The organism is Virgibacillus halotolerans (assembly GCF_016908515.1).
Classification (GTDB): domain Bacteria; phylum Bacillota; class Bacilli; order Bacillales; family Amphibacillaceae; genus Virgibacillus_M; species Virgibacillus_M halotolerans.
This window is the reverse complement of record NZ_JAFBEA010000013.1, coordinates 57,672-115,342: the sequence shown is the minus strand read 5'-3', so window position 1 is coordinate 115,342 and position 57,671 is coordinate 57,672. Positions and strand designations below refer to the sequence as shown.

Annotated in this window: 52 protein-coding genes and 1 pseudogene (2 of these 53 cut by a window edge); 14 read left to right on the top strand and 39 right to left on the bottom strand. The window is 38.9% G+C overall.

Annotated features, from left to right (window positions below):
• Nucleotides 1–404 carry the 3' portion of a spore germination lipoprotein GerD gene (gene gerD / locus JOC34_RS20655; RefSeq protein ID WP_205138689.1) on the top strand. 241 nt of this gene lie to the left of the window's left edge, so only the last 404 of its 645 coding nucleotides appear in the window; its start codon lies off the left edge, out of view; its stop codon occupies nucleotides 402–404.
• A 112-nt stretch (nucleotides 405–516) separates the two neighbouring features.
• Here the strand turns inward: gerD and JOC34_RS20650 are convergent, their stop codons facing one another.
• Entirely contained in the window at nucleotides 517–1,572 is a 1,056-nt protein-coding gene (locus tag JOC34_RS20650; protein ID WP_205138695.1) for a P-loop NTPase, read from the bottom strand.
• A 91-nt stretch (nucleotides 1,573–1,663) separates the two neighbouring features.
• The gene (gene cwlD, locus JOC34_RS20645) at nucleotides 1,664–2,374 is read right to left on the bottom strand and encodes an N-acetylmuramoyl-L-alanine amidase CwlD (protein WP_205138688.1); all 711 of its coding nucleotides are present in this window, start codon (nucleotides 2,372–2,374) and stop codon (nucleotides 1,664–1,666) included.
• Between the two features lie 135 nt (nucleotides 2,375–2,509).
• Between cwlD and JOC34_RS20640 the strand changes: the two genes are divergently transcribed.
• The gene (locus JOC34_RS20640; RefSeq protein ID WP_205138687.1) at nucleotides 2,510–2,959 is read left to right on the top strand and encodes a DUF948 domain-containing protein; all 450 of its coding nucleotides are present in this window, start codon (nucleotides 2,510–2,512) and stop codon (nucleotides 2,957–2,959) included.
• A 30-nt stretch (nucleotides 2,960–2,989) separates the two neighbouring features.
• On the opposite strand, the gene JOC34_RS20635 is transcribed toward JOC34_RS20640, so the two are convergent.
• The 3 genes from JOC34_RS20635 to JOC34_RS20625 are packed head-to-tail and all read right to left on the bottom strand — an operon-like array spanning nucleotide 2,990 to nucleotide 4,123.
• Entirely contained in the window at nucleotides 2,990–3,211 is a 222-nt protein-coding gene (locus JOC34_RS20635) for a hypothetical protein (RefSeq protein WP_205138685.1), read from the bottom strand.
• Nucleotides 3,195–3,659: a DUF948 domain-containing protein gene (locus tag JOC34_RS20630; RefSeq protein WP_205138684.1), complete on the bottom strand. Its 465-nt coding sequence runs from the start codon at nucleotides 3,657–3,659 to the stop codon at nucleotides 3,195–3,197. Before JOC34_RS20630 ends, JOC34_RS20635 begins: the two co-directional genes overlap by 17 nt.
• Nucleotides 3,660–3,661: 2 nt before the next feature.
• A complete protein-coding gene (locus tag JOC34_RS20625; protein WP_205138683.1) occupies nucleotides 3,662–4,123 on the bottom strand; it encodes a DUF948 domain-containing protein in 462 nt (153 codons plus the stop codon).
• Between the two features lie 197 nt (nucleotides 4,124–4,320).
• Between JOC34_RS20625 and JOC34_RS20620 the strand changes: the two genes are divergently transcribed.
• Nucleotides 4,321–5,172, top strand: coding sequence for a YihY/virulence factor BrkB family protein (locus JOC34_RS20620; RefSeq protein WP_205138682.1), 852 nt, complete (start codon nucleotides 4,321–4,323; stop codon nucleotides 5,170–5,172).
• Nucleotides 5,173–5,206: 34 nt separating this feature from the next.
• On the opposite strand, the gene JOC34_RS20615 is transcribed toward JOC34_RS20620, so the two are convergent.
• From JOC34_RS20615 to JOC34_RS20605, 3 genes are all read right to left on the bottom strand, one after another.
• Entirely contained in the window at nucleotides 5,207–6,439 is a 1,233-nt protein-coding gene (locus JOC34_RS20615) for an efflux RND transporter periplasmic adaptor subunit (RefSeq protein ID WP_205138681.1), read from the bottom strand.
• Nucleotides 6,436–7,110, bottom strand: a complete 675-nt coding sequence (locus JOC34_RS20610) for a hypothetical protein (protein ID WP_205138680.1) — start codon at nucleotides 7,108–7,110, stop codon at nucleotides 6,436–6,438. Before JOC34_RS20610 ends, JOC34_RS20615 begins: the two co-directional genes overlap by 4 nt.
• Before the next feature lie 139 nt (nucleotides 7,111–7,249).
• Nucleotides 7,250–8,419: a GNAT family N-acetyltransferase gene (locus JOC34_RS20605; protein ID WP_205138679.1), complete on the bottom strand. Its 1,170-nt coding sequence runs from the start codon at nucleotides 8,417–8,419 to the stop codon at nucleotides 7,250–7,252.
• A gap of 149 nt (nucleotides 8,420–8,568) precedes the next feature.
• Between JOC34_RS20605 and JOC34_RS20600 the strand changes: the two genes are divergently transcribed.
• Nucleotides 8,569–9,780 (top strand): helix-turn-helix domain-containing protein, encoded by a 1,212-nt coding sequence (locus tag JOC34_RS20600; protein ID WP_205138678.1) that lies wholly within the window; start codon nucleotides 8,569–8,571, stop codon nucleotides 9,778–9,780.
• Between the two features lie 77 nt (nucleotides 9,781–9,857).
• Here the strand turns inward: JOC34_RS20600 and JOC34_RS20595 are convergent, their stop codons facing one another.
• The 20 genes from JOC34_RS20595 to larC form a co-directional block, all read right to left on the bottom strand.
• On the bottom strand, nucleotides 9,858–11,273 hold the full coding sequence (locus JOC34_RS20595) for an MFS transporter (protein ID WP_205138677.1): 1,416 nt from the start codon (nucleotides 11,271–11,273) through the stop codon (nucleotides 9,858–9,860).
• A 457-nt stretch (nucleotides 11,274–11,730) separates the two neighbouring features.
• Complete coding sequence (locus JOC34_RS22080; protein ID WP_275577727.1) at nucleotides 11,731–12,354, bottom strand: MFS transporter; 624 nt, start codon at nucleotides 12,352–12,354, stop codon at nucleotides 11,731–11,733.
• A 26-nt stretch (nucleotides 12,355–12,380) separates the two neighbouring features.
• Entirely contained in the window at nucleotides 12,381–13,145 is a 765-nt protein-coding gene (locus JOC34_RS22075; RefSeq protein ID WP_275577725.1) for an MFS transporter, read from the bottom strand.
• 256 nt (nucleotides 13,146–13,401) lie between these two features.
• A complete protein-coding gene (locus tag JOC34_RS20585) occupies nucleotides 13,402–14,820 on the bottom strand; it encodes an MFS transporter (RefSeq protein ID WP_205138676.1) in 1,419 nt (472 codons plus the stop codon).
• Nucleotides 14,821–15,407: 587 nt separating this feature from the next.
• Nucleotides 15,408–16,688, bottom strand: a complete 1,281-nt coding sequence (locus tag JOC34_RS20580) for a TRAP transporter large permease (RefSeq protein WP_205138675.1) — start codon at nucleotides 16,686–16,688, stop codon at nucleotides 15,408–15,410.
• 4 nt (nucleotides 16,689–16,692) lie between these two features.
• Nucleotides 16,693–17,193, bottom strand: a complete 501-nt coding sequence (locus tag JOC34_RS20575) for a TRAP transporter small permease (protein ID WP_205138674.1) — start codon at nucleotides 17,191–17,193, stop codon at nucleotides 16,693–16,695.
• Nucleotides 17,194–17,238: 45 nt separating this feature from the next.
• Nucleotides 17,239–18,231, bottom strand: a complete 993-nt coding sequence (locus tag JOC34_RS20570; RefSeq protein ID WP_239544634.1) for a TRAP transporter substrate-binding protein — start codon at nucleotides 18,229–18,231, stop codon at nucleotides 17,239–17,241.
• A 130-nt stretch (nucleotides 18,232–18,361) separates the two neighbouring features.
• Nucleotides 18,362–19,729, bottom strand: a complete 1,368-nt coding sequence (locus JOC34_RS20565) for a hypothetical protein (RefSeq protein ID WP_205138672.1) — start codon at nucleotides 19,727–19,729, stop codon at nucleotides 18,362–18,364.
• Nucleotides 19,730–19,807: 78 nt separating this feature from the next.
• Entirely contained in the window at nucleotides 19,808–20,275 is a 468-nt protein-coding gene (larC2, locus tag JOC34_RS20560) for a nickel pincer cofactor biosynthesis protein LarC2 (RefSeq protein WP_205138671.1), read from the bottom strand.
• 20 nt (nucleotides 20,276–20,295) lie between these two features.
• Complete coding sequence (larB, locus tag JOC34_RS20555) at nucleotides 20,296–21,042, bottom strand: nickel pincer cofactor biosynthesis protein LarB (protein ID WP_205138670.1); 747 nt, start codon at nucleotides 21,040–21,042, stop codon at nucleotides 20,296–20,298.
• Between the two features lie 29 nt (nucleotides 21,043–21,071).
• Nucleotides 21,072–22,547, bottom strand: a complete 1,476-nt coding sequence (locus tag JOC34_RS20550) for a gluconokinase (RefSeq protein ID WP_205138669.1) — start codon at nucleotides 22,545–22,547, stop codon at nucleotides 21,072–21,074.
• 367 nt (nucleotides 22,548–22,914) lie between these two features.
• Nucleotides 22,915–23,685 (bottom strand): SDR family oxidoreductase, encoded by a 771-nt coding sequence (locus JOC34_RS20545; protein ID WP_205138668.1) that lies wholly within the window; start codon nucleotides 23,683–23,685, stop codon nucleotides 22,915–22,917.
• Nucleotides 23,686–23,711: 26 nt separating this feature from the next.
• Complete coding sequence (locus JOC34_RS20540; RefSeq protein WP_205138667.1) at nucleotides 23,712–24,980, bottom strand: nickel pincer cofactor-dependent isomerase, group 22; 1,269 nt, start codon at nucleotides 24,978–24,980, stop codon at nucleotides 23,712–23,714.
• 388 nt (nucleotides 24,981–25,368) lie between these two features.
• A complete protein-coding gene (gene larE / locus JOC34_RS20535) occupies nucleotides 25,369–26,202 on the bottom strand; it encodes an ATP-dependent sacrificial sulfur transferase LarE (RefSeq protein ID WP_420856185.1) in 834 nt (277 codons plus the stop codon).
• Between the two features lie 139 nt (nucleotides 26,203–26,341).
• Nucleotides 26,342–27,418 carry a Gfo/Idh/MocA family protein gene (locus tag JOC34_RS20530; RefSeq protein WP_205138666.1) on the bottom strand — a complete coding sequence of 359 codons (1,077 nt, stop codon included), beginning with the start codon at nucleotides 27,416–27,418 and terminating at the stop codon, nucleotides 26,342–26,344.
• A 502-nt stretch (nucleotides 27,419–27,920) separates the two neighbouring features.
• Nucleotides 27,921–28,781, bottom strand: coding sequence for a sugar phosphate isomerase/epimerase family protein (locus JOC34_RS20525; RefSeq protein WP_205138665.1), 861 nt, complete (start codon nucleotides 28,779–28,781; stop codon nucleotides 27,921–27,923).
• Entirely contained in the window at nucleotides 28,781–29,791 is a 1,011-nt protein-coding gene (locus JOC34_RS20520) for a Gfo/Idh/MocA family protein (protein WP_205138664.1), read from the bottom strand. The genes JOC34_RS20525 and JOC34_RS20520 overlap by 1 nt, the downstream gene beginning before the upstream one ends.
• Before the next feature lie 64 nt (nucleotides 29,792–29,855).
• Nucleotides 29,856–31,010, bottom strand: coding sequence for a Gfo/Idh/MocA family protein (locus tag JOC34_RS20515; RefSeq protein WP_205138663.1), 1,155 nt, complete (start codon nucleotides 31,008–31,010; stop codon nucleotides 29,856–29,858).
• Nucleotides 31,010–31,870: an AraC family transcriptional regulator gene (locus tag JOC34_RS20510; protein WP_205138662.1), complete on the bottom strand. Its 861-nt coding sequence runs from the start codon at nucleotides 31,868–31,870 to the stop codon at nucleotides 31,010–31,012. The genes JOC34_RS20515 and JOC34_RS20510 overlap by 1 nt, the downstream gene beginning before the upstream one ends.
• 176 nt (nucleotides 31,871–32,046) lie before the next feature.
• Entirely contained in the window at nucleotides 32,047–32,808 is a 762-nt protein-coding gene (gene larC / locus JOC34_RS20505) for a nickel pincer cofactor biosynthesis protein LarC (RefSeq protein WP_205138661.1), read from the bottom strand.
• A 213-nt stretch (nucleotides 32,809–33,021) separates the two neighbouring features.
• On the opposite strand from larC, the gene JOC34_RS20500 reads away from it, so the two are divergent.
• Nucleotides 33,022–34,212: an ROK family transcriptional regulator gene (locus JOC34_RS20500; protein ID WP_205138660.1), complete on the top strand. Its 1,191-nt coding sequence runs from the start codon at nucleotides 33,022–33,024 to the stop codon at nucleotides 34,210–34,212.
• A gap of 49 nt (nucleotides 34,213–34,261) precedes the next feature.
• Here the strand turns inward: JOC34_RS20500 and gndA are convergent, their stop codons facing one another.
• Together gndA and uxaC are read right to left on the bottom strand one after the other, a co-directional pair.
• On the bottom strand, nucleotides 34,262–35,671 hold the full coding sequence (gndA, locus tag JOC34_RS20495) for an NADP-dependent phosphogluconate dehydrogenase (RefSeq protein WP_205138659.1): 1,410 nt from the start codon (nucleotides 35,669–35,671) through the stop codon (nucleotides 34,262–34,264).
• Between the two features lie 41 nt (nucleotides 35,672–35,712).
• Entirely contained in the window at nucleotides 35,713–37,110 is a 1,398-nt protein-coding gene (gene uxaC, locus JOC34_RS20490; RefSeq protein WP_205138658.1) for a glucuronate isomerase, read from the bottom strand.
• A gap of 211 nt (nucleotides 37,111–37,321) precedes the next feature.
• Here uxaC and JOC34_RS20485 point away from each other — a divergent pair, with 211 nt between their 5' ends.
• The 3 genes from JOC34_RS20485 to JOC34_RS20475 all read left to right on the top strand — a co-directional run bounded on the left by JOC34_RS20485 (nucleotide 37,322) and on the right by JOC34_RS20475 (nucleotide 41,025).
• Nucleotides 37,322–38,506: an ROK family protein gene (locus JOC34_RS20485; RefSeq protein WP_205138657.1), complete on the top strand. Its 1,185-nt coding sequence runs from the start codon at nucleotides 37,322–37,324 to the stop codon at nucleotides 38,504–38,506.
• A gap of 421 nt (nucleotides 38,507–38,927) precedes the next feature.
• Nucleotides 38,928–39,851, top strand: a complete 924-nt coding sequence (locus JOC34_RS20480) for an AEC family transporter (protein ID WP_205138656.1) — start codon at nucleotides 38,928–38,930, stop codon at nucleotides 39,849–39,851.
• Nucleotides 39,852–39,996: 145 nt separating this feature from the next.
• A complete protein-coding gene (locus tag JOC34_RS20475; protein WP_205138655.1) occupies nucleotides 39,997–41,025 on the top strand; it encodes an AI-2E family transporter in 1,029 nt (342 codons plus the stop codon).
• Between the two features lie 121 nt (nucleotides 41,026–41,146).
• Here the strand turns inward: JOC34_RS20475 and JOC34_RS20470 are convergent, their stop codons facing one another.
• Genes JOC34_RS20470 through JOC34_RS20455 form a run of 4 tightly spaced genes read right to left on the bottom strand, consistent with a single transcriptional unit; the run spans nucleotide 41,147 to nucleotide 45,072 of the window.
• A complete protein-coding gene (locus tag JOC34_RS20470; protein ID WP_205138654.1) occupies nucleotides 41,147–41,953 on the bottom strand; it encodes an ABC transporter ATP-binding protein in 807 nt (268 codons plus the stop codon).
• Nucleotides 41,953–42,984, bottom strand: coding sequence for a FecCD family ABC transporter permease (locus JOC34_RS20465; RefSeq protein WP_205138653.1), 1,032 nt, complete (start codon nucleotides 42,982–42,984; stop codon nucleotides 41,953–41,955). Before JOC34_RS20465 ends, JOC34_RS20470 begins: the two co-directional genes overlap by 1 nt.
• Complete coding sequence (locus JOC34_RS20460) at nucleotides 42,981–44,021, bottom strand: FecCD family ABC transporter permease (RefSeq protein WP_205138652.1); 1,041 nt, start codon at nucleotides 44,019–44,021, stop codon at nucleotides 42,981–42,983. The genes JOC34_RS20465 and JOC34_RS20460 overlap by 4 nt, the downstream gene beginning before the upstream one ends.
• Nucleotides 44,014–45,072, bottom strand: coding sequence for an iron-siderophore ABC transporter substrate-binding protein (locus JOC34_RS20455; RefSeq protein ID WP_205138651.1), 1,059 nt, complete (start codon nucleotides 45,070–45,072; stop codon nucleotides 44,014–44,016). Before JOC34_RS20455 ends, JOC34_RS20460 begins: the two co-directional genes overlap by 8 nt.
• Nucleotides 45,073–45,868: 796 nt before the next feature.
• Here JOC34_RS20455 and JOC34_RS20450 point away from each other — a divergent pair.
• The 6 genes and pseudogenes from JOC34_RS20450 to JOC34_RS22275 form a co-directional block, all read left to right on the top strand.
• Nucleotides 45,869–46,921, top strand: coding sequence for an NAD(P)/FAD-dependent oxidoreductase (locus JOC34_RS20450; RefSeq protein WP_205138650.1), 1,053 nt, complete (start codon nucleotides 45,869–45,871; stop codon nucleotides 46,919–46,921).
• A 1,627-nt stretch (nucleotides 46,922–48,548) separates the two neighbouring features.
• Nucleotides 48,549–49,586 (top strand): phosphate/phosphite/phosphonate ABC transporter substrate-binding protein, encoded by a 1,038-nt coding sequence (locus tag JOC34_RS20445; protein ID WP_205138649.1) that lies wholly within the window; start codon nucleotides 48,549–48,551, stop codon nucleotides 49,584–49,586.
• 216 nt (nucleotides 49,587–49,802) lie between these two features.
• A complete protein-coding gene (phnC, locus tag JOC34_RS20440) occupies nucleotides 49,803–50,585 on the top strand; it encodes a phosphonate ABC transporter ATP-binding protein (RefSeq protein WP_205138648.1) in 783 nt (260 codons plus the stop codon).
• A complete protein-coding gene (gene phnE, locus JOC34_RS20435) occupies nucleotides 50,578–51,393 on the top strand; it encodes a phosphonate ABC transporter, permease protein PhnE (RefSeq protein WP_205138647.1) in 816 nt (271 codons plus the stop codon). Before phnC ends, phnE (JOC34_RS20435) begins: the two co-directional genes overlap by 8 nt.
• A 33-nt stretch (nucleotides 51,394–51,426) precedes the next feature.
• Nucleotides 51,427–52,233 (top strand): phosphonate ABC transporter, permease protein PhnE, encoded by an 807-nt coding sequence (phnE, locus tag JOC34_RS20430; RefSeq protein WP_205138646.1) that lies wholly within the window; start codon nucleotides 51,427–51,429, stop codon nucleotides 52,231–52,233.
• Between the two features lie 392 nt (nucleotides 52,234–52,625).
• Nucleotides 52,626–52,799: pseudogene (locus JOC34_RS22275) on the top strand (MFS transporter); the annotation flags it as partial.
• Between the two features lie 263 nt (nucleotides 52,800–53,062).
• Here JOC34_RS22275 and cudC read toward each other — a convergent pair.
• The 5 genes from cudC to JOC34_RS20400 form a co-directional block, all read right to left on the bottom strand.
• Nucleotides 53,063–53,620, bottom strand: coding sequence for a choline uptake/conversion transcriptional regulator CudC (gene cudC, locus JOC34_RS20420; protein WP_205138645.1), 558 nt, complete (start codon nucleotides 53,618–53,620; stop codon nucleotides 53,063–53,065).
• Between the two features lie 154 nt (nucleotides 53,621–53,774).
• Nucleotides 53,775–55,220, bottom strand: coding sequence for a CehA/McbA family metallohydrolase (locus JOC34_RS20415; protein WP_205138644.1), 1,446 nt, complete (start codon nucleotides 55,218–55,220; stop codon nucleotides 53,775–53,777).
• 17 nt (nucleotides 55,221–55,237) lie between these two features.
• Nucleotides 55,238–56,527 (bottom strand): ABC transporter substrate-binding protein, encoded by a 1,290-nt coding sequence (locus JOC34_RS20410; RefSeq protein WP_205138643.1) that lies wholly within the window; start codon nucleotides 56,525–56,527, stop codon nucleotides 55,238–55,240.
• Between the two features lie 32 nt (nucleotides 56,528–56,559).
• Nucleotides 56,560–57,402 (bottom strand): carbohydrate ABC transporter permease, encoded by an 843-nt coding sequence (locus JOC34_RS20405; RefSeq protein WP_205138642.1) that lies wholly within the window; start codon nucleotides 57,400–57,402, stop codon nucleotides 56,560–56,562.
• Nucleotides 57,403–57,417: 15 nt separating this feature from the next.
• Nucleotides 57,418–57,671, bottom strand: partial view of a carbohydrate ABC transporter permease gene (locus JOC34_RS20400; RefSeq protein WP_205138641.1) — the final stretch only. It continues 619 nt past the right edge of the window; the window shows 254 of its 873 coding nt (coding positions 620–873); the start codon falls outside the window, past its right edge; it ends in the stop codon at nucleotides 57,418–57,420.

Genomic DNA, 57,671 nt, shown 5'->3' with positions numbered 1-57,671 from the left:
CGTCCGAAAAAGGTGCCGAAATGTGGACCAAATTATTTAAGGATCCGAAATTTGTTGAAAGCTATGTTAAATCGATGTCAGATGAACAGAAAAAACTAATGAAAAATTTAATGAACGATGCAGAATTTCAAAAGCAAATGCTTGAACTACTGCAAAACCCGGAAATCACTGAACAAATGTTACAAGTATTAAAAGGTCAGCAATTTCGGGCCCATCTTGAGACAGCGATTCAGCAAACGATAGATACGCCTTTATTTCAGGCAAAAATTCAAGATATACTATTAAAGGCAGCTGATGAGGAGAATAAAAACGAATCGGCTAAAGATGAAGAGGGTGGCGAAAAAACAGAGCAAGATAAAAACGATGAAAACGATAAATCGTCAGACGCGGGGGGCGCGGGGTAATAAGAACAACTGGAAAAACGGCTAGAAAAACGTGTAAATGCTGAAGTTCACATCCGTATTAGATGATCAAAAAGGGTGCCCCACCTGCAAACGGGACACCCTCATCCATTCATTAATCTTCCATTTTCGATATAATTTTCGCTGCAACTTTGTGGTATTCTTTACCAAGTGGGTGATCCTCTTGATAAATAGATGGAGCAAAAACATCCTCTTCTTCATAAGGCTGTTGTAGCGGTAATTGTCCGAGTACTTTTGTTTGCAACACTTCGGCAAGTTTCTTTCCGCCACCTTGACCAAAAACATATTCCTTTTCACCCGTTGTTTTACTTTCAAAGTACGCCATGTTCTCTATGACACCCAAAATTTCATGCTCTGTTTTAATGGCCATTTGCCCAGCGCGTGCCGCAACAAATGCTGCTGTTGGATGTGGTGTGGTTACGATAATTTCTTTACTGGTAGGTAACAGTTCATGCACATCCATGGCAATATCACCGGTACCTGGTGGTAGATCAAGCAGTAGGTAATCTAAATCTCCCCACTCCACCTCTTTAAAGAAACTATTGATCATCTTCCCAAGCATAGGGCCACGCCAAATAATCGGCGAATTATCTTCAACAAAGAAGCCCATAGAGATCACTTTAATGCCAAATCGTTCCACTGGAATAATCTTCTCTGCACGCACTGCCGGTCGTTCCTCAATACCCATCATATCCGGAATACTGAATCCGTAAATATCTGCATCAATGATTCCAACCTTTTTGCCGATACGCATTAAGGACATGGCAAGGTTTACGGTTACAGTTGATTTACCAACACCACCCTTACCACTTGCGATCGTTACAAAGTGTGGATTCGATCCTCCCATTAAGGATGCTTCTTGTTCTTTCTCTACAGCTGGTTGATATTTTTGAATAACTTCATCCGGTAATTGTTCAAAACGAAGACCTACAGTTGCTGCACCGTTTTTCTTTAAAATACCGACAATTTCCTGCTGTAGCTGCATTTGTTCTGCCGTATTCGTTTTTCCAATACCAACCTTGACACTAATATGCTGTTTCTCTTCTTTCACTGTTACTTGTATAATGCCACCTGTTTCCTCAAGTGTTCTATGTAAAAATGGATCCTTCACCGGTTTTAATAACTGGGTAATTTCCTCTTCTGTTAACACCATCTGTCACCATCCCTATAAATAATATCCAACGCTAGTATAACATAGATTATCAAAAATCTAAGTGATATGAATCATAGGGACAGTCTCTTTATTCTGGATCTTCAGTCACGTAACGTAAAATACCTTCATAAATGCTGGCAGCCATTTGCCGTTGGTAATCTTCTCGCTTCAGTAGCTGTAGTTCCCTCTCATTGGACAGGAAACCTATTTCAACAAGCGCACCCGGAATTTCCGCATGCTTCAACAAATAGACACCATTAATAGCTAACGGAGAACGACTGCTATTTTCTAAGTTACGAATGATTTCACCCTGAATCATTTTCGCCATGTGCTTACTTTCATCGAACTTCGGATAATAAAAGGTTTGTGCGCCGCTCCAGCGACTGGAAGGGAGTGCATTTAAATGAACTGTTACAAAAAAGTCAGCTTCTTTATCATGAATAAAGGCGAGACGCTTACGAATGTCTTCTGATTTCCTGCGCGAAAGTCCTTTTGTATCTTCCGCCGCCAAATCCGTATCTTTTTCTCTTGTTAAATAAACAACAGCACCAGATTGCTGTAAATAATTTTGTAGCCGCTTCGCTACAATTAATGAAATATCCTTTTCCTGGGTCTTATCTTTCCCCACCGCGCCTCCATCAGGACCGCCATGTCCCGGGTCAATGACAATCGTTTTACCAGAAAGTGGCAATGACCATGTCTGCCATGTTGTTTCACTTGATTGAATAGGTAATCGAATGAGAATAATTAACACCAAAATTCCTATTCCCCAAAATGCAATCTTACCAAATCGTCTCATAGCACTCGCCCCTTATTGTATGCTTGCATTATTTTATGGGACAAGATGCAGATTTATGACTATACAAAATGGTTTAATTATTTCAGTGTCGTGGTATCATAAAGGAAATGTCTTTTGATAAAAGGAGGAATGGAGATGCTTTGGGTAGGAATCGGTTTAGTTATTATCGGTATTGCATTTTTCGGTCTCGTTATGCTTTTAGTTAAGCCGCTAAATAAACTGGCAGCCGTTTTCAGCAGTTTACAAGTAACGACAGATCAGCTGCCACAAAATATAAATGAGGTTATCACAGAAGTGACAGAGACCATTGGATCCGGTAAGGATACGCTTCATATGGTAAATGAACAATTGAAGGAATTAAGTCCAATGCTTCATATTATAGGAGATGCGGGCAGAGCAACGAATCACTTGTCATCATCAATGGTAGATGCGGTGATGCGGCTGGAAACAAGTACAACCGAGGCAAGCGAGTTTACACATCGGAATCGGCTGGAAGGTTTGTATGGTGCACTCACTTTAGGTTATTTTTTTTTTCAAAAAGGCAAAGAATTTTCTAATGAACGAAACATCGTGGATGAAAAATAAGCAAAGCGCGGGGATCACCTCGCGCTTTGCTTATTTCATTACTTTTGTTTGAATTTCATTTTTAATTAGATCCAGTTCGTTTGCCCGTTTTAAACCATCCTGATACAACTTCTGTTCCGCATTTTTAATCTTTTGAAACAGCGACTCATCATTCCCTTGCGCTTTGCTTTGAAAGTTTTTAACGAACCATCCAAAGGCAAGTGCTCCACCTACAATCGGAAGATAGCCAATTTTACTACGCTTCTTGTTCATCGGAAGTTACTCCTTCACGTTTTACCTGTTTCTGCTGTCTACGCTTTTGCAACCAGTAGTATCCTAAGGCAAACGAGCCATACAAGCCACCTAGATTATTCTTCTCTGTTACTTCTTTTGCCCCATCTGTTTTACTTTTAACCGACTGTGATACATCAACCAGTGACGAGGTAAACTTCCTGGTGACATTCCCAACATCTCCAACAATGTAAAACAATGGGCTTAGCTGTTCCATTTTGTCATTGACGTCCGCTAGGGATTTATTACCTTCCTCGATCAAGTTACCCGTTTCTTTAAAAATATCATCTAATTGGTCTGGTAAACGTTGCATCGATTTATCAATACCGCTAAGTACACCAGCCAAATTGTTCAAAACATGCCCAATAAAAAAAGCTAATATCACAAAAGCAATCCCAATCAGTAATACACCTATACCTACTAAAGTCATTCTTATCCCTCTTTCTCTGTTTGATTTACGTCTGTCCTGTTATTGGTTTTGGCAGGCTTATCCTTTTTCCATTTGGAATACAAATATAGCGCTGCCTCACTCCATTTCATACTTTCAACAAATGGTTTGGTTTTCTTCTGAAATTGTTCATCAGAAAGCTGTTTTGCACTGTGTGCATAAACCTGATTGAATGATTGTAAAGAAACTCCAGCATTTTCAATCGAATCAAAAACACTGTCTGTAGCTTTTAATTTATCATCTACATCATCAATAAGTTTATCCGTTTCACGAATCGTTTTAAGTAATTGCGGCGTTACATGCTGCATTTTTTTGCCTACTTCATCCAACGTTTCACCTAGGGTTCCCATCGTATTGGAAACACGCTTTAATACAAAACATATGTATATAACGACCATTGCAAATGCAATTGCACAAAATAATATACCGACATAAATAATTCCCATAGGATAAACCCTCCTTTATCTCCGCGATACCGCTAATATACTTGCCTTTACAGACGCGCGGTAAGTCCACCACCTTACCAAGTCTTCTCTATATGCATTATACCACTAGACATCATAAATAAAACGTGAAATGCATTGATTGAATACCCGCAAATAAGGGTATATAGATAAACACAACTCATCATGGAGGAAGTTACATGTCTAATATAATCAAGTATGCAAAGCGTTTTATGGCGAAGTTCAGTGGAGATAATGTCCCTTTGCTGGCTGCAGCACAGGCATATTATTATTTACTTTCCATTGTACCGCTGCTGATTGTCTGTTTCGCACTTATTCCTTATTTTCACATCGATTCGAATCAGGCAATAAGTTTTATAAGTGATTCGATTCCAGGCGAAATGGCGTCTATTCTGAAAGACAATATTATCAATCTCGTGGAAACACCACGTGGTGGCTTACTAACTGTTGGTATCATCGGTGCATTGTGGTCGGCATCGAATGCGATTAACGCCTTCGTTAAATCATCCAATCAAGCCTATGGCGTTGAAGAAACACGTCCATTTATCCTTGTTCGTTTACTTGGACTAGGTTTAACACTTGGCATGATTGTCGCGTTAGTCGTAGCAATTATTCTACCTGTATTTGGTGATGTTATCCTAGAATTTCTACAAGCTCATCTCGGATTCAGTGGTGCCTTCGCCATTTTATTCCAGGTTCTGCGTTGGGTACTCAGTCTTGTTATACTATCAACACTATTGATGATGCTTTATCGACTGGCACCAAATAAAAGAATGCCATTAAAGCACATTATTCCTGGTGCATTAACTGCCGCTATTTTGTGGCAGCTCATTTCACTTGGCTTTTCCTTTTATGTAAGTAACTTCGGCAATTACACAGCAACTTATGGAAGCCTCGGCGGGATTATTGTATTAATGATCTGGTTCTTCCTGACGGGGATGATCTTAATGATTGGCGCAATCGTCAACGTATTATATCATGAAGATCATAAAGAAGCAGACACAGAACAAATCAAAGCATCTAATATGTAATTATAGAGAGGGTGTCTGGACGGACACCCTTTTCTTATCTAGATAAAATTCCTGTAACAATATTTTTCCCCTTATTTTCATCCTTGTTTAATTGCTTCCACGGAATATCCCTCAGCTTGATCGGCGTAATAAATGCTGCACCCGATCGATATTGGCTTTTTTGATCTCCGGCAACCCATTCCCCCTGCTCAACACCAGTTGTAATTTCGTGCCGCTTATCCATATATATGCCTGTTTTAATTGGCTGCTTTATGACTTCTCCCGTTGTCGTCATTTTCCATACAGCACCATTGAAAATAACATCTTCATAAAGAACGGTAGCATCTGGTGAGTCCTCCATTGTTATCGCAACATCTGCATGATAACCTGGTAACATCTCTTCCAGCCCGGCATCATCCTCAAAGACTACCTGAAACGGATAAACACTTTCCCCTTCAATATTTAAAGTTTCAGGTGTTTCACTGATTTCACCGACTTCTCCTTCGAGCAATGTTTTCTTTTCCTTAATCATCACTTCGACAGGTAGACCTTGTTCTATTTTCGTTCGCTCTGCCTCGCTAAATGTACCTTCCACCTGTAATCCCTTTTGTTCAATCGTTACAATTGGATCGGCGAGTGTCGTTTTAATTGACTTGATTCTACCCTCAAAGGGGCTGTCAACGATAACAGTATCACCACTTGATTGCAGCGTATCCAATTGGGACTGGGCACTTTCCAACTCTGCTTGCTTTTGTCCGAGTTCTTTTTCCTTTTCCGCAATATACTGTTCAATGATTACGGCTGCTTCGGTCGTGTCCTCCGGAAGTTCAACATTTATCTCGTCTTCCGTTATTTGTACCGTTTTAGCATCATCTATAGAAGCGTCTGGAAGTTGATACTGCTGCATCTTGGTTAGCGCCGTTTCAATTGCAGTTACTTCTCCTTGCAGTTTCTGTACGTCATTACTTAATTTGATTTCCGACTCATAAAAGCTGTCTACTTTATAGGAATATAACGGATCACCCGGACTCACGTCATCCCCCTCTTCCGTTAGGAATTCCTGGAATTGCCCAAGGCTTTTATCAAAATAAACATATTCCTCTCCAGCAGAAGCCATCACCCCCGGTGTATGTAACTGTTCCTTCATATCGTATTGAATGGCTTCTGACCAATCGTAAATATAAGCTTTTCTTTCCACCTTATCTTCTCGATCAAAATACACCAACATAAAATTAACGGCAATAAATAGGACGACACTTACTTGAATTATTCTAATCCTTCGCTTCATCCAAACCACCCACTAACGATATATGTATCAGCAAATGCAATGAGTGCTGTCAAGGCCCACCCTAAAATGTGCAAAAGTATAACATTGAACCATATCCAACGCTTTCTCATCGGGACAAGTGAAGTAATAAATTTCACCTGAAACCAGATAATCCATAATTGAAAAAGGGATATCGCGCCCAAAAAATAAATGACCCATGATACATCTGTTATATAAGAAGTAATAATACCCAATGATAGTGGTGATACATACCAATCCAGACCAATTAATAACATAAGCGGAACCCATATGACTCGCTCTATCAGCATAACGACAAGTACGACTTGCTGCATGATTAACAATTTCTGATAAGGAATTTCCGTTAAAAGGTAAAAAAGTAAAGTAGGCAAAAATATTACTAGCGCCGCAAATAAAACAGCGTAGATCACCCGTCCAAACAGAAACCAAATTTTAGCGGACTCATATGCTTCAGGTGTTAACCCTACAGCCCCCCGCGAAACAAGGTCAGAACCGATACCCAGATACGCCATCCATATATAAACGACCACACTAACCAAAGTCAGCAAAACACTTACCTTCCAAAGATGGTTGACCTTCTCTGCCTTACGTATTCGAAAAACATGATCATCCATGTTGAAGAAAAATTTAAATAGATTAATAGTATATGTCATTTAGTCCATTCCTTTTCTGTCTGCGAATTCTGTAAGATTTCCCAAAAGTTTACATGTTACATCAATTTTACCGTATATTCCGATAAAATTCTATTGTTTTCGAATATTTCTAACTGAAAAGGACAAACAACCTGTTTTCTTAATAAAAATCCGACAAAAAGGTTTGCTGCTTTGGTATTAGCTTTTCTAAAAGCTCTACTTCCTGTTTCTCTCCACGGATAAGGCCGACTTGGAATAGGTCCATTGGTCGTTTGTAACCAAGCAGCATCACTGTCAACTGCTGCACACTGCAGCGAATCCCATTTTCCTGTTCTTTCATATATAGTACTTTGATGTCGCCAGCTACCTTTTCCAATTTATAAGTACCATTATTTATCGGGAAAAATTCATCTTCTACATAAAGTTGAAGCGGCTCTAATAAAACATCGCTTTCCAATTCAAATAGATAGTTTTCCAAGAATCGCCCGACATCGACAATGCGTGCCATAAAATATGGTTCCTTCTTTTGAGCAAATACGGGGTCATCCACTAATAACGGCAAGTTATCATTCTCCGGTACAGTCATACGGGCCTCCTTTGCCATGGAATCATGATTGGCGATAAACTGAAGCAACAGTTTCCTACCATTCAAATTTCGGTGCGCCATTTCCTTTACGCGGAATATATTTTCTTTCACCTCATAAAGCATATATCCTTCCGGCTGTTGTTCCTTATTAAAAGCAACCGCGATATGGCACTTATCCTTTAAGACACGCTGCTCCCACCATTTTTCATCCCGGACAATCATACCTGTAAAACCTTTCGCATAATCTATATAGATTTCATCCAGCAACGTTACATCCGGCTTTATCCGCTTTATGAATCCTTCGCCTTTCCAGTCTTTTTTCAGTTTCTCCATTGGAATCGTATAATACTGATTCATAAACGTAAGTTCCCATCCATATTGGCGATAAAAGGGCACAGAGAAAGGATGAAGCAAAGATATTGTTTGACCCTGTTCTTTCATATCGTTTAAAGCATGTTTGAGTAAATGTTTGACCATCCCTTGTCTGCGATATTCCGGCCAGGTTGCAACAGAACTAATGCCGCCCATTTCAAACTGACGCCCATTCAAATAAATAGAAAGCGGAATCAGATGCAATTTCGCAGCGATCTGATCGTCTACCATCCAGCCCCAAATCTTATGTCGTGCCGCTTCTGCCCTCTTTTTTAATAATTCAGCTTCCGAAAGCTCATATTGGAAGGCAAATTGTGATAAAGCAAATATGTCGGTATAATTTGTCTCATTTAGTCGTTTGATTTGTTTCAATGAAAACCACTCCAATCTATCCCCATCATACCAAAAATACCGCTTACTTTACATTTGCAATCGCTTTTCTAACTCTATTATAATAGAAATAGTATTTTCATTAGGACAAATCTTGCAATTTCAGTAAATAAATCAGGGGTGAATCAACGTTGGATCAAACAGCAGTTATCTCCGCAGCTTTGAAAATAAGTCATGTAACAGATCTAAACACATATGTATTAGGTCAAGATGGGAAGTTTATCTTTCATCATGAAGAAATAACGATACCCGCTTTTATGCCAGGTGGAAAAGAAGGGGATTTATTGTACTTTAATGAGGAAATGAACAAACACCAAAATACATTACTTGCTTATACCAATGAATGGGGGCTGCAATTCCTCGGCTATACACCTTCAAATGAAGCTAAATATACTGTCATTATCGGACCTTTTTTTGAACATACACCACATTTATTTGAAATATCCAAAAGGTACAACCTCAGCCACAATGAACGTGAAGATTTAAGCGTTTTCTGTAATTATATTCACATCCTAAACATTGAAAAGACAAATAGTTTCGCGAGTGTCCTACAGCAATTCAATAGGTTAATGGACACTGAAACAATACCAGTAAGCATTACAGCAGATAGTAACGATGTCAAGGATAAACCCAGTCCTAAAAAGGAGCAATCGGATAAAGAAGTTGAAATAGTAAAAATGAGATATGAGATTGAAGCAGATATGTTGCATGCCGTCAAACAAGGGCAGAAGGCGAAAGCGCTAGAACTATCGAAATCTAATGATATACTGTTCTCCTTTTCTGACCGGTTCCCCAATCAACCATTACGAAGAGTTAAAAACCTGGCGATTGTATTAAACACACTGCTACGTTCTGTTGCTGTGAACAGCAGCGTTCCGGCAATTCTTATCCATCGCGTTTCTAATAAATTTGCCAATGAAATAGAGTACACAAATAACTTGTCGAAATTACAGCAATTATATAGTGATATGATTATCGCATATACCGATCTTATTCTATCAAATAATCTGGCGAATTATTCTAAGATTACGCGTACTGCCATCGAATATCTTATTAGCTTCTATGATAGACAAATTGATAAAGATAAAATTGCTTCTCTCTGTTTCACGCATCCCAGTCACCTGTCTCGAAAGTTTAAACAAGAAACAAATATGACGATAACAGGTTATCAGCAAATGATCAGGATCAATCAGGCGAAACATTTATTAATTAATGAAGCGATTTCCATTGAGGAGATCGCCTGGAATGTTGGTTATGAAGATGCCTCGTATTTCACAAGAATTTTTAAAAAGGAGACCGGATATACGCCAACGGAATATAGAGAAAAGAACGAACTTGAATAATGCTGAAATCACATCTGTAAAGAAAAGGAAAGCCTCTTGAATCCCAGCTTTCCCTTGCGTTTTCTTTTATTATTCAATTACTTCTTTGCTTCTCTATTTTCTCCTAAATCAACCGCAAGCTGATTCGTACGTTTTTTATTCAATGGATACAAGAACACTAAGACAAGGAATCCCAATAAATAGAGTAACCCTGGTACCAAAGTGGCCAATGAATAAATGCCATCAAGTACTTCCTGTGACTGTGCTGGCTTTGTTGCATCATATCCTACTGCTGCAATTGCAAAACCAGCAAGTCCACCAGCAAGGGCCTGACCGAGTTTTCGGCCAAATGAATAAAGCGAGTAAACCGTTCCATCTTCTCTCATCCCAGTTATAAACTCATGATAATCCGTAACATCTGTCACGAATGCCCATATGATCAGATTGAATAGGTTCATTCCAAACATGCCTACTGCTGTTAATATAATAAATAGGGTTACAGAAACGTCTGGTAACATGTATAAAGATAAATAGGCAAGTGCTGCAATTAGCATCCCGGCTGATCCAACTTCTTTTTTACCAAACCTTCCTACCAATGGCGCAATCAGTGGCATGCCGAGAAATACGGTAGCGGTTTGGATAAACCCAACAATACTCAACGCAGCTGTATTACCAAAGTAATTTTTAAACAAATAAACGTTTACAGATCCAACCATCAGCATTGTGCCAAGAAAGATTAATGAGATAACCAGCAACCAAATCAATGCTTTGTTTTTCGCAAGTCCTTTGACAGTTCTTTTAAAGTCACCTTTTTGGCTTACTTTTTCCGGTTCAACAATTCGTTCCGTTGTTAACTTGACACATGCCATGTAGCATGCAAGGGACAAAACACCAAATATAATTGCTGCTAAGAAAAAGCGATTGGGGCTCGCTACATTATTTTGAAATAAAATCAGCGGTCCGCCGACATTGATAATTAAAGCAGCCATTGACCCTCCCATTGTTCTCCACGTAGATAAAGCGGTACGTTCTATCGGGTCACCAGAAATAACAGATGCCATGGAACCATAAGGGATATTAACTGTAGAGTACAAAGTACCCCATAACAAATACATTACAAAAGCCCATGCCACATAAAATCCATCTGTCATTCCAGGAATTTTAACGAACATTAGTATACCTGAAATAACAAGTGGAAATGACATACGGAAAATCCACGGTGTAAATTTACCATGTGTTGTATTTTTTCTAGCATCAATGAATCGACCCCATAGCATATCGGCAAAAGCATCCCATATTCTGGCAATCATGAATAATACCCCAACCATGGCAGCACTAATATGCAAGATGTCTGTATAATAGACCATTAAATAGGAACTTACCAATATAAAAAAGAAATCGTTTCCAAGATCACCAAATAAATAGCCAAATTTATCTTTTAATCCAAAAGGGGGCACCGTCTTTGTTGTATTCTCTACATAATCTGATTGTAATTCTTCATGTGCTAAACCCATTTTAATTCCTCCCATTTTTTTAAAACTATGTATCCTGGATGATAACCTTTTCATAAGTAATTGCAGCATCACCACGATAACTTGATACAAGCTATTTCATTATGTTTGCGGTCTGCAACAATGTTGATCATTTATCTTTCTTAAGATATATTTTTTTGATAAGTTTGTCTCTTTAGCGCTTTCAAATATACTTATTTCTTATAAATAAATGTCGTTATTCAGTTAATTTGTTTGGCAAACAAATTAACTAATGCTGGATCCAAATCTTTTCAATGCGATAGCACTTCCTTTAATATTGAAAGCGTTTATATTATCATTATAATGATATATCTAATTATTTAATAGGACAAAAGTAGCATAAACAGGATTAATTTATTCATTTTTTAAAAAAGGAACTACCCCGTTTAATTTACCGAGATAATCTCCACTTTTTAACAAGCAATTCTATCCATTATGATTATTGATTTGCTTCCCTATTCTTTTCTAAATCAATCACGAGTTGGTTTGTTCGTTTTTTATTTAATGGATAAAAAAACGCTAAAACGAAGAATCCCAGTAAAAACAATAGCCCTGGTATCAAGGTCGCCAGTGAGTATATGCCATCAAGCACATCTTGTGATTGTGTTCCCTTTGTAACATCGTACCCCACCGCCGTTATTGCAAAACCAGCGAGTCCACCGGCAAGCGCTTGACCGATTTTTCGTGAAAAAGAATAAATAGAGTAAACTGTCCCATCTTCACGCATGCCGGTTAAATATTCATGATAATCGGTTACATCTGTTACAAATGCCCAAGTGATCATGTTGAATATATTCATTCCAAACATACCCACCACTGTTAAAGATACAAATAAGGTTACTGAGACACCCGGTAAAACATATAAAGATAAATAGGCAACGGCTGCAATTAGTAGTCCAGCTGAACCTATTTCTTTTTTACCAAATCTAGCAACGGCTGGTTCAATGATTGGCATCGCAATAAATACGGTAGCAGTTTGAATAAATCCGACAATACTCAGTGCAGCTGTAGTACCAAAGTAATTTTTAAACAAATAAACATTTACAACACCAATCATCAACATGGTCGCCATAAAAACAAGTGAAACAACTAACAACCAAATGAGGGATTTTTTTTCACAAGCCCTATCGCAGTTCTTTTAAAGTCACCCTTTTTCTTTTCTCTTTCAGATACAACAATTCGTTCCGTTGTTAACCTGACACAGCCCATGATGCATACAAGGGACAAGCATCCGAATATAACTGCCACAAGCAAAAAGCGGTTGGCGCTCGCTATATTGTTTTCAAATAAAATGAGTGGTCCACCAACATTGATAATTAACATCGCCAAAGAAGACCCCATTGTTCTCCAAGACGATAATGTTGTTCGTTCTACCGGATCATTCGTGATAACAGACGCCATCGAACCATAAGGAATGTTCACCGTCGAGTATAAAGTGCCCCATAGCATATACATGACAAACGCCCATGCGACGTAGAATCCATCTGACATTCCGGGAATTTTCACGAACATGAGCACACCTGCAATAACAAGTGGAAAAGACATGCGGAATATCCAGGGGATGAACTTTCCATTTTTGGTATTTCCCTTTGCATCAAGAAATCGCCCCCATAATACATCGACAAAGGCATTCCAAATATTCGCAACCATAAATAAGATGCCAACCATTGCAGCACTAATATGTAAAATATCCGTGTAATAAACCATTAAGTAGGAAGTTACCAATATAAAAAATAAACTGCCCCCAAAATCGCCAAATAAATAACCAAACTTGTCCCCAAAACCAAAAGGTGATACTTCTTTTGCATTGTCATTTCCATCATCCAATTGTATTTCTTCCTGGACATGACCCATTTTATATTCCTCCAGTATTTGATAAATTTACACTATTTTTAAATATTCTCTTTTAGCTTTATCCTTCACTTTTGCAATTGCTTCTAGGGTTTCCGCTAGTCCTATATCGATACTCCAATTCTACAAGTGAAATTTTACAATAATGGATGTACTCCGTACAGTAGGGGAGTATGAATAGAGATGCCTATATAAAAAAACTGCAACAAGTACTGAGCGTTCGTTGCAGTTTTTTCTATTTACATAGATATAAATAAACTTATTGGTATGTTTCCCGTTTCTCAATTAAATCAAGTTCAAGCTGCTTGGTACGTTTTTTGTTTAATGGATAAGCAAATGTAAGGAGTAGGAATACAGCTAAATAGATGGCAGATGGTACAAGTGTTGCTACCGTATAAATTCCATCCTTGACCTCTTGTGTTTGTGTTGCAACACCAGCACTATATCCTACAAAAGTAAGCGCATAACCTGTAAGCCCACCAGCAAATGCTTGTCCCATCTTTCTTGCAAATGAATAAACCGCGTATACGGTTCCGTCTTCTCGTGAACCAGTTAAATATTCCTGATAATCAATTGCATCTGTAACAAAAGCCCAAATAACCAAGTTAAATAATGCATACCCAAAAAGACCAATCGTATTGACAACTAAAAATACTGGTAGAGATATATTTGGAATCAAATAGAGTATTAGGTAGCCGGTCCCCGCTACCAGCATCCCACCTGCAGCAACTTCTTTTTTACCAAATCGCCTAACAAGCGGGGCTAACGCAGGCATTAAAAGAAATACCGCACCACTTTGAAGTAAACTAAATAGACTTAAAGCCATTGCACTTCCAAAATAATCTTTGAACAAATATACATTAATCGAACCTACAAGCATCATACCCATCAAAAATAATAACGAACAAATCAAGATAGTAATTAGTGGGATATTTTTACTAAAACCTTTTAACGTTTTCTTCAAACTAAGTTTTTCACCAGATTTCTTCTCTGGATGCTGAATACGCTCAGTAGATAAATTGACACACCCCATGTATGATACAAAAGCTAAAATACTGAATAAGACAGCCATCATCAGCATACGACTTCCAGAAAGTTCATTATCGACGAATACAATAAGTGGCGCACCAGCGCTAATGATTAAGTTCGCTGCCATACCGCCCGCTGTTCTCCATCCAGATAGTGCCGAACGGTGAACAGCGTCGCCAGAAATCACTGCGGCCATGGAACCATATGGAATGTTGACAGTTGTGTAAAGCATCCCCCATAAAATATAGGTAACATAGGCATAAGCTAAGTAAAACCCATCTCCCATACCTGGAATATGAACAAACATTAAGGCACTGGAGATGACAAGTGGTAAAGCCATTCTAAAAATCCACGGTTTAAACTTTCCCCCAGGTGTTGACTTCCTAGAATCAATAAAACGCCCCCATATAACGTCCGTAATCGCATCCCAGAACCGAGCAACTAAGAATAGCGTACCTACTGCTGCCGCACTAATACCAAATACGTCTGTATAGAATACCATTAAAAATGTACTTACAAGAATAAAAGAGAAATCGTTTCCTAAATCACCTAATAAATAACCCACTTTATCTCTCATACCAAACGGACGCACCGATGGACCTGTTTCGTTTGTCAAAGGTTCTGGTGCTTTCAATGCATTATTACTCATTTTAAACCCCTCCAAGAATAATATTTAAACGCTTACAAATGGAAAGAAAATATTTTTCTATAACTTGAATCGTTAATCTTAGTTAATTTGTTAGGTCAACAAATTAACTACCAACCTTACACTATATGAAAGTACTTTATGTTGGCATTTTACAAATTAGATTGGATGCTACAAGATCTGTTCTCCAGTAGATACACTAAATGATAGACTGCATCATACTTTGCAAAATCTGACATTGCTCCGGATTATTTGATAATGCAGTTTGTACTGTCTTCTTTGATATTTATTAATCCTCCTTCACCTTTTAAAATGATTTATTAAACTAATTATTCCGTTTACTATTACAATTAATTACCTTTAGTTAGTTTGTTTGGCAAACAGACTAACTAAACAGATTATATATGTAACCGTTTTACAAAGCAAGTAATCTTTTTGTTTTTTTGCAATTCAACTCGACAGTATTGCACCCATGCAATGCTGGATTCTACCATGTCCTAGCAAAAAAAGATTCCATACACGATCGTATATGGAATCTTTCCCTATCTGCATATATACTATATTTGCCTACAGTTCATTATTAAAATCTGCTATTGCCCCAATATATCCGGTAAAAATAACGAAATGCCCGGTATGAATGCAATGAGTAGTAATATCAAAATCATCACTCCATAAAAGGGCAGCATTCCTTTCGATGCTTTTTCAATCGATATCTTACCTATAGCTGAGCCTACAAATAGAACAGAACCCACAGGGGGGGTTACTAGTCCAACACCTAATGCAAGCATTAATACGACACCAAAATGAACTGGATCCATGCCAATACTTGTGGCAACAGGAAGCAAAATTGGTGTTAAGATCAAAATAAGTGGTGCCATATCCATTACCATTCCCAATAATAAAATGATAAAAAGAATCATTAATATCGTAACAAAGTTATTTGGTGAAAAGCCGATCATTCCATCTGCCACCATCGCAGGGACTTCTAATAATGCTAACAGCCAGCCGAACCCAGACGAAGCTCCAATCAGAAACAGGACCATCGATAACGTCCGGAATGTCCTTTTTAAAATAACACCCATGCGCGAAATACGAATATCTCTATATACAAAAAAGGTAATAATAAACGCATATAGTGTGCCTATGGCCGCTGATTCAGTAGCAGTAAATAAACCACTTAAAATACCGCCCAATATAATAACTACGGTGAATAAACCTAATACACCATCCCAAACGATCTTAGGGATATCTTCCTTCTTAATCGCTTCACCTTTCGGATAGTTTCGTTTCACTGCTATTGCGTACGTTAATACCATAATAGCTAGTCCCAAAATAAGGCCAGGGATGAGCCCACCCATGAATAGCCCACCGATCGATACACCACCGGCAGCAGTAGAGTAAATAATCATGTTATGACTCGGAGGGATCAATACCCCCTGAACAGAGCTGGTAATATTTACAGACACAGCAAAGTCCGTATGATATTTCTGCTTTTTCATCATTGGAATTAATACCGAACCTGTCGAAGAGGTATCTGCAAGTGCAGAACCAGAAATCCCTCCAAAGAGTGTACTAGACAAAACACTTACCAACGCTAGTCCACCCCTTATTTTACCAATCATGACATTGGCCAAATTGATCAATCTTCGGGAAATTCCACCTTCATTCATGATTTCTCCAGCAAGAATAAAGAATGGGATCGCCAATAAGGAAAATGAATTCAGTCCTGCTACCATTCGCTGTACAATCGCGGCTGGATCGATACCCAAGTATATCCCTGTAGCAAGCGATGCTACGGCAAGCGACAGCGCAATTGGAACCCTAAACAATAAGAGTAATAAAAAACCGCCAATTAATATAAGTATCGCCAAAGTCTCACCCCTCACTAGCATCATCGTCATACGTTTGATGCAATCCTTTTACAAATAATAATTCTATTCCATTTATTGTGATGAAAAACCCAGCAAAAGGAATCGCAGCGTATAATACACTAGACGGCACACCTAACCCAGGCAGTGTAGAATACCCCATGAGCACCATGAATTGCCATCCGTAATACATCATAATAATCCCAAATCCGATAATGATTACTTTTGCTATGTAATCAAAGACATCCTGTACTTTCTCAGGAAATCTGTTGACGATCACGCCAACACCGATATGAAGCTTTTCCTTGAAACCATATGCAATACCAAAGAAACTGACCCACACAAATAATAGGCGAGATAATTCTTCAGACCAAGCAGGTGTCACACTAAAAAATTCTCGAGAAAAGACTTGATAAATAATAATAAAGACCATTGCAACAAGTAATAACAATGATGCAATCAATAAGATTCGGTCAATTATATGCTTAAATTTCAGTAGAGCTTCCATTTTGATCCCCCTATGAGATAAGATTCACCTTAGGCAATGAACACCTTAATCACGCGTCAATTTTTCAATCCATTCATCGTATCGGTCTTCGTATTTGTCATATACAGGCTGAACCGCTTTTCGCCATGGTGTTATATCATCAATTTCTACTAATTCACTGCCAGCCTCGACGACCACCTGCTTCGCTTCCGCTGTCAATTCTGCCCATGATTCTCGTTGGACGTCAACAGATTCCAATGCGGCTTCTCTAAATGCCTCTTTATCATCGCTATTTAACGTCTTCCACATATCCTCGGAGCCCAATAATACTTCAGGAACGTCCTGATACCCGTTAACCGTAAAATATGGTGCTACATTATAATGACCGGATGTGTAATAACTGGGAAAATTATTTTCCCCGCCGTCGATGATACCTGTTTGCAATCCGGAATATACTTCCCCGTATTCCATCGGCGTTGCAGAGGCTCCCAGCGCTTCTACAATATCGATAGCCATTTCAGACGCTTGAACCCGGATCTTCATTCCTTTCATGTCCTCGGGTGTTTCAATTGGTCGGATTGTATTGTAAAAACTCCGCTCACCAGAATCATAAAAGGATAGACCTACCAAATTACTGCCCTCTAACGTATCCAATAGTTCACGCCCAACATCTCCATTCAGTATTTCCCATTTCTTTTCCTCTTCCTCAAATAAAAAAGGCATGGCAAGAACCCCTATATCATCAGAGAACTCTGTTAGCGGAATGGTATTAACTCTTGCAAAATCAACCGCTCCCAATTGTGCTAATTCAAGCACATCTTTCTCATCGCCCAGCTGTCCGCCTGAATATACTTTTATCTTATAGCGGCCATCGGTTTTCTCCTCTACTAATCTTGCAAACTCCTTGGCTCCAACTGTTGTTGGATAATCTTCCGATTGATTTTCAGCCAACACCAAAGTAGTAGTTTCATCTGAACTAGCATCAGAAGTCCCACACCCTGTTAAAATGATTGCGAATACAATCAGAAATAATAGAATAGAAAACGTTTTCCTTTTCAACATCGTTCCCCCTCACTAAATTAGAAAGCTATAACTTCAAAGCAATCATTTAATGGAAAATTAGTTTGTATAGCAAACAAACTAATTTTAATTGTAAACGGGTTCATTCGTTTAATCAAATTTTTTACTCCTATAAAAGTAAATAAGCAACAAAAGATCCAATGCCACCAAAGCATAGCGCATATGGCAAGTTCTTCAAGGTAATCCGATATGGGTTATCCCCTAGATTCATAGCTGTTATTTGCACGACTAATCCATATGTACTGACGGAAGTTGTCGCAACCGCACTGGTAACAAGCACAATTGCCAAGCTAACCGGATTCATAAACGCCAGTAAGCTTGTAATGACACCAGTCAAAATCCCAATGGTTGCAATCGGATGGATTCCGAACATACTCAGAAAAATAAATATAACCTGGATAAAAATAAAAAGGATTAATGGATAATCAGATAGAGCCAAAAGTGGCTGTTTGATAAAATCCAGATAGGTTGTACCGTTTATACTTGCTTCAAAAAAAGCTAACGAAAGAAATAAGATAATAAAATTTTGCATCGCGTTTGTCTTCGTCTTCCATGTATTCCAACCAATCACCCAAAAGCTGCGCACTCGTTTCATTATAAACGCCCAGCTGAGCGCAAATGGGAATATAAGCAATGTCACCGTGAAAATAAAGTCCAAATTAAACAGATTCCCCAGTGCGATTACGAAGGTTAAAAATAAAATAAGTGCAATTAATAAGAGAACAATCTTTTTCGTTAATGTTTTGACATCTGCATTCGACTGACGGTTCACATTTTCATAGGAATACTTTCGATAGTGAAATCTACCCCAAATAGCATCCATCATAAATGTCAGCCCTGCAATTAAAAGTAGCCAAGGCAACAAGGAAACATAATCCACTCCCGTTGTAAATATCGATACCGCCAATAGTATTTCCAATGGGCTCCATAAAAGAGCCAAGGAATAACCTCGAAGCGTCGCTGTACTAATAAAAGAATTCCGCATTTTCGTTGGAAGTGAACTTAAATTTTTGCTAAGAATGTCCTGTGATATGGTAGCAGCAGATAAGTTTAAGAAGGATGCAAACGTCAGCGTTGTAACGGAACTTCTTGGGTAAAGTTTCCCCAAGTCAGAGACATTAACCTTCAACAAATTATTCAGGCTACGATCAAATCTCCCACTTCGTACAACACTGTTCATCCATGGAAGCATAGCTAACAATGTCAATAAGGATAAATTAGATGTTACCATTGCTGGAATAGTAAGCAGGGATTGATCTGAACCTATAAATGCTACCCCCCCTATGACAACAAAAGCACTTGCCAAATACTTGAATAATCTAGAGGCGCCCATGAATGATACGCCAAACATAACAATAGAAAAAACGCCAATCACGTAATTCAATACCGTGCTTTCTATAAAAACATTGATAACATGCAGTAAAAAAACAAACGCATAGAATATATAAAGGTAGCGAAATATCGAGTGGTACTTCATCTTTTCCTCCTGTCCACTTAGCAAAAAGCCTTGAACGGTAGCGTCCAAAGCTTTACTTTTTATCGTAGTTTAGCGCTGCTAATCTAGCAGTTTCCATACATGCTCATAAACTTGTTTTAATGGAAGGTTATATTGCTTGGCAATCGCCTTACATTCCTCATATTCGGGAGCGTTTTGCAAGACTTTCCCATCTTGTATACCTTGTTTGACGGTAACAGGTCCCCAGTCCGTTTCCACTTTAATAAAGGTTCTTTCCATACGGTGGACCGTTAAAGGATAATAACGTACACCCAACGTTGTCGTTTCCTTAAATAAAATTTCTTTCATTGGTTCAATATGTTTATAGGAACAAAGTAATTGCAGTAATATTCCTGGTCGATTCTTCTTCATATAAATGGGGGTGTAATAAACATCATTCGCACCCGCTTCAAATAACACATCCATTACATAACCAAGCCATTCACCAGGCATATCATCAAGATTTACTTCCATTTTTACCATTTGTTCATCAATATGTTCGTCATTCGTAGGGGGATGGGAAATCATTAGAAAACACTCCTCTCAGCCTAGTCTGTTTTATTTGCCAGGCGATCAATTAACACCGCATTGTATGCTCCGCCAAACCCATTATCAATATTTACAACACTGATCCCCGAAGCACAGGAATTCAACATGCCCAGTAATGCGGATAGACCCTGAAAATTGGCGCCATAGCCTACACTTGTCGGAACAGCGATCACTGGATAGGAAACCAGTCCACCAACAACACTTGGAAGCGCACCTTCCATGCCGGCAACCACAACGGATGCCGTCGCGTTTTGGATTTCTTCGATGTTATCAAATAAGCGATGAATACCAGCGACACCTACATCATAAATCCGGTGAACTTCACTTCCAAGTGCCTCTGCTGTTACTGCCGCCTCTTCCGCTACCCTTAAATCAGATGTACCTGCACAAACAACAGCGATGTAGCCTTTAGCGACTTTTTGAGACATTGTGGGCTGGTGCCAATGTAGAATTTGGGCCGTATTGTGATAGATAAACTCGGGATGCTGCTTCAGAATAATATCCGCTTTATCTTGTGAGATACGAGTAACTAGCACATCGTTTTCTTTCGCCTTTATCGCTTCCATGATGGAGGTAATTTGTTCTGCTGACTTTCCTTCACCATAGATCACTTCAGGGAAGCCTTGACGCTGCTTGCGATGATGGTCTACTTTAGCAAAACCTAAGTCCTCATATGTCTCCAGCTTTTCCTTAGCTTCTGCCACACTTAAGGTACCATTCTGGACTTGCCTTAAAATATCTTCCATCCTACTTCCCCCACCTTAACCGATCGATTTTAAGTAAAATAAACAGCTAAATCTTTTGCTATCTTCTCATATTTGTCGTATATTTCCACGTATGCTGCATGATTTTGCATATTTGGCTCAATTACCTTTTCTGCTGGCATATTCTTCTTAATCGCCTCAAATGATTCCACCTTACCGATTCCAACTAAACCAGTCCATGCTGCTCCCCAGGCCGCATTATGGTGAGTATCGGAAAGATGAATTTCTTTTCCAAACACATCTGCCATGATTTGTACCCATAACGGAGACTTTGTCAGACCGCCATTTACACTTATCTTTTCAGGCTTGCCCGCTACTGCTTCCAAAGACTTTCCTATTTGATAAATATTAAATGTAATACCTTCCAGAACCGCACGGATAAGATGTTCCTTTTTATGACCGATACTTAACCCATAAAAGTTACCTTTTGCTCGTTGGTTCCATAGCGGCGCTCTTTCACCGTTTACATATGGGAGAAAAATAATACCATTTGCGCCTGCATCAACTTGTTCCGCCTCAGCAACAAACTCATCATGCGTTCCTTCAAACTCCAGCATATCTTTCAGCCATTGAAGCGCGATTCCACCGTTGTTCGTTGGACCACCTATAATGGACGTATCATCCGTAAAGGCATACGTAAATGTCTCGCACTTTTCATTTACATTTGCACCTTTCATAAACTGTCGAATTGCACCACTTGTCCCAACAGATACATTCACTTCTCCGGGAGAAATCGATCCATTTCCAAGGTTCGCTAATTGACCATCTGCCGCTCCAATCGTAAAAGGCAATTGTTCAGCTATTCCCATTTCCGCAGCGATATCCGCATCCATATGCGTTAATACTTCTGTCGGAGGAACAATGCTTGAGAGCTGTTCTCTTCTCACGCCAGCGATTTCAAGCACTTCTTCATCCCAGTCGAGCGCTTTTACATTCATTAGCCCTGTCGAAGAGGCCATGGAGTAATCAATCACACGTTGACCAAACCACTTTTGTAGGATGAATTCCTTCATTGTCATAAAATAAGCTGCTTTTTGATACGGCTCATAGTCATTTTCCTTCATCCAGCTTAACTTAACAAGTGGTGACATGGGATGGATGGGTGTACCGGTTTTCAAAAAGATGTCTTTTCCTTTTGTTTCCATGAGTTCGTCCGCTTTTTCGCTACTTCTACCGTCAGACCAAATCAACATGGGTGATAGCGGTTCATGATTTTCGTCTATACAAATAAGTGAATGCATGGCACAAGAAATCCCCACTGTGAGTAGTTCATCTTGCTTCGCGTTAGCTTTTTCAACAACTTCCTTGATCACCTTCACGGATGAACGTTCAACTTCTTTTGGGTTCTGCTCCGCCCACTCCGGTTGCGGGTAATACGTCGTGATCATATCTTCTGCCTCAGCAATGAGCTTTCCTGTTATATCAAAAACAACCGCTTTAACACTCGTTGTTCCTATATCAAGTCCGATAACCAATTCTCTTAACATAACTACCTCTTCCTTTACATCTTGTTAGAAAAGGCTCTGGAGATAAAAACCCCAAAGCCTTGCCTGAACCTGGTTTTCTTTTCACTAATTTGAAAAAAACAAGAATATCACTTGGTTCTTATGGATCCCCTATCAAGTAGGACGCCCGCTCCAGGTAGTCGCTGAGACCCCGCAAGAAAAGTGAGTTTCTTTTCTGAGTAGGCTCAAGTAGCAAGCCTGCGGAAAGCGTAATAGATTTCTGTAGCGCAGGGCTAAGTGACGTCCTTCGTCTATACTTTCTTTACTAGTTAAAAAGCACCTTATTGGATATCAGTATAAGCGTGACTAAGGTTCAGGTGGTAAGAACGCCACCTGAACCAAGTCTTCTTTAGATTGTCATACTGCCGAATCCACCATCTACACGAAGGAGGGAGCCAGTTACAAAGCCGGATGCTTTATCGGAAGCAAGATATACCGCTGCACCTTGTAATTCTTCGGGCTCACCAAAACGATTCATTGGTGTGTGGTTCATGATCGATTCAATGCGATCTTCACTTAAAATTTTGCGGTTTTGCTCTGCAGGGAAGAATCCCGGAATGATTGCATTAACCCGAATACCATTTGGAGCAAATTCTCTAGCCAAAAACTGCGTTACGCTATTTACGCCCGCTTTTGAAGCAGAATACGTAAATACTTTAGATAATGGTGTGGTTGATGAAACAGATGAAATATTAATGATACTACCTTTCCGTCCTTGGTCGATCATCTTTTTCGCAAAAACTTGGGTAGTAAATACCAAGCCTTTTAAATTCACATCCATAATGTCATCCCACTCTTCCATGTCCAAATCCATGAATGGTGTGGAACTGTTTTTACCAGGCGCATTAAGGACAATATCCCAGCCACCTGACCATGCTTCAATTTCTTTAGCTAAGTTTTCAATGGAGTCCAATGAGCTAACGTCAGCCTGAAATGACTTCGCAACGCCACCATCTGCTTCAATCGCCTTGGTTACTTCTTCCGCCTTATCCATATTACGACCAACGATTGCCAGCTGTGCACCTTGAGCTGCTAATCCTTTTGCAATTGATCCGCCAAGTACACTGTTACCACCAATTGCTACTGCTGTTTTCCCTGTTAAATCAAATAAATTACTCATCTCGTATTTCCCCCTTAAATAAATAGTTAAGCTAAATTACCTGCTTCATTGTAGTTCAAGTCATATAAATCTGACGTTTGTTCCAAATTCGGATGTTCTTTTACGTGATCAAGTAATGCTTCTGATACTTCAATCTCACTTAATTCTAATGTGTTTTTAATTCGCACCATTTTCACTTGGGTGAAGTCTAAAATATTACATGTTTTGATCGCGGCTTGAATGGCCTGCTGATCGTTTGGCAATGTGGTTGAGATGTGCGTTGGACCAACTACGGTTGATGTTAGTCCATTCGCATAAGTTGCTTCCCGGTCCATTTTATCGACAAGACGCTGGGTAGTGAAATCTGCTGTACCCACACCATTTGCATTTCCTTCCGTCTCTGGTGTCAAATCCAGAACAGCCATTTTCGTTACATCCGGCCCGCCGTGGGCATATGGTGTTGGATAGCGTCCGGTAATATTCGGATCCATACCATCTCCACTAATATTTTTACCGATTTCATCCAAAATGAGTACATCAATCTGATCAAAATGAAGCTTCGGCAATAAGTCTTTGGATAGCTGTTGCAACTTAATTTCCTTTTCTTCAATTTCTTCAGGTGCTAGTACTGCTATTTCTGCAACTTTATCAAATGCGTTCTCAACAGTTCCCACTGCAAACAGAATTGGCATTTTAGACATGATCATCTTCGCCATTGCAGGTACATGCTCCGCCATATGCTTAAATCCTAGCTGATGACATGCTTCTGCACCTTTTTGTTTACCAAGCCCAATACTGATCATTTTCATGATGCCACTTTCAACCGGTCCACGGAAAGCTGTATGTGGTTTTACACGGTTAATGACAACGATGCCATCAGCCTGTGAAGCTATTTTATCTACATAAACGGGCAGCCCATTTGGTAATTCTCCAACTTTCACGACTTCCATCGAGGAACGAATTTCCGCATGAACACTTTCTTCTGTAACACCCAAATGCTCCAGGACAGCCTTTTGCCCTTCACCTGTAGCTCCACCATGGCTTCCCATACATGGAACAATAAACGGCTTAGCGCCTAAGTCCTGTAAAAATTTAACCGTTACAGCGGTTGTCTCGACTAGACGATCCAGCCCTCTACTTCCAACTGCGACTGCAATTTCCATGCCTGGTTTAACTGTCTCTTTGATATATTCCTTTTCTAATTCAGCTTGTAAAGCAGCGCTTAGATCATCCACTTGTGTTGCATCGAATACCTGCCTCACTTTTGCCATCTTCGGTACTGGAATATCTTTTAGCAATTCCTGAAGAATGCCCATATCGCATTCACTCCGCTTCTATAATTTTTTATGCAGTGAAGAAAGTATAACTACTTTCTTACTGCATAAGTGCAACGAAGGCACTCGCCATTAAAGGCTTGGCGAATGCCAAGTTTTCTAATTAATTCTTTATATATTTCCCTTTTCATTGCTTTTTCACACTACCCTACATAAGTAAGCGTAGCTAATGGTGTAATCCCTTTCAAATACCTATATAACAGGACCTTTTTATTTAGTTTAGTAACCAAACAAATTATTCATTATTAGAATATCATTCGATCAAACTTCCGTCAAACATTATACTTCATTTCAATGATAGAAAAGGACTGCCCAAAATATTGTGTCTGGACAGTCCTTTGCATTATATTATCTTTACAGTATTGGACGCTTAACCAACTTCTGTTTCTAATGTTTCACTCGGCAATACTTCATTCATACTACCCGTGCGATAACCGCGTAAGTCTAAGCTGACATAGGTAAAACCAAGTGAAGTAAGCTTCATTTGAACTTTATCATGTTGTTTCAATAATTCCGGCATGTCCTCAGGGGTAACTTCCACACGTGCCACTTCCCCATGATGACGAACACGCACCATCTTAAATCCAAGGTTCATGATGAAGCGTTCTGCCTGATCTACTTGTTCAATTTTATACTTATCCAATTTGGTTCCATAAGGAATTCTGGAAGCCAAGCTACATGACGCAGGTTTATCCCAGACCGGAACGCCAAGTTCTTTGGTAAGAGCACGAACTTCTTGTTTGTATAATCCAGCTTCCTGGAGCACACTACGGGCACCTTCTTCTGTTCTTGCTTGGAGACCTGGTCTGAAATCATCTAGATCATCCATGATCATGCCATCCAGCACGTAATCATATCCCAGCTCTTTTGCCAATTGATTCAAATGAGAATAGAGCAGTTTCTTACTGTAGTACCAGCTATCTGGGTTATTCGCTGCGATCCCGGCATCTTCCAATTCTTTAATCTCTGTTTTCAGAACACGAATGCCCATTTCTTCCGCAAGTTTTACTGCCTTGTCAAACTCTTCTTGACGGAATAATTCTGATGCAACAACAACTGCCAACACCTGGTCTCCCAGCTCCTGTTGTGCACGTCTCAATACCAGTGTACTATCAACACCACCGGAAAAGGCAACCATCACGCGACCCATATCGGAAAGAATCTCTCCTAGTTGATGATCTTTTTCAACCATTGTTTTACTCATGCCTCTCGCCTCACTTTATATTTTTTCTCTTCTAAAAGAGATTAAATTTTTCGGTCTCTAAAACAGTTAATTCTCTAGCATTATATGACTCTCTATATCTAGATTACTGTCCGAATTTGTAACTGTCAACTTAAATCTTTCAGTCGGTTACCACGATTGCCTGCTCTTGTGCTTGTAAACACAGTTCTGCAGCTTTAAAGGCGTGGGCTTGTGTCATTGCATATTCTGTACGGTTTATACAATCTTTGATGAATGCACCAAAGAACGGAAAGCCTACTTTTCCAGATAGCTCGTAATGCTTCTCGCCACCTTTATTCACCAGATATAAATGATCCCCGGTATCTGTTTCACTTGCCACATCCACATATTTGCGAATTTCAATGGTTCCTTCTGTTCCAGTAATGAAAGTACGACCGTCCCCCCATGTGCGCAATCCATCCGGTGTAAACCAATCCACCTTGAAGATTTGTGTTGCTCCATTGTCCCCACGTAATGTCGCATCACCATAATCCTCCAATTCTGGATGAGCTGGGTTATTATAATTTCCTACTTTACTATGTAGGATTTCCGCATCCTCACAGCCAGCATAATATAAAAACTGTTCAATTTGATGACTGCCAATATCACACAAAATACCACCATATTGCGCTTTATTGAAAAACCAATCCGGGCGACTTGGAGCATTCAGGCGATGGGGTCCAAAACCGGTTACTTGGATCACCTTTCCGATTGCACCCTCTTCAATCAACTCACCTGCAAAAACAGCGCCTTCAACATGTAGACGTTCACTGAAGTAGACCATATACTTTTGCCCTGTCTTTTCTACAACACGTTTCGTCTCTTCTAATTGTGCCATCGTCGTAAATGGCGTTTTATCTGTAAAATAATCTTTTCCAGCTTCCATTACTTTATTGCCAAGCGCACTTCGATCTGATGGTATAGCTGCCGCTGCCACTAGTTTAATAGCCTGATCATTCAAGATTTGTTCTAAAGAATCCGCGACCTTAACTTCAGGGAATGTTTTAACAAACTCCGCGACCTTTTCCTCATCCGGATCGTAAACCCACTTCAATGTGGCACCCGCCTCCAGTAAACCATTACACATCCCATAAATATGGCCATGATCCAATGCCGCTGCAGCGATTGGGAACTCCCCCTCCTTAACAACCGGATTCGGTTTCCCTTTCGGTGCATAATTCATTCCATCCTTACCCATCTATCATCACTTCCCTTTAAATTTTGCTCTTTTAATTTGGCTTTTTCCACATCATTTATTGCTAACATCACCACAGTTGATACAAACCGCGACATTACCTATCGCTTCGGAAATACACTACGCTTTCCGCGGGCTCGCGCTGAGCCTCCTCGCAAAAAACGCTGCGGGGTCTCATCGTCTTCGCATTCCCGCAGGAGTCTACGTGTATTTTCTGCGCTGATATTGTGTTTTGTAACTTCATCACATTAATTACTTAAATATATCAAAACATTAGCTATCTACTTTTATGATGGTTGATTGGAGCGGAGGGCAGTCGACTCCAGCGGGAAAAGCAACAGCTGAAAATCCCGCAGGAAGCGGTTTTTGCTTCCGAGGAAGTTGAAGCGTTGCCCGCGGAAAGCGACTGCCTGCAGCGGAAATCAACATACCTTACATCGCAGTTTATAGAAACCCTTGTATGAAACAACATTCTTTTAGAAATTAGCCTGCATTTTTCATCCTATTAAAACCAGTCCGCATATCCTAATTCTCTTAAGTTATCTGCTGATATTTTCAAGCAATCGAATGGATCACGTCCGTACGTATCATCTTGTTCAATTAAGAAATATTGTACACCGCTATCAAGCCCTGCTTCAATGATCGCCTTCATATCAAGATTTCCTTCACCAACCTCAGCAAACTCGATTAAGTTCGTGAATTTCTCAAAAAATGTACCCATATCTTTTAAATCATCCGCTGTCACATCCAATTTACCAATCCGATAATCTTTCAAGTGTAATAGGGAAATGCGCCCTTTATATTCTTTGACAAATTCAACCGGATCGACGCCGGCCCGCTGAATCCAATGTACATCCAGTTCAAAGCCAAGCTTAGACGTATTGTTTTTAATCATGTCTAATAAATACTCACCATCAAATTTTTGAAATTCGATATGGTGTGTATGATAATATAATTCAATTCCTTCACCAGCCAGCTTTTCAGCCATTGCCTCTGCTCTTTCGATAAATGCCATAATTTGATCCTTATCACCCATCACATTTAATGGAAGCATGCCAATACGCAAAAAGTTACAATCGAGTGTTTTACAATCGTTGACAATTTTATCAAAATCATCTGTTAGCGTTTCCCCAGGTGCGCCCGGCATCATCGGCTCTAGAGGAGCTGACATCGCTGCGATTTTAATGTCGAAGTCTTTGCTTGCCCGTTTCAATTCTCCAACATTTTCTTCCGTCATCGGAATTTGTGATACTTCCACTGCACCATAACCAAGTTCAGATAGTTTTTTCATTGTTTCATAAGCACCAAGCTCTTCCACTTTCCCTTTAAGCATCATCATTTGAACGCCGATTTTTCCTTTTTTCATTATTGATATACCTCCATGTTTATTTCTTGTTTAATTTCTGAAGATCTGCGAATCGCACTAATCATTTCCATGGATGTCTGCGCATCCTTCACATGGATATAGTCTTGAGAGTCATTTTCGATACAGGTATAGAAATGATTGATTAATTTAGCATGGCTGGCCCCGTAATAAAACTTCGACCCAGGAAGTTTTTTATCTTCAATGATTTCTTCTTTTTTCCCGTGTTCATTTGCCTTTGTTAGGATACTGTCTTTAATCGTTAGTTTCCCTTTTTCTAAAATAACCTGCAATTCGACACTGGAATTTCCTGCGTTTGTATTTGTCGCAAAAAATAACCCCGTCGAACCATTACTAAATTGAATATTGGCCACTGCTGTGTCTTCCACGTCATAACCATAATCAAATAAATTGTCGACAGACCCTCTAATCGTGTTAATTTCACCACCAAGTAACTGCATTAAATCGAGCGTGTGTATCGCCTGATTAATCATGACACCGCCGCCGGCATACTTCATTTGGCCCCTCCATGGTTTCACATCATAATAGGCTTTCGGGCGAAACCAAGTAACCAATCCTTTTAAACCGGTGACTTTCCCATATTTTCCACTTGCCACGATTTCCTGTAGCTTTTCAAATGTTTCATTGAAACGATTTTGGAAAGAGACGCAAATCTTAATATCCTTGTTTGCTTCCTCCAAATCTACTAAGGACATACCTTCTTCCGCATTACGTGCCAATGGCTTTTCCTGAAATACGTGTACACCTTTTTCCACACAAGCTTTCGTTGCCTGATAATGGAGGTGATGCGGCAAACAAACATGGACACAATCCAACTTTTCCTGTTTAAGCATTACTTCATAATCGGAATAAAAGTTAACACCTGGAACCGTATCTTTTAACGTTTCGTCAATATCGCACACGGCGGTCAACACTGCATTAGGATTGGCTTGAATCGCTGGTATATGAATTTTTGAAATATCTCCAAGCCCAATAATGGCTATTCTAAGCATAAGCCCGTTCCCCCTTGAAAACTAACCCATAGCCAAGCAGGCAATGAGTTAGTTCGATAGATTATTATTTTTGATTGACCTTTTCCTCTTCTATCTTTTTGTTTAATTCTGCCAGGTAAACATCTTCATCCACGGGAAGTTCTACTTCCTTACCTAACCAGCTTGATAGATGAATAGCGTTTGCTAATGCAACCCCATTGATGCCATCACTGCCAGGTGCGAGTAGCGGCGTGCCATCTAAAACATTGGCAGCAAAGTTTTCCATTACTGCGGTATGTTGTCCGCCCCAAACACTTTCAAATTCCAGTACTTCTTCACTGTACACTTCTGACAGATCTCCACCCATGAAGAGCTTCGTAACATCTGCCCAAGCCATGGTGTCGCTCATTTCCTTCTCTGATTTATAAAGGCGCTTGATTGTTACTTTCTTACTGTCGTCCACCACGATTTTCCCTTTATCACCAAGGATTTCGAAGCGGTCTGTCCCCATGATGTCATGTGTACAAGTAATAAATACACCCGTTGCCCCATTGCCATAGTCAAGCAATGTCGTTACTTCATCTTCCACTGCAATATCTCTTTGATAACCGTATTTCACATTCGAATACACCTTTTTAGGTACACCGCAAATCCATTGAAGTAGGTCCAATTGGTGTGGGGCCTGGTTAACAAGCACACCGCCACCTTCACCTTCCCATGTTGCTCTCCATGCACTTTGGTCATAATAGCCTTGTGGTCTCCACCATGTCGTAATAATCCAATTCGTTCGGCGAATATTACCGATTTCGCCATTATCAATAACTTCCTTCACCTTTTGGTATAGTTCGTTTGTTCTTTGGTTGAACATAATGCCAAACGTTAATTCTGGTTTGGTAGCAGCAAATTCGTTTAGCTCTTTTACTTGCTTCGTATAAACACCTGCTGGCTTTTCAACCAATGCATGGATATCTCTTTTTAGTGATTCAATACCCATTTCGGGATGCAAGTAATGCGGCACACAAGTTACAATCGCATCAACATCGCCGCTTTCCAGCATATCGATATAGTTATCATAAAATGGAACGTCTGGATACTTTTCTTTTGCTACTGCTTTTTTCTCTGGATCGGTATCACAAATTGCACCAATTTCCATGTTCTTTACTCTTCCCTCTGCAATAAAGCCTGCATATGCGCCACCTTGCGCACCCAAACCTATAATTCCCAATCTCACTTTTTTCATCATACATTCTCCTTACTATATATTTGTTGACGTAACCTGCGATATTCTCTAGCCGTTACGCCTACTTTTTCACGAAAATAACGACTAAAATGGGAAACGCTTTCGAATCCGCTTTCATTCGCAATATCCTTTAATGCTTTATCCGGTTCCATTTCAAGTAAATATTTCACCTGGGTTAGCCGGTATCCCATGACATACTCCATTACTGTAAACCCTGTCATTTCCTTAAATAAATGGGAAACGTAAGATTTACTTAGATTAAGCCCTTCGGCAATGGAATCCACTGTTAATTTACGCATATAATTTGATTGGATATATGCAACAACGTCCTCCGCATACGCAGCCTTCTCCGGCTTCTCATCCGGAATTTTCCTCGAATCCATTTCCCCGAGCCGGTTCACACTAATTAACACTTGCAGTAATAATACCTTCATTTCTGTCTCCGATTGAAGATCCTGTCTTTTTCCAGCTTGTTGCAATTCTGACAGACGGCATATGGTTCTTTCCAATTCCTTGGACTCCTCATTTTCCTTGGTACGGATCAAGCAATGCTGTAGTTTTTTAAAGGCATCTAATAAATACATACTGTTTAATTCTGTTAACACGCCTTTAATCCACTGTGGAGAAAAATGAACGACACTGCGAACATATTCACTATTTGGATTCACATTCGGTTTATGGAGTGTCATCCCATCCATTAACAAAATATCACCAGGCTCCAAATCGTAAATTTGATTATGAATCAAATATCGACATGATCCAGCATGAAAAAAATATATTTCATATTCCTGATGTGAGTGATAGTCAAATGTTTCTGTAATCCCATGCATTCGGTACATTGCCAGGATGGATTGATTCAAAATTATCACTCCCTTTAGCGTACCCATCTATTAGTATATAACAAAAAAAGCGTAAAAACATTGCCTAGAACTGTCTAAATTACCGAATAAATTATCTAGGAATGCTTTTTAAAAAGCATTCCTAGATAATTTTAGGATAAACGTTTGGTTTGCCTGCGGGTGTTTAATAGAATCGATTATTCTCCAATAATTACACGAAGTACATTCGGATGATCTTGAAAGGTCTTCGTTCCAGCGCCATAACCAATCGCATCTACTTTCATCGCTGGCAAGGTACAAAATTCATCTGCAAGTACCGCTGCAATCGCCGCACCAGTTGGCGTCGTCAACTCTGCCTTTAATTCGCTTGCAGCAATGGGTACGCCAAGTAAAATTTCTAATGTGGCCGGTGCTGGAATCGGATATACACCATGATCGATATGAATCCTTCCTGATCCAACTGGGACATGCGCCGATTTAATCACATCTATCTCCATTTGTTGTATCAATATTGCTGTCCCGACGATGTCTATAATAGAATCCACTGCGCCTACCTCATGAAAATGAACCGATTCAAGTGGCATGCCATGAATTTTACCTTCTGCTTCTCCTATTTTTTTAAAGATTTTTAAAGACATATTCGTTACTTCATCAGAAAAACCAGCCGCTTCTATCAATTTCACAATATCCTTATACGACCGATGACCGTGGTGATGGTGTTGGCCATGTGAATGATGATGTTCGTGATGATGATCTGCTTCCGCTAGCACCACATCGAATTTTGTCCCCGTAATTCCGTTCTTCACAACTTTATTCCATTTTAATTCATATTCGCTATCCATATGTAGTTTTTTCAATTCTTCTTCTAAATGGGATGGATCCCCTCCAGCATCAAGCAGCGCACCAATCGTCATGTCTCCACTCATTCCTGAAAAACAATCAAAGTATAGGGTTTTCATTTCAATCACTCCTTTTTATTATTGTATCGTGTCATCATCGTTAAACTATGATATATTATAATAAGCATCAATGTAAACGCTTTATAAAGCCTTTCAATTAGAAAATACTCGATTACCTTTTTATTTTACTATTTTATTTGTTCAACAGACAAATTAAAAGGTAGAAATCACATCGTTCTACGCAAAAATGTTTCACAACAAGGGGGATTTTGTATGGTTACAGGTGATGGTGCCTACATTAAAAAAATTAATAGAAGTGTCATTTTAAAAAACATCATCGAACATGGCAGAATATCGCGCGCAGATCTTTCAAAAATTACGGGTCTCAATAAAGCAACGATTTCTGTACAGGTTGCCAGTTTATTAGATGACGAACTCATTTACGAAACACAGCTCGAACACAACACAGTCGGTAGAAGACCCATTATGCTTTCCATCAACGGCCCGGCCGGCTACGTATTGGGAATCGATCTTGACTATAATCAGATTCAATATACCGTTTCTGATTTACAAGGAAACCCTGTTCAATCTGATACGATTCAACTCGAAACAGACGATTATGATACGATCGTGCGGCAATTAATTGAACAAATAAAGCATTATAGTGCACAATATGTCAACAGCCGTTACGGTCTGATTAGCGTAATGATCGGCATCCACGGTACAGTCAATAAAGATGAAAGCATTTTATTTGTTCCTAAATTTCAATGGCGTCAAAAAGCGTTAAAGGCAACACTCCAAAAGGAATTAAGTATCCCCATTTCCATTGAAAACAATGCGAATCTTTCGGCCTATGCAGAAAGCGTATATAAACATCAAAAAAACAGTAACCTGCTAAATCTCAATATCTCTTCAGGTATTGGCGCAGGCATCATGATTGACGGCAAACTCCACAAAGGATATCACGGCTATGCCGGCGAAATGGGACATATGATTATCTTTCCAGATGGTGATCGCTGTAAATGTGGTAACCAGGGATGCTGGGAACTGTATGCCTCGGAACCAAGCTTCTTTGCACAATTGGAAAAGGAACAGGGTAAGTCTAATATAAAATTTGACGATGTACAAAAATGGATCGATACCCAGGATCCTGTCACGTACAAAGTACTGAATCAATTTATAAAACACATATCCATCGGGCTAAATAATATTATTAATTTGTATAATCCGGAAACCTTGGTTATCAACAGTAGGGTATTGCGGATGTATCCAAATGTAATTGACCAAATCAAAAGTAACCTGCATTCATCCATGAGTCAGTATCAGGAAATCGTTATCTCTAACCTTGGAAACAAAGCCTGTGTGATGGGTGCTTGTGCGCTTTCCATTAAACGCTTTTTACAAGTACCGGAACTGATATTAACATACGCCAATGCGGTTGAATTGCAGGCAGCGCAATTTTAATTTTTTAAAAGAAATCCCCCGTTTTATTGAACAGGGGATTTCTTTATGTTTAGAACCAATTTGTATGGAATGTACCCGCTTTGTCTTTTCGTTCATACGTGTGCGCACCAAAGTAGTCACGTTGCGCCTGTAATAGGTTAGCTGGTAAATCCGCCGTACGATAGCTATCATAGTAAGCTATTGCACTCGAGAATGCTGGCACTGCAATTCCTTGTTTAATTGCTACGGAAACGACTTCACGCAATGCGGATTGATATCCTTCAACAATTTCCTTGAAGTAAGGATCCAGTAATAAATTCGCTAAGCCTGGTTCACGATCATAAGCATCTTTAATTTTTTGTAGGAATCTTGCGCGAATAATACATCCACCACGCCAAATCATCGAAATATCCCCGTATTGCAGATTCCAATCATTTTCTTCGGATTGGGCACGCATTTGAGCAAATCCTTGTGCATAAGAACAGATTTTACTCATGTACAATGCCTTACGTACGGCTTCAATTAGTTCCTCTTTATTGCCTTCGTATTTGTTTACACCTGGTCCGCTCAATACCTTACTGGCTTTCACGCGTTCTTCCTTCATTGCAGAGATACAACGTGCAAACACAGACTCCGTGATCAATGGAAGTGGAACACCAAGGTCAAGCGCATTTTTACTTGTCCATTTTCCAGTACCTTTTTGACCTGCTTTATCCAAGACAAGTTCTACAAGTGGTTTCCCAGTTTCTTCATCCACTTTTGTAAATATGTCCGCTGTAATTTCAATTAAATAACTATCTAATTCGCCTTTATTCCATTCTGAAAATACTTCATGAAGTTCTTGCGCTTCTAATCCAAGTACTTGTTGCAAGATGAAATAGGCCTCAGAGATTAACTGCATATCCCCATACTCAATACCGTTATGAACCATCTTCACATAATGCCCTGCACCACCTGGTCCAATATATGTGCTACATGATTCACCGTCTACTTTTGCTGCAATCGCATCAAAGATTGGTGCGACAAGATCATACGCCTCTTTCTGTCCACCAGGCATAATCGAAGGACCATTCAACGCGCCTTCTTCTCCACCGGATACACCAGTACCAATAAAATGGATGCCTGTTTTCTCCAGTTCTTTATTACGACGGATGGTATCTTCAAATAATGTATTCCCACCATCAATTAGAATATCACCTTTGGCAAGGTAAGGTTGCAAGGACTCGATTGTTGCATCTGTTGCCGGTCCTGCTTTCACCATGAGTAAAATTTTACGTGGCTTTTCCAAAGAATTAACGAATTCTTCGATACTTTTTGCACCAACAAAGTTTTTACCTTTGGCCTCTTCCGCCAAGAAAGCGTCTGTTTTTTCCGGAGAGCGATTATATACAGAAACAGAATATCCTCTGCTTTCAATATTTAATGCCAAGTTTTTACCCATTACTGCTAAACCAATTACACCTATTTGTTGTTTTGACATGTTCATTTCCTTTCTTGTAAAAAAGTAATTTAGATTGCGATTTAGATTGAAAAATAACGTTTGGCATTCTCATAACAAATTCCGCGCACATACTTTTCAAGCAAAGCCATGTCCTTTGGAACCTTTCCTTCTTCAACCCATGTACCTAACAAGTTGCAGAGTATTCTTCTGAAGTACTCATGTCTTGAGAATGATAGGAAACTTCTGGAATCTGTTAGCATGCCAACAAAGTTACTAATCAACCCGACATTCGCTAAAATCTTCATCTGGTCTTCCATACCATCAATTGTATCATTAAACCACCATGCAGTACCAAATTGAACCTTCCCAGGAATTTCATCATCTTGATAATTGCCTGCCATGGAAGCAAGTACATGATAATCGTTGGAATTTAAGCTATACAATATTGTTTTCGGAAGTTTATTCTTTTCTTCCATTGCATCTAACAAACCAGAAAGTTTATCCGCTATAGGAAGATCACCAATAGAGTCAAAGCCACTATCCGGACCAATCTTGTTAAACATTCTTGTATTATTATTGCGGAGTGGACTTAAATGCAGCTGCATAACCCAGCCTTTGTCTGCGTAGAATTCACCCAATGATACTAATGTAAAAGTCTTATATTGGTCTATTTCTTTTGCTGACAATGTTTCGCCATTTAATCGCTTACGGAAAACCGTCGCAACTTCTTCTTTTGTAGCCTGCTCATAAAATAGAACACTTATGCCGTGATCAGAGCTTCTGCAGCCATGCTCATCGAAGTAATCAACGCGTTTTGCTAATGCCTGTAAAAATTCGTCGTAACTTTCAATTGCTGTATCTGCCGCTTTTCCTAATTTCTCTAGCCAAGGGAGAAATCCATCCTTTTCAATGCTTAAACCATTATCCGGGCGAAAAGATGGGGATACCTTTGTTTCATACCCTTCTTTCGCCAGTGCAATATGTGTGGCTAAATCATCTGCCGGATCATCGGTGGTACCAAGGAACTCTACTTTGTCCTTTTTCAATAAAGAGCGAATCGACCATTCAGGAGAATTGAGCTTTTTATTCGCCTCTTCCCATATTGCCGGTGCTGTCTCCTCATTCAATACGTCATCAATCCCAAAATAATTTAATAGTTCAAGATGTGTCCAGTGATATAATGGGTTACCAAACGTATTTGGTACTGTTTTAGCCCAAGCTAAAAACTTTTCATAATCACTTTTATCGCCAGTAATATATTCCTCGCTAATTCCGTTCGCGCGCATTGCTCTCCATTTATAATGATCCCCGGCAAGCCAAATCTCAGCTAAGTTTTTATAATTTGTATCTTCCAAAATAGCTACTTGATCTAAATGATTATGATAATCGATGATTGGTAAATGCTTCGCGGTCTGATGATAAAGTTCCTTCGCGGTTTCATTATATAGTAGAAAGTCATCTGTGATAAATGTTTTCATATGAATTCAACCTCTCCCCATTTTTATTAAATAGCATGTAAAGTTTATCGTTACTTTATATTCCTGTTACAGCTGCTAATAACAAATCTTCTACTGATTAATTATTTGTTTACTAAACAAACTATTTCTCTTATACTGTTATAATATATGTAAACGGTTTATTTTTCAAGCAGAATTATACAATTTTACTGATTTTTTAGGAGGACATATAGTGAATACTGGCGATGCTAGTTATATCAAACAATTAAACAGAAGTATTTTGCTCGAGGAGATCATTAAAAACATGTCATTATCAAGGAGTGATCTAGCAAGAATCACCGGGTTAAATAAAGCGACTGTCTCTTCCCAGGTGAATGATTTCATTCAGGAGCATATTGTCATTGAGAAAAATATAGGAGAATCGATTACACGGGGGAGAAAACCCATTTTATTAGAAATTAATGGGCGTGCTGGATATAGTATTGGCGTTGATATCGATGAACATCAAATGAACATTCTCTTTACAGATTTAAAAGGGGCACCAATTAAAAAAATAAAATTGAAGATCAGTAACGATAATTTGGATCATGTCACCAAACAATTAATCGAAAGTCTTAAGCCCTATCTAGCTGATTTGGATCAAACCTATAAACCAATTGGACTTGTTGGTGTTGGCGTAGGTATTCATGGTATTGTGAATAATGAAAATGAAATTATTTTTACACCTAAACATCAATGGTCCAACATTAATATAAAACATAGCTTGGAAGCGTCATTGCAAACGCAGGTTGTCGTTGATAACAATGCCAATCTAAGTGTTTTTGCAGAACAGGTCTACGATGAGCACATTGCGGATTTATTTTGTATCACATTGTATTCAGGTATTGGCTTAGGAATGATACATAAAAATGAAATTTATCATGGCTATCAAGGTTTCGCAGGGGAAATCGGTCATATGATCATTGAATCGCAAGGATTGCCCTGCCCTTGCGGCAACAAAGGATGTTGGGAATTGTATGCTGCCGAAAAGGCATTGGTCGATCAATTACATAAAAAGACCTCCATCGGCGGCGCTATTGATTTAGTATCCTTATTAAATCAGGAAGGAGCAGTCCCTGTTATCGATACGTACCTGGATTATTTAGCCATTGGGTTAAACAATATTATTAATATTTTCAATCCGGAAAAAATCGTTCTAAATGGTGCCATTATTAATGAAAACTCTCCATTCATTACAGAAATAGAGCACAAACTCAAATCCAAAATGAATAATTATCGGGACATCCGGGCCTCTAAGTTAGGAGCGGATTCTGCGGCACTTGGCGGCGCAGCACTTGCGATTAAAAACTTCCTTGGACTGCAGGCGATTAATTATGTAGGTTATGACTATACCAAATCCAGCCTGATAGCAAAGTAAGAACGGAGGTTGTTTCTCGTATACTTTGTTGATATTGATATAAACCGTGACGGGATGAATTCGGTTCTTTGTCTTACCTCTTCGGAAATACACTACGCTTTCCGCGGGCTCGCGCTGAGCCTTCAACGCACAGGATGTGCTAGTGCAGACGTTGCCACAGGACGTTGGCGTACTTAGTCTGCCTCGCAAAGAACGCTGCGGGGTCTCATCGCCTTCGCTGTCCCGCAGGATTCTATGTGTATTTCCTTCGATGCTATTGTGTTTTGCAGCTTCACCCATCTATTGCTTGATTATATCAAACGATAGCTATTTACTTTTACGATCGTTGATTGGAGCGAAAATCAACATGCTTTCAAGATTCATCACTTAGAGAAAAATTTTAAAAAACAGCCAAAGGAAATCATAGAAAGGCGGCGATTACTTGACAGAGCTATTCTTTATTTTAAAAGATATTATATTACCTATTTTCATTATTATGGCCATTGGCTTTATCTTACAGAAGAAGTTTAACTTGGATGTCCAGACATTAGCAAAATTAAATATCTATTTTCTTGTTCCCGGATTTATATTTGTTAAATTATACAGCACGACGTTCTCCGCTTCTTTATTTGGCAAGGTGATGTTCTTCTTCATTATCTATGTTATTATCCTTTACCTCATTTCGCTTTTATGGGCGAAGCTATCCGGTGCAAAGAAGGATGAGAAAATTGCCTTTTCTAACAGTGTGATGTTTTTTAACTCTGGTAATTATGGTGTTCCTGTTAATGATTTAGTATTTAAAAGCGACCCATTCGCCATGTCCATCCAGGTTATCATGCTTACATTGCAAAACATCTTCCTGTTTTCTTATGGAATATTTTCACTGCAATCGGTCAAAATCGGCAAGTTAAAAGCTGCACTTGGCTATTTTAAGATGCCGGTTTTATATGCATTGCTGGCTGGTATCCTGTTAAATGTTTACAATGTGCCGGTTCCAGCGTTTGTTTGGGTCCCAGCAAATTATATTGCGGATGCAATGGTTTCTCTCGCATTACTTACACTCGGTGCACAAGTTGCTCAAATTAAATTTAAAACGGGGTTATCATCCGTTTATTTCAGCTTATTAATTCGACTCATTATCGGACCGATCATCGCCCTGGGAATGATTTATGTCTTTCAAATTGACGGTATTGCGGCCCAGGCATTGTTAATCGCTTCTGCAATGCCTACATCTGTAAACAGCTCGGTTATTGCACAAGAATATAATAATCAACCCAATTTCGCCGCCCAGGTTGTCCTGTTTTCTACCCTGGCCAGTACCGTTACTGTTACCATGGTCATTTATTTGGCAAGAATTTTATTTTAATGGAGCAGGTTTCAGTTGAATATACGAACAGAAAAAATTTCCCTTCTGTTAAACTTGTATTTTTCACTTTTCAAGGAGATACTTAATATATATAAGTAATGTTAATGTGGTTTTTAAAACGGATTTTTTAAGGGGAACTATTTACATGGAATCGATAGCAGATTTTTTTCAAAAAAAAGGCGTTAAACGTGCCATTATTTTTGGCTTAATCGTCCTCATTCTTTTCAGTGTTAGAAGTATGATGAATCTCATTCTCCTAACATTTATTTTTACTTTTTTAATGAATGGACTTGTTGAATTTACAATCGCACGCTTAAAGCTAAACCGAACACTGCTTGTGTTATTGCTATATACAATTATTGTTGGTTTATTAACAGTAGGCATTGTGAAGTATTTGCCGATTGTTACAACAGAAATCAGCCAATTAATTAGACAGATTACAAACTTTTCAACACAATCATATGACAATTCCATCATAAACTTCATTGAGTCGATTATCACAAACAATCAGATTACCGCTTATATAGAAAATGGTTTTTCATTTCTCTTGAAATCTTTTTCGGATATTAGTAAAACGAGTGTCCAGGTTTTGATCGCTTTATTGTTAAGTCTATTTTTCCTGCTTGAAAAGCCGCGTTTAATAGCATTCACGAAGAAGTTTAAAGATAGCAAGATTGCACCATTCTATCATGAGATTGAGTTCTTCGGTAAAAAGTTCTCACGTACATTTGGAAAAGTAATTGAAGCTCAGTTCATTATCGCACTCATTAATACATGTCTATCCGTCATTGTATTAATGGTTCTTGGATTCCCACAGGTTTTTGGATTAACCATTATGATCTTCTTTCTAGGGCTCATCCCTGTTGCAGGTGTTATTATTTCACTTATCCCGCTTACGCTCATTGCGTTTACAATAGGTGGATTTTTGAAAGTATTCTACTTATTTGTAGCTATTATGATGATTCATGGGATTGAAGCATATATTCTAAATCCGAAGCTGATGTCTTCCAAAACAAATTTACCAGTTTTTTATACGTTTGTCGTACTTATTTTCTCGCAAAACTTCTTTGGTGTCTGGGGATTAATTATCGGTATCCCAGTGTTCGTTTTCTTACTTGATATACTGGAAGTAACAGATAATAATTCAAAAAAAATAAAAAAACAGGTTACCTAGTAGAAACTCACAAAATAAAACAGCCTATTTCATTCATAATGAAATAGGCTGTTTTCGTTGATATATCCCTATAAATGGAAGGCTCTGTACAGTGTTAATGACCTGGCTTTATTTAAGGTGTCTATTTATTATTAACATGATAGCGCCCTTTTGGTACCACAGAAGGAGATCCTGAAATCGGGTCCTTTACCACAATGCAATCAAGCCCGAAAATGTCTTTAACCAATGTACTCGTTATAACCTTTGATGGCTCACCCCCAGCCATCAGCTTGCCCTCATGAAGCGCAAAGATATTGTCTGCATAACGCGCAGACAAGTTTATATCATGAAGAACCATTACAATCGTAGTTCCATGTTTGCGGTTAAGGTCTGTAAGTAGATCAAGAATTTCGACTTGATATGTAATATCTAAAAAGGTTGTCGGTTCATCAAGAAATAAAATATCTGTTTGTTGCGCCAGAGCCATTGCAATCCAGACGCGCTGTCTTTGACCACCTGAAAGTTCGTCAATATTTTGATTTGCAAGCTCCGTTATATCCATCGTGCTCATCGCTTCAGCAACTGCATCATAATCTTTTTTTGTCCATCCACTGAGCAAGGATTGGTGTGGAAACCTTCCTCGTCCAACCAAATCCGTGACAGAAATCCCCTCTGGAACAATTGGAGATTGCGGTAGCAGTCCTAAAACGCGAGCCAATTGTTTTGATGGAATTTTTACAATGGATTTGCCATCAAGCGTAATTTTGCCAGATGTAGGCTTTAATAGCCTCGCTAACGTTTTAAGAAGCGTAGATTTCCCAGAAGCGTTCGCTCCAATAATAACGCTTATTTTATTACTGGGGATAACAAGGCTTACTCCTTGGATAACCGTTTTATTATCATATCCTGCCACTATTTGTTCGGCTTGAAAAATATGTGTCGGTTTCATTATAATTCTCCCTTTCGATTCATTCGGATTAGCAAGTAAATCAGATACGGTGCTCCGATTATTCCTGTTATGATGCCTACAGGGAATCTGACCTCAAAAGCAAATTGTCCGATTAGATCTGCCGCCAAAACTAAATTAACACCAACAAGACCCGCCGGAAGTACATTTGAGAAGCCAACTCCGACTAGCCTTTTCGCGATTGGTCCCGCAAGGAAGGAGACAAAGGCTATTGGACCCGTCGTGGAGGTAGCAAGCGAAATCATGCAGACAGAACTCAAAATAAGTATCACTCTTGTCTTGTCCGTGTCCACTCCGAGAGATGTAGCCGACTGTTCACCGAGTTCTAATATACTTAGATGTTTCCCTAGCACCATAACAATAGGCGCAAGAATAATAACGGCTATTACAAGAGGCGGAAGCTCATGCATTTGAGAGCCATTGAGGCTGCCGCTGAGCCATCTGAGCGCTGCTGGAATATCTTGTTCTGCACCAACGAGTAGAAGATAGGATACCACAGCATTCAGCATTGCCTGTACGCCTATTCCGATAAGGATTAATCGCCCGATCGAAAATGACTTTCCCCTGGATAATATATAAATTAATATTACTGTAGCTAGACCAGCAATCACCGAAACAGTGGAAATTACAGCACCGCTTGCTTGAAGTATGACGATGCAAAAAACAGCCGCCGCACTCGAACCAGTGGTAATACCAATTACATTCGGGTTCGCAAGGGGATTACGCAACATCGTCTGGAAGATGTCTCCGGCAATACCGAAAGCAAACCCTGCAAAAATACCCGCCAGCATTCGCGGCAGACGGATCGTATTAACTGCAAAAGAAACACCTTGGATTTGCTCTCCAGAGAGCGCTCGGATTACATCTTTAACTGGATAAACAGTGTTCCCCAATAAAAGCATCGCACAACATAGAATGCATGAAAGTATCGCTAGGAAGCTGGTAACAAGTATCCATCGGCGATGTCTTTGACGCCTGCCCGCTATAATAAAGTCAACAGTTTCGTTTTTCATAATGAACTCACTTTCGATCTCATAGCTAATATGATTAGTAACGGGGCCCCTATAAATGCTGTAACAACCCCAACCTCAAGTTCTCCAGGGCTACCAATGAGCCTTCCACTTACATCAGATACAGTCAAAATGATTGCACCTGAAATTGCTGACATCGGTATAACAAAACGCAAGTCGGGACCAAGGATAAGGCGCATGACGTGGGTCGATAAAAGCCCGATAAAGCCAATAGGCCCAGCCAGTGCGGTAGCCGCACCGCATAAAAGAACAGCACCTAAAGCAGCAACAAGCCGCAGTATTCCTGTTCGAACACCCAGTCCCGTCGCAACATCGTCTCCCAATGCCAGCGCATTTAATGCTGGGGCAGAAAGAATAGCTATCAGTATGCCGATAATCAGAAAGGGTAAGAAAGTTGCAATACTGTTCCAATTCCCCGAGCCAACGCTCCCTACCTGCCAAAATCTGAATTGGTCCATGACATGGGAGCGTGGAATCATGACTGCGACGACCAAGGAAGAAAGCGCTGCGCTTGTAGCGGCTCCCGCCAGAACAAGCTTAATAGGCGTAGCACCACCACGCCCCATTGAGCCAATTCCGAATACGAAAACTGCAGTAATTGCAGCACCGGCTAAAGCTAGCCATATATACTGATTTGCACTACTTATGTTCAAGAACGCAATTCCACAAACAACAAACAATGATGCTCCCGTGTTAACTCCCAGTATACTCGGGTCTGCAATCGGATTACGAGTGACCGCTTGCATGAGTGCTCCCGAAACACCGAGTGCCGCACCACAAAGTAAACTGAAAACTGTTCGAGAAATTCGCTTGCGAACTACGTTTGCTTCGTAGGAATCTATACCTTGGTGAAATAAACCATCCATCACTCCATTAAATTCTACCACTCGAGAACCTAAGACCAAGGAAGCAAACACGCACATGACGAGCGAGAAAAAACAAACCACCAGAACGATTGTGAAATGCTTTGGAACATGTGTGTGTAGCTGTTTTCCTTTTGAAACCAATAAACTATTCATCTAACTTGTTAATAGCTTCTCCTATTAATTCTAGGTATTCGTCAATCGTATAAGTAATTGAAAGTGGATTTGGTGTTCCAGCAGCTACTAAAGGTGTATCGCTCTCAATAAACGCAACTGACCCTCGTTCAATTGCAGGAATTTTACCGAGTAGTGAATCAGCTTTAAGGGTTTCATACAATTCGTCATCACCATACCCTATTAATATATCTGCATCGTAAAGAGCCTCAACATTCTCAGCGCTTAAATTCAAGGAATAACTGTCAGGATCCGTAATCTGTTCCGTCACACTTTCAGGATAATCCATCCCTAGCTCATGCAGGAAAGAGGCACGAGAGTCTGCAGGTGTATAAATATGCAATTGAGACAGATCATCAGCTGAGAAGTTAACCCAAACCACTTTCTTGCCTTCAATCTGAGGATATTCACTTAGCTTTTCGTCAACCATGTCCTCGATGTCCTTAATGAGTTCTTCGCCTTCCGCTTTCATCCCCATACCGGTTGCATTCAAACTAACTTGCTCACGCCATGTAGTTGCCCAAGGAGCATCCGGATAGGCGACAACCGGAGCGATTTCATTAAGTAGATCATAGTCTTCCTCTGTTATACCTGAGTAAGCGGCAAGGATCACATCTGGATTCGCATCTGAAATAGCCTCAAAATCGAGACCGTCCGTATCTTGGAAAACATTCGGGTCCGTTTCGCCAAGCTCCTCTAGCCTTTCAGCCGTCCAAGGCAAAATTCCACTGTCATCCTGAACGCCAAAATTTGCTTCGGAGAAACCTACAGGTACAACTCCGAGAGCGAGCGCAACATCATGGTTACCCCATTGAATGGTAACAACCCGTTCAGGCTTGCTTGGTATTTCCGCTTCACCTAAAGCATGCTCAATTACAATTGGATATTCAGAATCTGCATCTTGGGAGTCGGGCGTTTCGGTCGAAGTTGATTCGGATGTTGAACTTGACTTTTCTGAACAACCAACCACTAGCGCCATAAACACAGCTAAAACCATACATGTTATTAATGAACTTTTTCGCTTTGCAATCATTTATGTAACCTACCTTATTATGAAATGTATTTTTAAATAGAGCTAATTAACTTCACAGATTAAATACTATTTTGAATTTTAAATAAAAATATTTTGCTTTCCTCAACGGTGAAGAACTGCAACAAGTGGATGTATCTTATTACTTTTGATCTCCTTCCTAATATGATAATGATAATCATTATCAATTAATGTACACTTTATTTGATATATTGTCAATTAAAATTTTTAGATTAAATTGCGGTGTACGGATGGTTTTACCGCCACCACAATCTTCGATGATCATCGCAAACCATTAACTCATAGTTGCCTACTCTAACTGCCTCAACATTTTGTTACAGCTCGTTTGTGAAAATGAAATATCCCGAAAAAGGGGACCCATCCACCCTGCACTAGCTACAGGCAGGATCTAATTCATGTTGAATCATTTATATTCATCTGGTATAGTATTTATTGATAGTGATTATCATTATCATTTAATTGTTAGAAGTTTCAGCTACATACTTTGCTGAAACGCATTAAATCCATAAATAGAAACATTTAGATATATCGAATGCGCATACAGTACGCACACTGAGAAGCATTGGCTTCTTTTGTGAAGCCGACGGAAATTACTCGGGTATTGTCCTTACATTCATAGATGTGTGTTTTTTCTATATTTTATGTCATGTTCTAAAGCGTAGTCACGGAGTTATTAATTCTTTGTTTAACATGAAGTATTAAGTCAATCTATGGGTTTCATCATCGACGTGACGATTAAAATCAAAATATAGCATAATAAGGATAAGGAGACGATCGTATGAATACAGATCAAATTTTTGATGTGACGATTGTTGGCGGCGGTCCCGCGGGATTGTTTGCTGCATTCTATAGCGGCTTACGTGAGTTGAAAACAAAAATTATTGAGTTCCAACCTGTTCTCGGCGGCAAAGTTCATGTATATCCGGAGAAAATGATTTGGGATGTAGGCGGGCTGGCGCCGGCCACTGGCACCCAATTAATCGAACAAGTGGTGGCGCAAGGTTTAACATTCGATCCTGAAATCGTGCTCGGACAAAAAGTTACTTCCCTCTCTAAAGATGAAAGCGGTCATTTCATCTTACATACTTTAACCGGTCAGAAGCATTATTCCAAAACAGTTATTCTTGCTGTAGGCGGTGGTATTCTGAAACCAACCAAATTAAATATTGACAACGCCGAGCGATTTGAAGTGACCAATCTACACTACTCCGTTAAATCATTGGGCCGTTTCATAGGGAAAACAATTTTAATTTCAGGTGGCGGCAATTCGGCGATCGATTGGGCGAACATGCTGGAACCAATTGCACAGAAAGTTTACCTGACTTATAGAAAAGACATGCTTAATGGACATGAGGCCCAAGTAACTCAATTACTTAACAGCACGGTGGAATGCTTGTTCAATACAACGATAGAAAAGTTAGTCGCAACACCTGATGATGAAAAAATTGACAAAGTGGTGCTAAACCGCAGTGAAGACAATGAGAAAATAGAAGTTGTCATAGATGAGGTTATTATCAATCATGGATATGAACGAGATAAGGATCTGCTGGAAAATAGCGAATTGAAAATTGCAATGGAAAATGAATACTGCGTAGCGGGAAGTCCAATGAGTGAGACATCAGTAGAGGGATTGTATGCAGCTGGTGATATCTTGAACCATCAAGGAAAGCTTCTTCTGATTGCCGGCGCATTCCAGGACGCTGCAAATGCGGTAAACAAAGCAAAGCAGTATATTACGCCTGATGCAGATTCATGGGGGATGGTTTCTTCCCATAATGAATTATTTGCGCAGAAAAACCATGAGATCATGAAGCGTTTATATGCGACTTAAAAGGTTTAGGCTATGAAACACTTAACCAACGTATGAAGGGGCTGTCACAAACCGTCATTCTGAAAAGCTCCTTCTTCAAGCGTTCCTTGACTAATAACTCCTCCATTTACATTTTTCATCAAATGAATTATTCAGTTGGTAGCTATTTCTATCAGAATTAAAAAAGTGTTGTCCTCAAGCCAAATTTAATAATGAATAAAAATATACATTATTAAGCAATCGGCGCAATTGTTGAATAAAATAGTAACTATAATATTAAAAAGCTCATAATTAAAATCAATCTGAGCTTTTTTACTTTCTATTTATACTGTTAATTCATTGTCAAGCTATATGTTAATAATTGATGTCTTATTCCGACTGTTATTAGCATTTTTCACTTCCTAAACTAAAACCGTGGATTATACCATGTTTTGTTAATAGCAAAAGTATTTTTTGATGTTTTGTCAATTCTTTTGTGGTATTTGGATCTCTTCTTCATTTTTGTCGCACTTTGAATTAGACCAATTATAGTAAAACCAAACTTATGATTATCATACTTCCCCATTAAGACTTTTAGTGTGGCTCACGACGTACATCAGACCCTTGAAAGGAAACCCAATGTTTTAGCAGTCAGGACTGATTAAATCATTTATATATGATTTTTTTACATAAAGTTTGTAAGCAAGATAAATAATTACGATAAATAACTATAACGCAAATAGTTTACTTATAACATTTGGTTCCCTAGCTAAAATATAAATGGTAAATAACACTAAACATAAGCCAATGAAAGAAACAACTCCTGCCAGAATTAAGTCTATAGCAGAAAGCTTATTTCCATATACTGTGTATCTATCATCTATTTCGGTTATATATATTTTTTTGGATACCCTGTTCGGCACGCCATCTTTGGACTCTACAAAATATTGCGGACCGAAATATAATCCTTTTCACTATATTTACCGGCAACAGTTTGTTCCGTTTCTTTTTTAAATGAAAATGAATTTTCAGAAAATATAAAGCCAATAAAAAACAGCAAAGTGAGTACTATGAATAGTAATAAAAGTAGAGAAAACCCGATATTGCTTCTTATCGCTTTCCACATTCTTCACTAATTCCTTTCTTTTTGAAGTAACATCAAATAATTATAGTTATATTGATTATCCCAAACTGATGAAGTTTATGTAGATTGTCAGCAGTGTAAAAGTTGTTCCATTAACGAATTATATAAACAAACCATTTCATTCTGCTACTCCATATTTTATACAATTAACATTTCATCGTTATAGCTTATATATGTATAATTCATATCCTCAACAATTTGTTACCATTTGATATGGAATACCTGAGCTCTTTATTTTAACATAATCCACTAGCATTGCATGAATATATTTCCGGTATTCAGTAAGTAAGTATATTCTTAATGAATAACCATAATTGATTGAATAAACTTTATTATAATAATAGTTAGTGAAATTCAAAGCGTTTTGTGATATACTCATAGCACTTTAAGCAATCAATATGAGTGGTAATCTGATGTTTTCAAGTATTAATCAGATCATTCACAAATTAGATTGCATAACATCATTTGTATTTTACGATAAGAATAGGTGTTAAGAACAAGAGACTATAAAAGGAGGGAATTATTATGAAAAGGCTCGTGATTTTTGTTGCATTACTCATGATCTCTGGACTACTAGCAGCGTGTGGCTCGGATGACAGCGCTTCAGGTGCCGATGGGGACAAGCATATAGAGGAATTGAAAATTGAATTTGTCCCATCGAGAGAACCAGATGAAATTGTAACAGCAACCGAACCATTGAAAGAATTATTAAAAGAGCAATTAAAAGAGGAAGGCTATGAGGTGGACAAAGTAAATATTAATGTTGGCACCAATTACGAGGCTGTAGGGGAAGCTCTTGTATCTGGCGCAACAGATATTGGTTTTATTCCTGGTGGTACTTACGTTTTATATGATGACGGCGCTGATGTGATTTTAGCCGCAACCCGTTCAGGCTTATCAAACGACTCAGATGATCCAAAAGATTGGAATGACAATAAGCCAACAGAGCCAACAGATGAACAAGTAAGTTACTACAGAGCATTGGCGATCGCAGGTCCATCTGAAAAAGGACAAGAACTATCCAAGAAAATAAATAGCGGCGAGGAATTATCTTGGGAAGATTTGAATAGTGCAAACTGGATTGTAATGTCAACTTCTTCATCTGCAGGTTATATTTATCCTACTCTATGGTTACAGAATAACTATGATGGAAAAGACATTACGAGTCTAGACCATGTTGTAACTTCAGATTCTTACGGAAGTTCATTTGCACGATTGGCATCAGAGCAAGTTGATATCTTAGTTACTTTTGCAGATGGTAGAAGAGATTATGAGGATGATTGGACATCAACATATAACCGTGATGATTCTATTTGGGATGAAACGAATGTCATTGGTGTAACAGAACCTATTTACAATGATACAATCACTGTTGCTAAAGATAGCCCTAATATGACAGATGAACTTAAAGCAGCATTACAAAACGCATTCATCGAAATTGCCGATACGGAAGAAGGTCAAAAAGTAATTGACATTTATTCCCACGAGGGATACGAAAAAGCAGATTCCACTGATTATGACGGGGAAAGAGATGCACAAGAAATTATTCAAAATATGAATTAAGTAACTATTGTTGTGAACATTCATTATTAGAAAACTTGGCATTCGCCAAGCCCTTGGGCGTATGCCCTAGTTGCACTTATGCAGTAAGAAAGTAGTTATACTTTCTTAACTGTTAAAAAGTAAGGGCGCCATTCCATTCTTGGTGTTCTCATGCTATATAATAGAATACACCTTTTTAATTGTCGTAAGTCGAATAAAGAAGAGTGAGGAAATACAATGATAAATTTTACAGATGTGGGGAAGCAGTATCCAAATGGAACAAAGGCATTAGAGGATATTAATTTAACTATTGAACAAGGTGAATTTGTGGGGATTATTGGTTTATCAGGCGCGGGGAAATCCACGTTGCTTCGCTGTATTAATCGAATGCATGATATTACGGAAGGTACATTAATCGTAGATGATGTTGATGTGGCAAAATTAAAAGGAAAGCAAATTCGTCATTTTCGCAGGGGAATCGGAATGATTTTTCAATCCTTTAACTTGGTGACACGTATTTCTGTTTTAAACAATGTGCTTGTTTCTTTTGTACCGGAGCTATCATTTTGGAGAAAAATTACTGGTGTCTATACAAAAGAGCAAAAAGTAAAAGCATTGGATGCACTTGATAAGGTTGGAATTCTTGATAAAGCATTCGTCCGCGTTGATCAGTTATCTGGTGGACAACAACAGCGTGTGGCGCTAGCGCGTACACTTGCACAAAATCCTGATGTTATTTTAGCTGATGAGCCAATTGCTTCGTTGGACCCAGTTACTTCTAGACAAGTGATGGATGACTTTAAGCGGATTAACAGGGATATGGATATTTCTGTTCTTTTAAATATCCACCATGTAGAGGTCGCGTTGGAATTTGCTGATCGAATTATTGGGATCCGAAAAGGAAAGATAGTTTTTGACGGAAAAAGTAAGGATGTAAACCAAGACACCCTAGATGAAATATATGGTGGAAAAGTGGAAGAGTTTGGTACCGATGCGGAGGAGGAGTCATTACATGTATGATAAACTTTTCCCCCCTAAGAAAATCTTATTGTCAAACGGAAAAGTAGTTCACAAAAAGCGATCACGCGCACCTTTTATTACTATTTTGGTAGCCATCGCTATTTATCTGTCTGCATATTATACAGAGTTTAGTTTTTACACCATCTTCACACGCATCCATAATTTTTTCGACATTATTATTGCTATGATGCCACCAGACTGGGGCTATATCAACCATCTGTGGAAACCATTAATGGATACGATTAAAATGTCGTTAATTGGTTCGTTAATTGGTGCTGTGTTGGTACTGCCGCTTGCAGTATTAGCATCGGTTAATATTGTGCCTAACAAGTCTACTGCGGCTATTTTTAAAGTCATTTTAAGTCTTATTAGAACATTACCTACACTTGTTACAGCACTGATTGCTACATTTATTTTTGGTCTAGGACCAATAGCCGGATCAATTGCTATTTTGATTTTCACGGTTGGATATGTGGGTAAATTACTCTACGAACAGATTGAAAATGCCGAAATGGGATCATTTGAGGCGATGGAGTCCATTGGGATGACAAGATTTCAAGCCTTTCGTTATGCAATTTTCCCCCAAGTACTACCTAGTTATCTGTCCACTTCACTGTTTTGTTTTGAAGGAAACGTCCGCTATGCAGCCATTCTAGGTTTTGTTGGTGCTGGCGGTATCGGGCTATTGCTCAATCAAGACCTTGGTTGGCGTAATTATTCTGGTGTAGGAATGACCATCTTGGCACTTGTTGTGACTGTCTTTATTATCGAACAAATAAGTGAATATTTCCGGAGAAAGTTGATTTAACCTTGAAACAACGAAAAGGAGTCACATATTACTATGGATAAATTGGAGAAACAATTGCATGCGGCCCCACGCAAACTCACGTATATATTAACGATTACAGCAATCACTGTTATGGTAATGTTGTGGTCGTTAACGGCTATGAACTTTAAAGATGTCAACTCCAGTGGACTTGGAATCATGTTAAATATTTTTAAAGGGATTTTAAATCCGGATTTGGATCTTTTGTTTAATCTAACAAACAAAGGTGTCTTATATTTGCTTATTGAAACGTTAGCTGTAGCTTTCTTAGGTACAATTGTAGGTGCCATTCTATCGATTCCTCTTGCCTTTATGTCCGCTTCAAACCTTGTACCAAAGCCGGTTTCTTGGTTAGTAAGGTTCCTATTAATCATCATTCGTACAGTACCATTTATCGTGTACGGTTTGATGTTTATCCGTGTTACAGGACCAGGCCCATTTGCAGGGGTTCTTACTGTTGGTTTGATTTCCATCGGAATGCTTGCGAAGTTATACGTTGATGCGATTGAGGAATTAGATACAGGTGTACTAGAATCAATGACTTCAATTGGATGTACCACTTTTGAAAAGATACGTTATGGTATTCTTCCGCAGTTGTTATCAATATTTACGTCCATATCGATATACCGATTTGATATGAACCTTCGTGATGCGTCTGTTCTAGGCCTAGTTGGTGCCGGGGGAATTGGTGCACCACTCATTTTTGCCATGCAGAGTTATAAATGGCATCAAGTTGGGTCCATTTTAATTGGGCTAGTTGTACTTATCTTAATTATTGAATTCATATCAAACAAAGTTCGTTCCAAATTAATCAACGGATGAACCTCCCACGATTAAAATCGCGGGTTTCAGGTTTGGTGCTAATGCACATTGATCACTTAAGGCTGGGAACACACAGCCGCTATGCCGTTAGCGAATACTTTCGGCACTACTTTTCTTAGGATGTTTGCCAATCCGTTTACACAGCGTTTATTAACGTATTACTTTTTGTGCAATACATCCCGCGTTTAACTCGTTTTCCACTAAAAACATGTTTTGTCAACTTTTACCGCCGCAATGCAACTTTTTCGTTGCGGCGATTATTTAATAAAAACGTGGATGGCATCAATGTATTACACTAGAAAAAATATAATGGAAAATCCTTTATACTTAACTGTAAGACCTCATCCATAAACCTTTCCCCCATTACACTCGTGACACTTTACTCCAAATCGGGATTCTCATTTTCACTACTTCCGACAGCTTCCCTGCATAATTTGGAACCGCAGTACCGTGGAAGAGCAAACTCAACGAATCAATTCATGCGTACATTAGGAATGACAATTGGAGTTACCATTTCCGGATTGATTCAGGGTAAGTTATTAGCAAGTAACTTAACAGAAGGTTTTAAAGAAGTAGGCGTTGGTTACTTCATGATAGACTGTATCCAAATCTATCGCTGAAATAATCGCTTCATATTTTTGGGTAGGTTTCATGTCATATAATAATCATAGGGAGTATCTCTCCAGCCTTTTTGGTTGTTATGATCAACTATACCATTATACAGGATTTGGGGAGGTACTTCCCTTTTAATGTTTAAATCCCTTGGGGTACAAGGGCTAGGAATGATGAAATTTATTCCACTATATAGAGAAACAATTTATTCAGACAGCTAGTCTCCATTTTCGGGATTTTGGGGAATAAATTTGAATATTTCCTGAGAGCGAACACTAGCCACCAAGTGTTCCAACCAACGATAGTATACTTTGGACTCTTCGATTTGATTATAGATTTCACGAGCTTCTAGCAACATCTCTTCAGAAACGTCTTTATCTTCAAAAATTTTACCCAACTCAAATTCAGCTTCTTGAATAGCAGTCAAATTCATTTTTGCTTCTCGATCCCACATACGGCAAAAATAGGAGATGAATGTATTAAAATAATTCTTCTCAGCTACATATGTATGTTTTCTTGATCCACGTTGGAATTTCTTTTTTACCATATCAATTTCCTGCAATTTGCGGACACTTGTACTCATGCTTGGTTTGCTCATTCCCAATTCTTCTCGCATCTCATCAAGGTTCATTTGCTCCTCAAATTGCATCATTGCATACAATCTGCCTGCTGCAGGAGTCACTCCATATAAATCCATTGTTTCTGCAATAGCGTCAATGATCTGTTCCTTAGCATTCTCCATTTTTTCTTTTGCTATTTTATCATTTTTATTCAATTGATCACCTCATTTGCCCTCTATTATTACTAATAGATTACCATATACTCTCTCAGTTATACTAACAGAATAGTATTACGCAGTGTCAAAAAGAATCGCGTAATACAGAAAATGTTATATGGTCTTTGCAGCACCACATAACACTTTCTTTACTTTATACCTTTATATCCATTTGCTTCAATATTTCATTCCACGTCTTCATTTGAGGTTGCTTTTCCCCAAAATAAACCGGATTCGTAAATCCATAAAGACTTCCATCAGGATAGCGTATATCAACACGTATCCAATGATACTCATTTTCATGAAAATGAAATGAATAGGAATCAGAGGATTTGTTTTCTTTTTTCATTATTTCCCCATCAACAATCCATTCGATATAGACATCTTCATTTGTATCTACACTGGCATAAATATTTCCTTTTTGAAACAAACTTTTCTCACCTGGCAAGCATTCTCCATCCGTTATATTGATGAATCCCCCCCTTGATACAGTCACATATCCTTTACGAACACTGTCCATAATATTATGTGCAGTCAACCGGTCACAGTGCACAAATGTTCCTGGATCTCCTATCAAGGAAGGTTCTGTACTTCCCTCATAGTGGTCATCAGGACGTAAATGTGAATCTGAACCACCAATTCCAGTAATTTGGTATCCGTCATTTAATAATAAATCCCACGCAATAAGTGCTTGCTCTATCGCCTCGAGATTATCTGGATATGTAGGGTCATTAATGATTTCAAGCGTATCAATGTTTTTTAAATCTGTATCTTTATATAGCCACGGGCAACCTTTAAGAAATGGATGATTAATTGAGACCAAAGCATCGCCATAGTCTTGTGCAATAATTTGATTTGTTCCTTCTTCATTATACATATCACGTACTCGATTCTTTACGAATGGAGATGTATTCGGGTTAATAATATTAAAATGACCCAGTGTGGATGTTACTTCAGTACCAGGAATGACAAGTGTATCTGTTTTCGCAAACCAGGAAGTCGGCACAATATTATGATCGGTTGCCACAAAGAAGTCCAAGCATTGCTTTTTCGTCATTTCTATATTTTCTTCTCGGCTCATTTCTCCATCTGTGTAAGTGGTATGAGTGTGAAAATCACCTTTATACCACTTTTTTTCACTTTGGAACACCTGTTGATTATCAAAACCTGTTAAGGAAAAATCTGTTTCATTTTCATCGTTCCATATCAAGGTATCAATTTCTTTTTCATTCCTAGTTCCTTGATCTGAACAAACGATTATTTCACACCAACTTTCATTGGTTGAAATTTCCGTTCTACTCAATACTGTCATATCAATGATCCATTTTCCGGACTGAATCGAGCCCGAAATGGTATACGGGCTACTTAGATCCGCTTGTTCATGAATAAGAATTGATCCTGATTCACCCGCTCGCAAAAGCTGTGCTCGTAAATTTTTCTGTTCATCATATACCATACATGTAAGCCACACAGCCTTATCTACTTGAGCATCAAAATGCAGCGATGTAACACCCTCAGGAACCGTAATGACATATTCTTCATTTAGATACTTCCCTGATTCATGACTTGTTACTTTTTGATTTAGTAGTTCCCCTATCATCAGTTAGTCACCTCAATTTATTTATTATTCACGTCATCAAGTGCCGCTTGAGCATCTTCTTTTGCTTTTTTCAATGCTTCTTCTGCCGGTATATTTTCTATCTCCACCTTATCTGTTGCAATCGATAAAGCATCTAAAATCTTTCCACCTGTAGGATCAAGAAACTCTGGATTAGCAGTCAAAGCTTGTTCGTAAGGTACATTAGCATACGGATTTTCTTCTACAAAATCAGCATACACTTCTTCTTCGGTAGTGGACTCCCGGACAGGGACATAACCAATTGTTTTTGACCAATCCGCATTGACCTCACTACTTGAAAAGTAGCTTATCCATTCATATGCTGCATCTTTTTCTTCATCACTGATTCCTTCTGGTATCGCCATATACAGGCCATTTACCCGAGGCTTACCTTCATTACCATTTAAACCAGGCTGTGGCAGGGAATCCATAACATCAAAATCGAGGTCCCCTTTATCTCCGGATGAACCTGTATATCCTGCTGCGGAGCCATTCATTACTTGGTCAATTGTCTTATACCAATATTCCCAGCCTTGTCCACCAGAGTTTACTTTCATCGTTTCTTCCTCATGTATTTGCTTCCGTATGAACTCCCATGCTTCAATCCACTCAGGACTATCAATTAATACTTCTGTCTCATCGTCATTTAAGATAGCTCCACCATTACTAAGCACAAGGTCGATTAAATTATCTGCCTTCCACATCGGCAAGTGTCCATAATCTACTTCTCCACTATCTTTCAGTTTTTTCGAAGCATCAGCAAGGTTTTCCCAAGTTGAATAAGCTTCTTCTGGATCAATTCCTACATCTTCATAGATATCTTTTCGATAATACATCACTTGCGTTGTTCCATAACCAGGAATGGCATATAATGAGCCATCGATTTCACCTGGCTTGAGCAGCGCCTCCAAGAAGTCATCTTCATCATAATTGTCATCATTTTCTATATAAGCGTCTAAAGGTTCAATCGCTTCCTTTTTCGCTAAATCGGTCAACGGGTTGAGCTCAGCTATAAACACCCCTGGTGCCGTATTTGAAGCAATGGCCGCCTGCAATTTTTCATATGTTTCATCGTAATCAGCCTGTGGTACCGCAACTACTTCAATATCATCATGCTGATTGTTAAAATCACTGATGAGTTCTTTCATTTTCGTATCTGCTTCACTTCCTAGCCCATACCAAAATTCAACTTCTACTTTACCATCACCACTTGATTCATCGACTGAACAAGCAGATAAAACCAAAGCCAAAACAAGCAACAAACCAAACCTTGAAAGATACTTTTTCATGTTTATTCCCCCATATTATTGTTATATTGTTTTTAACCTTTTAATCCAGTATCACCAATGCCTTTTATAAACCATTTATGTAAAATGATAAACAGAATCAGTAAAGGAATGACAGATAGCACATTCGCGCTCATAATTAATGGCCACTTGTCTGCAAATGATCCCTGCGAGGTAAAAAACTTATTCAATCCAACCGTAATAAGATAATTTTTTTCACTTTTGACGATAAGCGATGGCCATAAATAGTTATTATACATTTTGACAAAACTGATTAGACTGACCACAAAAATAGTTGATTTACTCATTGGAATCATAATTTTCCATAAAATTGTAAAGTCACCAGCACCATATGCACGAGCAGCCTCGATTGTATCCTTAGGCACTTGCATAAACGCTTGACGCAACAAGAAGATAGTGAACACGCTGGCTATATTTGATATGATGACACCCGAGAGTGTATCCAGAAGCCCCATCTTTGCTACGATTGTGTAACTTGGCACATATGTCGCTTCAGTTGGAAGCATATATGTAATCAAAATAAGATTAAAAACGAGTGTCCGTCCCTTGAATTTCATCTGCGTCAGCGCGTACGCAATCATACAGGATAAAACGAATTGAAAAATAACAATGACCAGTGCCGTAAAGGTACTATTAAAAATATACAATCCAAAGGGAGCCAACTCTAATGCTTCTTTAAAGTTTCCCCACTGCGCTACTTCTGGTAACCATTTTAAAGGGACTGCGAAAATTTCACCCGGTGATTTTAGAGCACTTAATAACATCCAAATCAAAGGGAACACCATCAAGATTCCGAGGATGGTTAATAACAGATAGAAACCAAATTGCTTCAGATTGGATTTTTTATTATTTTGCATATTGTTATTCCCTCCCTAATAATGAACCCAGCGTTTTGATGCATAAAACATCGTCAATGCCAAGATCCCTGTAATAATAACGATGATGGTTGAAATCGCAGTTGCCTGTCCCATATTGAACTGTTCAAAAGCCATTTGATAATACATGTACAGAAGTGTTCTTGTACTTCCAGAAGGCCCGCCTTGTGTCATAACCTGAATTTGGTCATATGCTTGAATAGATTCAATTGCTAACATAATCCCCAAAAACAATGTTGTGGGCGAAACAA

Bases quoted from the DNA above. Each gene is read 5' to 3' on its own strand.
- cwlD (WP_205138688.1), bottom strand. From the start codon at position 2,374: ATGAGACGATTTGGTAAGATTGCATTTTGGGGAATAGGAATTTTGGTG.
- JOC34_RS20640 (WP_205138687.1), top strand. From the start codon at position 2,510: ATGCTTTGGGTAGGAATCGGTTTAGTTATTATCGGTATTGCATTTTTC.
- JOC34_RS20635 (WP_205138685.1), bottom strand. From the start codon at position 3,211: ATGAACAAGAAGCGTAGTAAAATTGGCTATCTTCCGATTGTAGGTGGA.
- JOC34_RS20630 (WP_205138684.1), bottom strand. From the start codon at position 3,659: ATGACTTTAGTAGGTATAGGTGTATTACTGATTGGGATTGCTTTTGTG.
- JOC34_RS20625 (WP_205138683.1), bottom strand. From the start codon at position 4,123: ATGGGAATTATTTATGTCGGTATATTATTTTGTGCAATTGCATTTGCA.
- JOC34_RS20620 (WP_205138682.1), top strand. From the start codon at position 4,321: ATGTCTAATATAATCAAGTATGCAAAGCGTTTTATGGCGAAGTTCAGT.
- JOC34_RS20615 (WP_205138681.1), bottom strand. From the start codon at position 6,439: ATGAAGCGAAGGATTAGAATAATTCAAGTAAGTGTCGTCCTATTTATT.
- JOC34_RS20610 (WP_205138680.1), bottom strand. From the start codon at position 7,110: ATGACATATACTATTAATCTATTTAAATTTTTCTTCAACATGGATGAT.
- JOC34_RS20595 (WP_205138677.1), bottom strand. From the start codon at position 11,273: ATGGGTTTAGCACATGAAGAATTACAATCAGATTATGTAGAGAATACA.
- JOC34_RS22080 (WP_275577727.1), bottom strand. From the start codon at position 12,354: ATGTTGATGATTGGTGTTGTAAATGTTTATTTGTTTAAAAATTACTTT.
- JOC34_RS22075 (WP_275577725.1), bottom strand. From the start codon at position 13,145: ATGGGTCATGTCCAGGAAGAAATACAATTGGATGATGGAAATGACAAT.
- JOC34_RS20585 (WP_205138676.1), bottom strand. From the start codon at position 14,820: ATGAGTAATAATGCATTGAAAGCACCAGAACCTTTGACAAACGAAACA.
- JOC34_RS20575 (WP_205138674.1), bottom strand. From the start codon at position 17,193: ATGGAAGCTCTACTGAAATTTAAGCATATAATTGACCGAATCTTATTG.
- JOC34_RS20565 (WP_205138672.1), bottom strand. From the start codon at position 19,729: ATGAAGTACCACTCGATATTTCGCTACCTTTATATATTCTATGCGTTT.
- larC2 (WP_205138671.1), bottom strand. From the start codon at position 20,275: ATGATTTCCCATCCCCCTACGAATGACGAACATATTGATGAACAAATG.
- larB (WP_205138670.1), bottom strand. From the start codon at position 21,042: ATGGAAGATATTTTAAGGCAAGTCCAGAATGGTACCTTAAGTGTGGCA.
- JOC34_RS20550 (WP_205138669.1), bottom strand. From the start codon at position 22,547: ATGTTAAGAGAATTGGTTATCGGACTTGATATAGGAACAACGAGTGTT.
- JOC34_RS20545 (WP_205138668.1), bottom strand. From the start codon at position 23,685: ATGAGTAATTTATTTGATTTAACAGGGAAAACAGCAGTAGCAATTGGT.
- JOC34_RS20540 (WP_205138667.1), bottom strand. From the start codon at position 24,980: ATGGGCATTCTTCAGGAATTGCTAAAAGATATTCCAGTACCGAAGATG.
- larE (WP_420856185.1), bottom strand. From the start codon at position 26,202: ATGAGTAAAACAATGGTTGAAAAAGATCATCAACTAGGAGAGATTCTT.
- JOC34_RS20530 (WP_205138666.1), bottom strand. From the start codon at position 27,418: ATGGGTAAGGATGGAATGAATTATGCACCGAAAGGGAAACCGAATCCG.
- JOC34_RS20525 (WP_205138665.1), bottom strand. From the start codon at position 28,781: ATGAAAAAAGGAAAAATCGGCGTTCAAATGATGATGCTTAAAGGGAAA.
- JOC34_RS20520 (WP_205138664.1), bottom strand. From the start codon at position 29,791: ATGCTTAGAATAGCCATTATTGGGCTTGGAGATATTTCAAAAATTCAT.
- JOC34_RS20515 (WP_205138663.1), bottom strand. From the start codon at position 31,010: ATGAAAAAAGTGAGATTGGGAATTATAGGTTTGGGTGCGCAAGGTGGC.
- larC (WP_205138661.1), bottom strand. From the start codon at position 32,808: ATGAAAACCCTATACTTTGATTGTTTTTCAGGAATGAGTGGAGACATG.
- JOC34_RS20500 (WP_205138660.1), top strand. From the start codon at position 33,022: ATGGTTACAGGTGATGGTGCCTACATTAAAAAAATTAATAGAAGTGTC.
- gndA (WP_205138659.1), bottom strand. From the start codon at position 35,671: ATGTCAAAACAACAAATAGGTGTAATTGGTTTAGCAGTAATGGGTAAA.
- uxaC (WP_205138658.1), bottom strand. From the start codon at position 37,110: ATGAAAACATTTATCACAGATGACTTTCTACTATATAATGAAACCGCG.
- JOC34_RS20475 (WP_205138655.1), top strand. From the start codon at position 39,997: ATGGAATCGATAGCAGATTTTTTTCAAAAAAAAGGCGTTAAACGTGCC.
- JOC34_RS20470 (WP_205138654.1), bottom strand. From the start codon at position 41,953: ATGAAACCGACACATATTTTTCAAGCCGAACAAATAGTGGCAGGATAT.
- JOC34_RS20465 (WP_205138653.1), bottom strand. From the start codon at position 42,984: ATGAAAAACGAAACTGTTGACTTTATTATAGCGGGCAGGCGTCAAAGA.
- JOC34_RS20460 (WP_205138652.1), bottom strand. From the start codon at position 44,021: ATGAATAGTTTATTGGTTTCAAAAGGAAAACAGCTACACACACATGTT.
- JOC34_RS20455 (WP_205138651.1), bottom strand. From the start codon at position 45,072: ATGATTGCAAAGCGAAAAAGTTCATTAATAACATGTATGGTTTTAGCT.
- JOC34_RS20450 (WP_205138650.1), top strand. From the start codon at position 45,869: ATGAATACAGATCAAATTTTTGATGTGACGATTGTTGGCGGCGGTCCC.
- JOC34_RS20445 (WP_205138649.1), top strand. From the start codon at position 48,549: ATGAAAAGGCTCGTGATTTTTGTTGCATTACTCATGATCTCTGGACTA.
- phnC (WP_205138648.1), top strand. From the start codon at position 49,803: ATGATAAATTTTACAGATGTGGGGAAGCAGTATCCAAATGGAACAAAG.
- phnE (WP_205138647.1), top strand. From the start codon at position 50,578: ATGTATGATAAACTTTTCCCCCCTAAGAAAATCTTATTGTCAAACGGA.
- phnE (WP_205138646.1), top strand. From the start codon at position 51,427: ATGGATAAATTGGAGAAACAATTGCATGCGGCCCCACGCAAACTCACG.
- JOC34_RS20415 (WP_205138644.1), bottom strand. From the start codon at position 55,220: ATGATAGGGGAACTACTAAATCAAAAAGTAACAAGTCATGAATCAGGG.
- JOC34_RS20410 (WP_205138643.1), bottom strand. From the start codon at position 56,527: ATGAAAAAGTATCTTTCAAGGTTTGGTTTGTTGCTTGTTTTGGCTTTG.
- JOC34_RS20405 (WP_205138642.1), bottom strand. From the start codon at position 57,402: ATGCAAAATAATAAAAAATCCAATCTGAAGCAATTTGGTTTCTATCTG.